Annotated in this window: 56 protein-coding genes and 4 pseudogenes; 22 read left to right on the plus strand and 38 right to left on the minus strand. The window is 62.7% G+C overall.

The window, feature by feature from the left end; all coding sequences use genetic code 11:
* Positions 1-155: 155 nt before the first annotated feature.
* The 4 genes from S2M10_RS05390 to S2M10_RS05405 all read right to left on the minus strand — a co-directional run bounded on the left by S2M10_RS05390 (position 156) and on the right by S2M10_RS05405 (position 3,271).
* The gene (locus S2M10_RS05390) at positions 156-320 is read right to left on the minus strand and encodes a hypothetical protein (RefSeq protein ID WP_168845235.1); all 165 of its coding nucleotides are present in this window, start codon (positions 318-320) and stop codon (positions 156-158) included.
* 3 nt (positions 321-323) lie between these two features.
* Positions 324-947 carry a recombinase family protein gene (locus tag S2M10_RS05395; RefSeq protein WP_066609237.1) on the minus strand — a complete coding sequence of 208 codons (624 nt, stop codon included), beginning with the start codon at positions 945-947 and terminating at the stop codon, positions 324-326.
* Between the two features lie 118 nt (positions 948-1,065).
* Positions 1,066-1,944 (minus strand): ATP-binding protein, encoded by an 879-nt coding sequence (locus S2M10_RS05400; RefSeq protein ID WP_125972970.1) that lies wholly within the window; start codon positions 1,942-1,944, stop codon positions 1,066-1,068.
* Positions 1,871-3,271 (minus strand): Mu transposase C-terminal domain-containing protein, encoded by a 1,401-nt coding sequence (locus S2M10_RS05405; protein WP_125972972.1) that lies wholly within the window; start codon positions 3,269-3,271, stop codon positions 1,871-1,873. Before S2M10_RS05405 ends, S2M10_RS05400 begins: the two co-directional genes overlap by 74 nt.
* Before the next feature lie 191 nt (positions 3,272-3,462).
* On the opposite strand from S2M10_RS05405, the gene S2M10_RS05410 reads away from it, so the two are divergent.
* Positions 3,463-4,035 (plus strand): recombinase family protein, encoded by a 573-nt coding sequence (locus tag S2M10_RS05410; protein ID WP_126002538.1) that lies wholly within the window; start codon positions 3,463-3,465, stop codon positions 4,033-4,035.
* A 52-nt stretch (positions 4,036-4,087) separates the two neighbouring features.
* Here the strand turns inward: S2M10_RS05410 and S2M10_RS05415 are convergent, their stop codons facing one another.
* The gene (locus S2M10_RS05415; RefSeq protein WP_346962896.1) at positions 4,088-4,627 is read right to left on the minus strand and encodes a flagellar basal body protein; all 540 of its coding nucleotides are present in this window, start codon (positions 4,625-4,627) and stop codon (positions 4,088-4,090) included.
* A 329-nt stretch (positions 4,628-4,956) separates the two neighbouring features.
* On the opposite strand from S2M10_RS05415, the gene S2M10_RS05420 reads away from it, so the two are divergent.
* From S2M10_RS05420 to S2M10_RS05465, 8 genes are all read left to right on the plus strand, one after another.
* Positions 4,957-5,817: a replication initiator protein A gene (locus tag S2M10_RS05420; RefSeq protein WP_019368235.1), complete on the plus strand. Its 861-nt coding sequence runs from the start codon at positions 4,957-4,959 to the stop codon at positions 5,815-5,817.
* Positions 5,818-6,299: 482 nt separating this feature from the next.
* Complete coding sequence (locus tag S2M10_RS05425) at positions 6,300-7,103, plus strand: RNA replicase (RefSeq protein ID WP_236704404.1); 804 nt, start codon at positions 6,300-6,302, stop codon at positions 7,101-7,103.
* Positions 7,104-7,639: 536 nt separating this feature from the next.
* Positions 7,640-7,960 (plus strand): single-stranded DNA-binding protein, encoded by a 321-nt coding sequence (locus tag S2M10_RS05430; protein ID WP_026008897.1) that lies wholly within the window; start codon positions 7,640-7,642, stop codon positions 7,958-7,960.
* A gap of 492 nt (positions 7,961-8,452) precedes the next feature.
* Positions 8,453-9,193, plus strand: a complete 741-nt coding sequence (locus S2M10_RS05445; protein ID WP_019368230.1) for a ParA family protein — start codon at positions 8,453-8,455, stop codon at positions 9,191-9,193.
* Positions 9,190-10,191, plus strand: coding sequence for a ParB/RepB/Spo0J family partition protein (locus S2M10_RS05450; RefSeq protein WP_019368229.1), 1,002 nt, complete (start codon positions 9,190-9,192; stop codon positions 10,189-10,191). The genes S2M10_RS05445 and S2M10_RS05450 overlap by 4 nt, the downstream gene beginning before the upstream one ends.
* A gap of 238 nt (positions 10,192-10,429) precedes the next feature.
* Positions 10,430-10,954, plus strand: coding sequence for a hypothetical protein (locus S2M10_RS05455; protein ID WP_019368228.1), 525 nt, complete (start codon positions 10,430-10,432; stop codon positions 10,952-10,954).
* Positions 10,954-12,060 (plus strand): relaxase/mobilization nuclease domain-containing protein, encoded by a 1,107-nt coding sequence (locus tag S2M10_RS05460; protein WP_019368227.1) that lies wholly within the window; start codon positions 10,954-10,956, stop codon positions 12,058-12,060. The genes S2M10_RS05455 and S2M10_RS05460 overlap by 1 nt, the downstream gene beginning before the upstream one ends.
* A 2-nt stretch (positions 12,061-12,062) precedes the next feature.
* On the plus strand, positions 12,063-12,497 hold the full coding sequence (locus S2M10_RS05465; protein WP_082664400.1) for a hypothetical protein: 435 nt from the start codon (positions 12,063-12,065) through the stop codon (positions 12,495-12,497).
* On the opposite strand, the gene S2M10_RS05470 is transcribed toward S2M10_RS05465, so the two are convergent.
* The 11 genes from S2M10_RS05470 to S2M10_RS05520 form a co-directional block, all read right to left on the minus strand.
* The gene (locus S2M10_RS05470; protein WP_211090888.1) at positions 12,484-12,957 is read right to left on the minus strand and encodes a GIY-YIG nuclease family protein; all 474 of its coding nucleotides are present in this window, start codon (positions 12,955-12,957) and stop codon (positions 12,484-12,486) included. The two genes, S2M10_RS05465 and S2M10_RS05470, sit on opposite strands and share 14 nt — an antisense overlap.
* 305 nt (positions 12,958-13,262) lie before the next feature.
* Positions 13,263-14,153 (minus strand): MBL fold metallo-hydrolase, encoded by an 891-nt coding sequence (locus tag S2M10_RS05475; RefSeq protein WP_008830456.1) that lies wholly within the window; start codon positions 14,151-14,153, stop codon positions 13,263-13,265.
* Between the two features lie 20 nt (positions 14,154-14,173).
* Positions 14,174-14,740, minus strand: coding sequence for a DsbA family protein (locus S2M10_RS05480; RefSeq protein WP_231726576.1), 567 nt, complete (start codon positions 14,738-14,740; stop codon positions 14,174-14,176).
* A 77-nt stretch (positions 14,741-14,817) separates the two neighbouring features.
* Entirely contained in the window at positions 14,818-15,447 is a 630-nt protein-coding gene (locus S2M10_RS05485; RefSeq protein WP_008830454.1) for a DsbA family protein, read from the minus strand.
* Positions 15,444-16,253, minus strand: coding sequence for a TlpA disulfide reductase family protein (locus S2M10_RS05490; protein WP_008830453.1), 810 nt, complete (start codon positions 16,251-16,253; stop codon positions 15,444-15,446). Before S2M10_RS05490 ends, S2M10_RS05485 begins: the two co-directional genes overlap by 4 nt.
* Positions 16,253-17,035 carry a sulfite exporter TauE/SafE family protein gene (locus S2M10_RS05495; protein ID WP_008830452.1) on the minus strand — a complete coding sequence of 261 codons (783 nt, stop codon included), beginning with the start codon at positions 17,033-17,035 and terminating at the stop codon, positions 16,253-16,255. Before S2M10_RS05495 ends, S2M10_RS05490 begins: the two co-directional genes overlap by 1 nt.
* A complete protein-coding gene (locus tag S2M10_RS05500) occupies positions 17,032-18,264 on the minus strand; it encodes an FAD/NAD(P)-binding oxidoreductase (protein ID WP_008830451.1) in 1,233 nt (410 codons plus the stop codon). Before S2M10_RS05500 ends, S2M10_RS05495 begins: the two co-directional genes overlap by 4 nt.
* A complete protein-coding gene (locus S2M10_RS05505) occupies positions 18,261-18,695 on the minus strand; it encodes a TIGR01244 family sulfur transferase (protein WP_046406874.1) in 435 nt (144 codons plus the stop codon). The genes S2M10_RS05500 and S2M10_RS05505 overlap by 4 nt, the downstream gene beginning before the upstream one ends.
* Positions 18,696-18,713: 18 nt before the next feature.
* On the minus strand, positions 18,714-19,139 hold the full coding sequence (locus tag S2M10_RS05510; RefSeq protein WP_008830449.1) for a DUF6691 family protein: 426 nt from the start codon (positions 19,137-19,139) through the stop codon (positions 18,714-18,716).
* Positions 19,139-19,576 (minus strand): putative transporter component, encoded by a 438-nt coding sequence (locus tag S2M10_RS05515; protein WP_008830448.1) that lies wholly within the window; start codon positions 19,574-19,576, stop codon positions 19,139-19,141. Before S2M10_RS05515 ends, S2M10_RS05510 begins: the two co-directional genes overlap by 1 nt.
* Positions 19,576-20,493 carry an MBL fold metallo-hydrolase gene (locus S2M10_RS05520; protein WP_037519521.1) on the minus strand — a complete coding sequence of 306 codons (918 nt, stop codon included), beginning with the start codon at positions 20,491-20,493 and terminating at the stop codon, positions 19,576-19,578. The genes S2M10_RS05515 and S2M10_RS05520 overlap by 1 nt, the downstream gene beginning before the upstream one ends.
* An 85-nt stretch (positions 20,494-20,578) precedes the next feature.
* Here S2M10_RS05520 and S2M10_RS05525 point away from each other — a divergent pair, with 85 nt between their 5' ends.
* The 8 genes and pseudogenes from S2M10_RS05525 to S2M10_RS23080 form a co-directional block, all read left to right on the plus strand.
* The gene (locus S2M10_RS05525) at positions 20,579-21,202 is read left to right on the plus strand and encodes a peroxiredoxin (protein WP_037519507.1); all 624 of its coding nucleotides are present in this window, start codon (positions 20,579-20,581) and stop codon (positions 21,200-21,202) included.
* A complete protein-coding gene (locus S2M10_RS05530) occupies positions 21,199-21,609 on the plus strand; it encodes a metalloregulator ArsR/SmtB family transcription factor (RefSeq protein WP_086013073.1) in 411 nt (136 codons plus the stop codon). The genes S2M10_RS05525 and S2M10_RS05530 overlap by 4 nt, the downstream gene beginning before the upstream one ends.
* 28 nt (positions 21,610-21,637) lie before the next feature.
* On the plus strand, positions 21,638-22,183 hold the full coding sequence (locus tag S2M10_RS05535; RefSeq protein WP_122129152.1) for a DsrE family protein: 546 nt from the start codon (positions 21,638-21,640) through the stop codon (positions 22,181-22,183).
* A gap of 343 nt (positions 22,184-22,526) precedes the next feature.
* Positions 22,527-23,171: a recombinase family protein gene (locus S2M10_RS05540; RefSeq protein WP_037519505.1), complete on the plus strand. Its 645-nt coding sequence runs from the start codon at positions 22,527-22,529 to the stop codon at positions 23,169-23,171.
* Positions 23,171-24,553, plus strand: a pseudogene (locus S2M10_RS05545) (IS481 family transposase); the annotation flags it as partial. The gene S2M10_RS05540 and the pseudogene S2M10_RS05545, both read left to right, overlap by 1 nt.
* 71 nt (positions 24,554-24,624) lie before the next feature.
* Positions 24,625-25,275 (plus strand): annotated as a pseudogene (locus S2M10_RS05550) (transporter); the annotation flags it as partial.
* Positions 25,235-25,540, plus strand: a complete 306-nt coding sequence (locus S2M10_RS05555) for a type IV secretion system protein (RefSeq protein WP_348770534.1) — start codon at positions 25,235-25,237, stop codon at positions 25,538-25,540. The pseudogene S2M10_RS05550 and the gene S2M10_RS05555, both read left to right, overlap by 41 nt.
* 53 nt (positions 25,541-25,593) lie before the next feature.
* Positions 25,594-25,794: pseudogene (locus tag S2M10_RS23080) on the plus strand (TrbG/VirB9 family P-type conjugative transfer protein); the annotation flags it as partial.
* 48 nt (positions 25,795-25,842) lie between these two features.
* On the opposite strand, the pseudogene S2M10_RS23085 reads toward S2M10_RS23080, so the two are convergent.
* From S2M10_RS23085 to S2M10_RS05575, 3 genes and pseudogenes are all read right to left on the minus strand, one after another.
* Positions 25,843-26,799 (minus strand): annotated as a pseudogene (locus tag S2M10_RS23085) (AAA family ATPase); the annotation flags it as partial.
* Positions 26,799-27,134: a hypothetical protein gene (locus S2M10_RS05570; RefSeq protein ID WP_247650661.1), complete on the minus strand. Its 336-nt coding sequence runs from the start codon at positions 27,132-27,134 to the stop codon at positions 26,799-26,801. The pseudogene S2M10_RS23085 and the gene S2M10_RS05570, both read right to left, overlap by 1 nt.
* Positions 27,135-27,231: 97 nt before the next feature.
* Positions 27,232-27,564, minus strand: a complete 333-nt coding sequence (locus tag S2M10_RS05575) for a hypothetical protein (protein ID WP_211090890.1) — start codon at positions 27,562-27,564, stop codon at positions 27,232-27,234.
* A 49-nt stretch (positions 27,565-27,613) separates the two neighbouring features.
* Between S2M10_RS05575 and S2M10_RS05580 the strand changes: the two genes are divergently transcribed.
* From S2M10_RS05580 to S2M10_RS05595, 4 genes are all read left to right on the plus strand, one after another.
* Positions 27,614-28,498 carry a toprim domain-containing protein gene (locus S2M10_RS05580; RefSeq protein ID WP_026008893.1) on the plus strand — a complete coding sequence of 295 codons (885 nt, stop codon included), beginning with the start codon at positions 27,614-27,616 and terminating at the stop codon, positions 28,496-28,498.
* Positions 28,499-28,536: 38 nt separating this feature from the next.
* A complete protein-coding gene (locus tag S2M10_RS05585) occupies positions 28,537-29,094 on the plus strand; it encodes a thermonuclease family protein (RefSeq protein ID WP_019368210.1) in 558 nt (185 codons plus the stop codon).
* Between the two features lie 56 nt (positions 29,095-29,150).
* Positions 29,151-29,432: a hypothetical protein gene (locus S2M10_RS05590; RefSeq protein ID WP_017503475.1), complete on the plus strand. Its 282-nt coding sequence runs from the start codon at positions 29,151-29,153 to the stop codon at positions 29,430-29,432.
* A 74-nt stretch (positions 29,433-29,506) separates the two neighbouring features.
* The gene (locus S2M10_RS05595) at positions 29,507-29,764 is read left to right on the plus strand and encodes a hypothetical protein (RefSeq protein WP_019368209.1); all 258 of its coding nucleotides are present in this window, start codon (positions 29,507-29,509) and stop codon (positions 29,762-29,764) included.
* Positions 29,765-29,785: 21 nt separating this feature from the next.
* Here the strand turns inward: S2M10_RS05595 and S2M10_RS05600 are convergent, their stop codons facing one another.
* The 5 genes from S2M10_RS05600 to S2M10_RS05620 all read right to left on the minus strand — a co-directional run bounded on the left by S2M10_RS05600 (position 29,786) and on the right by S2M10_RS05620 (position 32,663).
* Entirely contained in the window at positions 29,786-30,658 is an 873-nt protein-coding gene (locus S2M10_RS05600; protein ID WP_019368208.1) for a reverse transcriptase family protein, read from the minus strand.
* Positions 30,648-30,950: a helix-turn-helix transcriptional regulator gene (locus tag S2M10_RS05605; protein WP_211090891.1), complete on the minus strand. Its 303-nt coding sequence runs from the start codon at positions 30,948-30,950 to the stop codon at positions 30,648-30,650. The genes S2M10_RS05600 and S2M10_RS05605 overlap by 11 nt, the downstream gene beginning before the upstream one ends.
* A 38-nt stretch (positions 30,951-30,988) precedes the next feature.
* Positions 30,989-31,162, minus strand: coding sequence for a hypothetical protein (locus tag S2M10_RS05610; protein WP_236704401.1), 174 nt, complete (start codon positions 31,160-31,162; stop codon positions 30,989-30,991).
* Between the two features lie 569 nt (positions 31,163-31,731).
* On the minus strand, positions 31,732-32,181 hold the full coding sequence (locus tag S2M10_RS05615; RefSeq protein WP_119184528.1) for a type II toxin-antitoxin system PemK/MazF family toxin: 450 nt from the start codon (positions 32,179-32,181) through the stop codon (positions 31,732-31,734).
* A complete protein-coding gene (locus tag S2M10_RS05620; protein ID WP_017503469.1) occupies positions 32,178-32,663 on the minus strand; it encodes a helix-turn-helix domain-containing protein in 486 nt (161 codons plus the stop codon). Before S2M10_RS05620 ends, S2M10_RS05615 begins: the two co-directional genes overlap by 4 nt.
* A gap of 600 nt (positions 32,664-33,263) precedes the next feature.
* Between S2M10_RS05620 and S2M10_RS05625 the strand changes: the two genes are divergently transcribed.
* Positions 33,264-34,187, plus strand: a complete 924-nt coding sequence (locus tag S2M10_RS05625; RefSeq protein ID WP_019368205.1) for a zincin-like metallopeptidase domain-containing protein — start codon at positions 33,264-33,266, stop codon at positions 34,185-34,187.
* Positions 34,188-34,307: 120 nt separating this feature from the next.
* Here S2M10_RS05625 and S2M10_RS05630 read toward each other — a convergent pair whose 3' ends face one another.
* From S2M10_RS05630 to S2M10_RS05695, 14 genes are all read right to left on the minus strand, one after another.
* Positions 34,308-34,694, minus strand: coding sequence for a DUF305 domain-containing protein (locus S2M10_RS05630; protein ID WP_235527226.1), 387 nt, complete (start codon positions 34,692-34,694; stop codon positions 34,308-34,310).
* Positions 34,695-34,752: 58 nt separating this feature from the next.
* A complete protein-coding gene (locus S2M10_RS05635) occupies positions 34,753-34,983 on the minus strand; it encodes a hypothetical protein (protein WP_231471584.1) in 231 nt (76 codons plus the stop codon).
* Between the two features lie 220 nt (positions 34,984-35,203).
* Positions 35,204-35,812: a DedA family protein gene (locus tag S2M10_RS05640; protein ID WP_019368201.1), complete on the minus strand. Its 609-nt coding sequence runs from the start codon at positions 35,810-35,812 to the stop codon at positions 35,204-35,206.
* A gap of 70 nt (positions 35,813-35,882) precedes the next feature.
* On the minus strand, positions 35,883-36,338 hold the full coding sequence (locus S2M10_RS05645) for an MgtC/SapB family protein (RefSeq protein ID WP_019368199.1): 456 nt from the start codon (positions 36,336-36,338) through the stop codon (positions 35,883-35,885).
* 114 nt (positions 36,339-36,452) lie between these two features.
* Complete coding sequence (locus tag S2M10_RS05650; protein ID WP_019368198.1) at positions 36,453-37,202, minus strand: HAD-IIB family hydrolase; 750 nt, start codon at positions 37,200-37,202, stop codon at positions 36,453-36,455.
* Complete coding sequence (locus S2M10_RS05655; protein WP_019368197.1) at positions 37,199-39,700, minus strand: heavy metal translocating P-type ATPase; 2,502 nt, start codon at positions 39,698-39,700, stop codon at positions 37,199-37,201. Before S2M10_RS05655 ends, S2M10_RS05650 begins: the two co-directional genes overlap by 4 nt.
* Positions 39,697-40,305 carry a cation transporter gene (locus tag S2M10_RS05660; protein ID WP_019368196.1) on the minus strand — a complete coding sequence of 203 codons (609 nt, stop codon included), beginning with the start codon at positions 40,303-40,305 and terminating at the stop codon, positions 39,697-39,699. Before S2M10_RS05660 ends, S2M10_RS05655 begins: the two co-directional genes overlap by 4 nt.
* Positions 40,302-40,988, minus strand: a complete 687-nt coding sequence (locus S2M10_RS05665) for a transporter (RefSeq protein WP_018251225.1) — start codon at positions 40,986-40,988, stop codon at positions 40,302-40,304. The genes S2M10_RS05660 and S2M10_RS05665 overlap by 4 nt, the downstream gene beginning before the upstream one ends.
* Positions 40,989-40,991: 3 nt before the next feature.
* Positions 40,992-41,375, minus strand: coding sequence for a hypothetical protein (locus S2M10_RS05670; protein ID WP_026008892.1), 384 nt, complete (start codon positions 41,373-41,375; stop codon positions 40,992-40,994).
* Between the two features lie 5 nt (positions 41,376-41,380).
* On the minus strand, positions 41,381-42,268 hold the full coding sequence (locus tag S2M10_RS05675; protein WP_019368194.1) for a bestrophin family ion channel: 888 nt from the start codon (positions 42,266-42,268) through the stop codon (positions 41,381-41,383).
* Between the two features lie 31 nt (positions 42,269-42,299).
* Entirely contained in the window at positions 42,300-42,641 is a 342-nt protein-coding gene (fliE, locus tag S2M10_RS05680; protein ID WP_019368193.1) for a flagellar hook-basal body complex protein FliE, read from the minus strand.
* A 45-nt stretch (positions 42,642-42,686) separates the two neighbouring features.
* Complete coding sequence (locus S2M10_RS05685; RefSeq protein WP_019368192.1) at positions 42,687-43,061, minus strand: hypothetical protein; 375 nt, start codon at positions 43,059-43,061, stop codon at positions 42,687-42,689.
* Positions 43,058-43,546: an SRPBCC family protein gene (locus tag S2M10_RS05690; RefSeq protein WP_066609250.1), complete on the minus strand. Its 489-nt coding sequence runs from the start codon at positions 43,544-43,546 to the stop codon at positions 43,058-43,060. The genes S2M10_RS05685 and S2M10_RS05690 overlap by 4 nt, the downstream gene beginning before the upstream one ends.
* Positions 43,547-43,599: 53 nt before the next feature.
* Positions 43,600-44,309 (minus strand): efflux RND transporter permease subunit (locus S2M10_RS05695; protein ID WP_168845236.1); only part of this gene is annotated, 710 nt, incomplete at its 5' end.

A 44,309-nucleotide genomic window follows, 5' to 3' on the forward strand; every position in this document is an offset into this window, starting at 1 on the left:
GAGCGTGATCAATCGTCGTCGATCAGGCGCCCGCGGCACACCCGCCAAGGTCAATGCGACCGCTGGTCTCGCGGCCAGCGAAGGACTAAACTCGGTCAGCATCTCGGATGGCAGTCATGAGAGCGTAGGATTCCGCCCCCTCCCGCAAACGCCCCCTAATAGAGCGTGACGCTACCGTTGCCATCATGAGGGAAGTCCGACCAGGCGATCGGTCGCTCGAGAAGATTGTAAGCGGTCTCGCCGTCGCTCATGACGATCTCCGCTTCCGGATGATCCTTGGCGATCGCTGAAAGGGCTTCGACTAGGGCGGCTAGTTTCATCGCTTACTCCGTAGGTTTGATGGTCGACGCGCCTGCCGCGCCATCCCGTTCCATCTCTTCCGCGTTGATCGCCTCTTGTTCGGGGGCAGGCAGATGGCGGTACAACGTCGCCACCGACACCCCGATCGTCGGTGCGATCTCGCGGGCGGACATGCCCGATGCCAGTAGCTTTCGCGCGGCCTCGATCCGCTTGGGCGTCATGACCTTCTTGCGCCCGCCTACCCGGCCTGCGCTACGCGCGACGATGAGCGCGGCCGTCGTTCGCTCGCGCACGAGGTCGCGTTCCATCTCGGCCATCGCAGCCATGATGTGAAAGACGAGCTTCCCCGCCGTCCCTGCCGTGTCGATGCCATCGGTGATGGATCGGAGGCCGATGCCGCGATCTGCCAGCTCGGCCGCAAGATCGACCAGCCCCTTCATCGTCCTGCCAAGGCGATCGAGCTTCCATACGACCAGCACGTCCCCCTCGCGAGCGTGCGACAACGCTTCGGCCAGCCCAGTGCGGTTCGCCTTGGCGCCAGATGCCTTGTCCGAGAAAGTGCGATCGCAGCCGGCTTCCTTCAGCGCTACGAGCTGGGGCGTCAGATCCTGCTCCGCGGTCGATACGCGCGCATAGCCGATTAGCATCGATCAGTCTCAAAACTCATCCGCGACCCCTATCATGCCACGATCATTTTGCGAAAGCGTTTTGAGACACGGCTGTAAACGTCCTCGCTAAATGTCGGCTTTCTTATCGCGATATTTGTCAGTTGCCTGGTCCTATCACAAGACAGTCGCGGGCGGCCTGCACGATGTCGGGCGACACGTCATCGACGCGGTTGAGGGTCATGATCCGGCGCATCTGGGCGAACAGGCGCTCCATCAGCCGGAAGTTGCCGCGCGTGATGCGGATTACCGCTGCCTGTGCCTCGATCGCGTCGAGCTGGGTCGGATCGAAGGTGATGCCGAAATTGCTGACGTGGGTGGCGAGCAAAAAGCGCATTTCCGTCTCCGTCAACGGTTTGAACTCGTGAACGAAGCCGATCCGTGAGTAGAGCTGGGCATAGCGGGCGAGGCGCTTTTCAAGGCCCGGCATTCCCATCAGGATCAATCCGAACCCACGGCGATCGGCCATGTCGCGAAGGTGTTCGAGCGACTTGATGGTCAGCCGGTCGGCTTCATCGACGATAACGAGCGGACAGGCCATGCGGGCAGCGTCATGGTCTACGTCATCCACCGAGCCAGCGACGATGGTCATGCGCGCGTAGCCCAATTTCGTTAGATTGACTCCCATCGCCTGGTCGATTGCCTTGGGCGTGTTGCTGACCGAAACCGTGTAGAACATGGCTCGGCATCGAGCGATTTCCTCCGCCAGCGCCGGAGCGATGGGACTCATTGCGCCATAGCCTTGCAGATTGGGAAGGCTGGCAAACTTCCGCGCCGATCGCGTCTTTCCGACTCCCGGTCGCCCGTGACACACGCCGATATAGCGGTAGTGCCCGCAGGCTTCGGCAAACTCGACGAACCGGGCATGTTCGCGCGTCGGCAGGAACGGCTGCTCGGCCGGGAACTCAATCGTCAGCGGCGTAGAGCCGGAGGCCTCGATAGGTGGTGGGCCGGGAAGCCGTATCCTCTTGGTCGCCATCGAAGATCTCCGGGGTGGCGAGCGCCTGTTTGTCGCGCTCTCTTGCGCTGCGCCGCGCTCGCTGGATCGCGCGCAGCGACGGGCTACCTTCGTGCTTGGGGCTGAGCGCCCGGCAGACGAACTGGCCTTGGTGGTAGACATGGATTTCGGTCAGGTCGCGAGGATCATAGACCGCCTCGACCTGTTCACCGACGAAGGCGGCGAGCGTCGGCTCGACATAGCGCCTGCCCATCAGGCGGATGCCGTCGCGCAGCACCTTGCGGGGCTTGGGCACATGCACGAGCAGCATATCGAGCTGTTCGAGGCTGTCCGGCATGGCGGGCAGGAACCCGCCCTTTTGCCATCGCGTGATCGGGAGTTCTCCGGTGCTGCCATGCGGGCGGCGGTGATAGACGTCGCATACGAACGTCTCGAACCGGGCATGCAACTCGTTGAGCGTGAGTGCCGGGGCCGACAACGGCTTGCCAGCGATTGTGTGTCCGGGCAGCTCTGACAAGAACATGTCGTTGATGGTGCGGAACACCCGCTCGATCTTGCCGCGCCCGCGCGGGCGACCCGGCAGCGAATGGATGAGGCGGATTTTGAGGGCGATGCACGCCTGCTCGATGTGCTCGGAGATGAAATCCGAGCCGTTGTCGACGTAGAGCTGCTCGGGGATGCCGCTGATTATCCACTCGGGATTGGGCTTGCGCCAGATCGCCTGCCGCAATGCCAGCGCGGTATTGAGGGCGCTCGGCGCGTCGAGGCTAAGGAAGTAGCCGGCGATGGCCCGACTGTGATCATCGAGAATGACGGTCAGCCAAGGGCGCACCGGCGTTCCGTTGTCATCGAGCACGATGATGTCGAGCACGGTATGATCCGCCTGCCACATCTCGTTTGAGGCCGCGGCTTCACGCCGATGCACCAGCTCGTGCTCGTCGCGATAGGCGGCCGGATCGGAGGCCACGGCGATCCGGCTTGCCGGTATTGCCCTGACGACACGCGCGACGGCCGAATAACTTGGTGACCGGTGCCCCTCAGCGACGGCGAGTTCCTGGACCTTCCGGTGAATGGCGGCGATCGGGGGACGTGGACGCTTGATGGCAAGGTCGCGGACAAGCTCGACCAGGTGGTCCGGCAGTTGCAACCTGCCCCGATCGGCGCGCGAGATGCGCGCGAGGCCGACGAGGCCGTCTGACCGATAGCGAGCGAGCCAACGCTGCAATGTTCGTTCGCTCACCGTGCCGGTGCGAGCGAGGTCCGCGAGCGGGATGTTTTCGGTCAGATGCGGTTCGAGGATGCGATAGCGCTCGGTCGCCAGTGGCGGAACGAGCGCCGGGTGGGTCACCGCCGACGGTCCATGCCGGAGGTAAGGAAAACGGAGATTTGCTTGCCTGCCACGTTGCGAGATCCGCTCGATTGCAAAACCGGCCTGTTCGACGTAAATCTACCCGGTAAAGAAAACTAGGGCAACATAATCCTGTCAATGACGACTTCCTTGCCAACAGCCGGTCGCCGGCGCCGCAACAGCCGCCAACCATGAAGATCGGTTACGCGCGCGTCTCGACCGCCGAGCAGAATCTCGACCTGCAAAAGGATGCCCTGCTCGCGGCCGGGTGCGGGAAGGTCATCACCGACAAGGCGTCGGGCGCGACCGCCGCCAGGCCCGGCCTCGACCAGGTGAAGGAGCAGCTTCGTGCCGGCGACACACTGGTGGTATGGCGGCTCGACCGGCTTGGCCGCTCGCTGCGCGATCTGATCGGGTGGATGACCTATCTCGACGAAGAGAAGGTTGGGCTGCTGAGCCTGCACGAGGCGATCGACACCAATACGTCCTCGGGCAAGCTGACGTTCCATCTGTTCGGTGCGCTGGCGGAGTTCGAGCGTAACCTGATCCGCGAGCGCACCCAGGCAGGCCTCACTGCCGCCCGCGCCCGTGGCAAGAAGGGCGGACGGCCGACCGCGCTCAGCAAGGACAAGCGCGACCTGGCCGTTCGGCTATATCACGAGAACACGATGCCGATCGCCAAAGTCTGCTCCATGCTAGGCATCTCCAAACCGACGCTCTATGCCTATGTGCGCTCCGCGGAGGCCAAGACGGCATCCGCGTAACGGGTATGGGTTGATCCAAAAGCCGACACTAGAAGCACGTTGGAGCTGGTATTTACCCTCGCTTTGTACCGAGAGCGGTTTTCATGTAGCTATCCAGCTTGCGGCTGATCCCCGCGACCGTTGAGAATTCAGCCTGAATATTGCCCATTTTAAGAAGCTGGTCTTCCAACGTCACGTTGTTGCCGTCTGGCTTTGTTTCACTTGTGTCTCTATCGAGTACGATCTCATTGGACAGCTGTGGCGGACGAGCCCCCAATGCTGCCATGCTTGCGGTAATTGCCACCTGCGGTCGTGCTATCTGTGGCCCGTTTCTCGGACTCAAAGTACTCTCAAGAAGTTTAGCAAAATCAGGCGCGTTGACATCACGCGCTTTATATCCAGGCGTCTCGCTGTTGGCGATATTTCCCGCAATAACGCGTTGTCGCAACGATAGGTTTCGCAGCGACGCGTCAATTGCATTCAGCAGTGGCGGTTCAGACACCTGAAGAATCCTCCTGCGCATGCCACGCGCGCTGATCGGCCCCATCTTTATAGGAAAATTTTGCGTTTGGGGGCTCGAACCGCTCTCATCGGTATGCGCGGTCTCGAACACACGCGGTCCTTCGACTCGCGGGCAAATTAGATATCGCTAACGTCAAATAGCGCGATCAGAACGCCGCCATTTATCGCGAGCGTTTACAGACACGGCCGATTGCTGCTATCGGTGTCTCACATGAAGTCGCTTCAAAAACGATCGTTTAAGAGACACGCCGGCAGCTTCGGTCGCCAAAAGCACGAAGGCACACGGCGCGCGCTGCAAACGGTCATCGAAAGCATGAACTTTGCGGCCTGTGGCGAGGCGATTGGAGGGATGCGGACGATTCCGCACCCCATCTTCGTGCTTTCACCGACCGATCGCCTTCGGACGGGGGCCGCCCTACCATGAATGACGCCGGTTCGATCCAGGGCGATCTTTTCGCGCTCGACAGTCCGTTGCTGACCGAGGTGCGCGGCGAGCGTTCGCTGATGGCTTTCCCGTTCTTCGCACTGAGCAAAGGGAAATGGACAAAACCGCTCGCCTATAAGACCGATACGGTTTCAATCGAAATCGTTGCCACTTCCAAAGGCGTCGCGACGATCTATGACAAGGAAGTGCTGCTCTATATCGCCAGCCTGATGGTGGCGAAACTGGAAGCCGGTGTCGGCGTGTCGCAAGACTTCTACTTCACGGCTCATGATCTATTCCGCGTCACTGGCGTCAATGGATCGGCGCGATCCTACGCTCGCCTGTCGGACGCATTGGAGCGGCTGCAGGGCACGCAGATCAAGACCAACATCGAGGCTGGTGGCGAGGGCCAGGCCGGCTTTTTCTCGTGGCTGTCCGAGGCCCAGCTTCATTACACCAAGACCAAAACTGGCGATAAGCGGCTGAAAGCCGTCAAGGTACGGCTGTGCGATTGGCTATACCGTGCCATTTTGCGAGACCGGCGTGTGCTCGACTATGCTCCCAGCTATTTCCAGCTCGGTCCCATCGAGCGGCGGCTTTACGAGGTTGCGCGCTCTGCCTGTGTGCATGGTGCTGTCGATGTCGATCTTGACGAGCTGCGCTTACAACTCGGCTATCAAAGCTCGCTCAAGCATTTCCGCTACGAGCTTAAACGAATAGCCGACGAAAACAGCATTCCCGGCTTCACCTTCGATTTGCTCGAACATGCCGCGACATCTGAAAAAGGGCGATCGCGACGCAACGCCGGAGCTGGACGGGTCAAGATTACTCCCCGCCCCCTCTTGGCAAGTGCCTGACCTCTTCATCAGTTCGACTTCGCGAATCAACTAAGCGGCGTTGCCGCCCTTCGGTCAGCGATAGCACGAAGTAGGGTCGGCCAAAGCACGAAGCGCGGTCGCCAATAGCACGAACGCGATCGGCAACGGTCAGCGAAAGCACGAACTTTTGTTGGAGTCGGTCGTCGAAAGCACGAACTTCAACTGTTTCGCCCCTCCGCGTAATTCGCCAAAAATATCGGAGTGCCGGGAGCATTCTGCGATCGGCCATCAGGGAGCGGCCGTGACCACATAAACGAATGCCCGGCACGAAGGCCGGGCACCCTGGAACGTGATGAGCGATGCCTGCAAGCATCGATCGGGACGTAAGACACCCCCCTCATACTCGTTCCCGAGCCTTGGTTCAAGGGAGCGCGCTTCGCGCCACGCTCTAGTTTTGCCTGGTCCCGGCCCCACGAAGGGGACGGAAGATGGGAGCTGTTTCACTCGCGAAGGCGAGCTTCATGGCGCTCGACCGCATCGAGCGGGCGCGCCCACGATCGCGATCGGGGTCTGCAAATCCGACACGGGCGCATGTCCACCCGAACAGCCGCAAGGCGGGCACGTTCGAGGACGACTTCTTCTATAGCTATGCCAAAGGCGAGACCGACCGGCTCTACAAGAAGGCCGTCGAGCTGCTGAAGCGCAAGAATGCCGTGCGCAGGCTGGCGCGCGCCGAGGGGCGACAACTCACCGAAGACGAGCGGCTTGTGACGCTGATAACGCCGGCAGCCGTGCGCGTGTTCGAGCAGCTTACCACCTTGGCCCGGACGTGCGCTGGCAAGGTGTTTCCGACCTGGGAGTGGATCGAGGCTGCAAGCGGCCTGTCTCGTGCGAGCGTCGGGCGGGGCCTTTCGATCCTCGCCACGATGGGCTTGATCGAGAAGCAGCGCCGCTGCGTGCCGATCGATCCGCCCGCTGATCGTCCCAAGGCCCGCAATGCGCAGACGTCGAACGTCTATCGCATGAGCTTTCCCAATCGGCTTGCTCGATTTCTTCCGCGCTTCCTGCGTCCCGTTCCGCTCCCCGACGATGTTGTGCAACGCGAGATCGACCGCATCGAAGAAATCGAGACGATGCGCCTTTGGCGGACGCCGCGACAGGTGGTGGCTGAGGAGATCGAGGACGACGGTCTGCGCCGGGTGTTGGACAGCCTTGCCATTGCGCTCGAGAAGCAAGAGTCTCAAAAAAATGGTCAACCGCTCCTAGATTCATATAATCTAAGGGCAGATGGAGTTGGCCTAGTCGGCCAACGCTCTAACGCCTGACGGCGCAGAACGGCCTAGACGAACCCACAGGACAAAATCCCACCCCGAGGCACTTAGCCGCTCCGTCGGACGCGGCGCTACGCGTCGCGATGCTCCCGAGAGGAGCAAGCGGTTTCCGTCGCGCTCAAATGGCCACGTTCGTGCTTGCTGATAGCGATTTTCATCGACGAACGCGGCCGTAGCGTCCAGCCCAAAGGGCCGCAGAGGCGTGATCGGCACCGTCATCTCATTTCCAAAGCTGCCTGCCATCTCAATTCGGCTCGGTGGTTGCGGCTTGAACGACCTTCCTCTTGTCGCGTCGGCATTCCTGTTGGGCGCGAAATCGATGCCGCGCGATTGTGATTGCCGTCCTTCGATTGGCTATTCCTGTATTGATGGGAAAATGGGCGCTGGCCGCCTTGCACGATCAAGCAAAAAACCGGCTGCGCCTACGGTTTCCGCCACGCGGACCCTCCGTTTTTTAGCTGGATCGCGGCGTCTGCACTCCCCTTCAATTCCCATCAGGAATGAGCCTGATCGATGGAAAGGACAGGACCATGCAGAATATCGCGGAGTTTCGGATCATCGGCCGGGTGGGCAAGATCTCTGAGCACGACAAGGTGACGAAGGTGAACGTCGCCGCCAACTACAACCGCCAGGAGAATGGCGAGTGGGTGACGGACACCCATTGGAACGAGGTGACGCTGTTCGGCAAGCTGATCGAGCGCGGCGGCAAAGCCCAGAAGGGCGACCTGGTGCATATCACGGGCCGCGTGCGCCAAAACTCCTACGACACGGCTGAGGGCCGGCGCTACACGGTGGAGCTGATCGCCGACGGCTTTGCGGTACTCGCCAAGGGATCGGAGGATCGCGACTAAGAGCGGTCGGGGCCGCCTACTGGCGGCCCTTCTCGCCGGCGAAGTTCCAGCTCGACCGCTTCGCGCATGAAGTCGGACTGGTTCTCACCATCCCGCAGCACGGCCTTGATCCGGCCGAGCGTCCCTTCCGGAAATCGCGCCATCGTCTTTTCCGCGTTAATCCGCGGGCGACCTGCCGTTCCTGATTTGCTAGTGGTCATCCCGAAGTACGCATATTGTTGATACCACCTATTGACGTGATTTCAGATACCACTTATTACAGGATGCGCCTTTCATCAAGGCGACGGAGGCACTGCCATGTGGGATAATCTGCTGACGATCGGACTATTCGTCCTGATTGGTTGGGCCGTCCTTCGGGGCGGTGGCGGCCGTAATCCGCGCATTTGGAGCGGCGACACGCCTGATGAGGAGGCGCGTCGCAACACGCGAACCGATTCCAACTATCGCGGCTATGACCATTGGAACAACAATTCGGATCGGGGTTGGTAGGGCGTGAAGACCATTGCCATTAATGTGGAGAAGGGCGGCGCCGGCAAGACGATGATCGCTTGTCACTTGGCGTGGGTGCTGGCTGATGCCGGGCATCGTGTGCTGTTCCTCGACCTTGACCGGCAGTGCAATGCAACCGATGCCCTCGCCGACTTCGAGAGCCTTGGCACGTGTAAGCCGCTGTTCGAGCCGAACTATGTTCCGCCGACCAGCCTTCCCCGCCTCTCTATCTATTCGAACCGCATGGGCGGCGAATACGATGCCGACTATCCTCGCGCGCTGACTAACATTAATGCCAATTTTCCCGCGCTCGATTCTCATTTCGACTTTTGCGTCATCGATACGCCGCCCTCTTGGTCGTGGATCAACTATGCGGCGCTGCTGGTATGCAATCACTTGATTGTTCCCGTCGAGCTAGGACCGTTCGGGCCGGCAGCGACGAAGCAGGTTTCGGACTCGATTGCGACGGTGAACCAGCGCCGGAAGACGCCAATCCACGTCGTGGGGCTAGTTCCGAACCGAGTGCGTGCAAACGACACCCATCAAATGAAGATGCTTGCTGCGATCAAGGAGAAGATCGGGCGCAATCTGTTCACGAACTTTCTTCCCGAGCGTGCGCACTACAGCCAGGCGATGCAGGAGCATGTCCCGGTCTGGCGGTTCGACAAAGACGTTCGGACCTCTTTGCCGCCCATGCGCGCCTTCCTTGAGGAAGCCATGACCCGGATCGGGAGCCACAAATGACAGATTTCTCCGGCTTTGATGTTTTCAGCGAGAAAGCGGCTGTTGCTGACGCCGATCGCGTCCAGCTTCTCGATCCCGAGCTGCTCTACCCCGATCCCGAGAACGTGCGGAGTGCGATCGACGAAGCGACGATCGATGAGATGGCCGAGACGATCAAGGAGCGGGGCCAGCTTCAACCGATCACCGTCGCGCCCAAGGATGAAGATGGGCGCTATCGGATCATGTTCGGCGAGCGGCGCTGGCGTGCGTGCCGGAAGCTGGGAATGCAGGTCCGCGCGATCGTCAGCAAGGCCGACGACATCGAACAGGTGCGCATCGATCAATTCATCGAGAACGATCAGCGCGAGGACTTGTCGACCGCCGACATGATCCGTTTCGTCACCGGCCAGGTAGCGAAGGGACGTTCGCTCGCCGAGCTGGCACGCGCGACAGGCCGCAACCGCACGTTGCTGACCCGCTATCAGGGGCTGGCAAAGGCTCCCGATTATGTCGCGGCGCTATTTGCGGACATCTCGATGCGAAGTGCTGTCGCTTTGACCCAGGCTGCGAAGGCCGATGATGCGGCGACACGTGCGTTTGTTGCGAATACCGCCGCTGAGGACATGACCGTGCTGGCGTGTGAGCGGTTCGCGCGCGAGATTGGCGGGAAGAAGTCCACATCAAAGCCCGAGGCGGCTCCAGTGGAGGGTGTCGCGCCCCCTACCCCTGCCCCCACGCCGGAACCGTCGACTGATAGCGAGCCGGATGCAACTTCTCTGGCACCGACGACGGACGAGATCAGGGACGACGAAGCCGAACGCGCGCTGGATGAGACACCGGTTCCTGTTCTTTCCGCGCCGTCTCAAACGCCACCCCCCCGAGCAACGTCGAAACCGAAGGGTGGCAAGCCGCGCATCGAGCGCCCTACGATCGAGCTTGAAGGCAAGCGCGCAATGGTGGTCGAGGCGCTGCTACATTTCGACGGTGAAGCAGAGCCCCGGATCGTTAGCTGGCGCTAATCTCGCCGAGTGAACGGAGAGCGCCGGCAGTTGCCGCCCCTCGCTTCCAGGCTCAATCCTTCTTTCCGCGATTTCTCACTTGCAAGATGGATTGCTGTGCCACGTGGCACACGTGAAGGCAGATTTTAGTGGGGGATGTTTGATGGCAGGATAGGTGTTGCGGCGTCTTGTGTATTACATTAGCCTTCGGGCTATGTCGATTGCGCCGCAGCCTGCATCCCCCACAAAGGACACAGCGATGCTGACGGCGCGCGTCGATCGCGAGTTGCTGGCGGCGTTCGATGCAGTCGCCGAGGGGAGGGGAGGGCGGAGCGCTCTCCTCCGCACCGTCCTCCAGCAGTCATTGAAGCATGTCGCTGACGCGCCCCGGATCGCACCCAGGGCGGACAGCCCCAGCAATCGGGTCAACCTTCGTTTCACCGACGTCGAAACCGCAGTCCTCGATCATCGGGCGGCGCAACGCGGTGTCGATCGGGCAGGGTGGATCAAGGCGCTTGTCCGTCGCCATCTTGCGCTCAAGGCAGGTGTCGACGACGGGCTGCGCGACGCGGTGGCGCCGATCCGGATGCAGCTCACGCGGATCGGGCGAAATCTAAATCAGGCCATGAAGGCCGGGAACGCTGCGATGATGGCCGATAGCGGCCTGCAAATCGATCGTGAGCTGCGCAGGATCGCCGACATGCGCGAAGAGATCAACGAGCAGATCGAGGCGCTGGCGGCTGCGCTGCGCGGCGAAACCGCCTTTTGGGAGGTGGCTGACTAATGTCGTTCGGGGATCGCGAGGACGAGCTGTGGGAGGCAATGAAGCCCAGCTTCAAGCCACGCCTCGTCAGCGATCCGAACATCAAATACGCCAAGCATCTGGTCAATCAGACCGGGCCTTTCGCTACAAGAGGGGCGCTAACGTCACTTGGCCGCACTGATGTTCGGGCGACGCTTGCGCGCGTCGTGCGCCGAGCCCCGGAGGTGCTGGTCAAGGTTACGGGGCGGAAGAAGGGCGCGAAGCACCTTGCCGCGCATCTCGATTATATCGGCCGTCATGGCGACATTCCTCTTGAGACGCGCGACGGGGAACAGCTCGCGACGAAGGAGGATGCGCAGCGGATCGCGGATGAGTGGTCCGATTCCCTCTACTGGCGGCAAGGGACGTCCGTTTCAGCCGTCGCGATGGTGTTTTCGATGCCGGCAGGCACGGACCCTGAAACTGTGAAGCAGGCCGTGCGCGAAACCGCCGAGCGCATGATCGGCGATAATCACGATTATCTCATGGCGCTCCATACGGACACGCCGCGACCTCACGTGCATTTGACCGTCCAGGCCGAGGGATTGAACCGCAAGCGGTTCGACCCACGCCGCGAGGATCTGTTTCGATTTCGCGAGGCGTTTGCCGAGGCGCTGCGCAGCCGGGGCGTCGAGGCCGAGGCAACGCCTCGTTACAGCCGAGGCCAGGGGAGGGCGGGGACCAGCATGGCGCTGACACAGCTTCGCTCCCGCATACGCAGCGGCGCATCCCGTCAGCCGACCGAAACAGATCTTCGTCAGGCCCGTGAGGCGATGCAGATCGCACTTGGCAATGCCGAGCAGCCCGCATTCGTGTCGAAGACCCGCGCGCGCTGGCAGGACACGAGGCGCCGCTATGAGGCTGCGGCCGATCGGCTCGACCGCAGCGCCGATCACGAGGATCGCAAGCTCGCCGGCGATGTCCGAACATTCCTCCAAGAGCGGGCCAACATCGAGACGGTCCCCGATCGGATGCTACGGGATGCCGAAGCGCGGGTCATAGCGGCGCGACAGCCAGCGCGGACCGATCCTTCGCTTGAACCGGGTGTGCCACGTGGCACACCTCCACCTCCGGCAAGACGTCGCTGACAATGCGCCATCAACTCACAGGAAATGTCGGCCTCTACCATGTCGCGCGCGAGCTATCCCGGCGGGGTTGGCATGTGATGCCGACGGTCAGAAATGCGCGTGGAGCCGATCTCTACGCCGCAAGCGATGACGAGGCGCGCGTACTGCCGATCCAGTCGAAAGCGCTGTCGAAGCGGGCGCCGGTGCCCCTTGGCGGATCGCTCGACCGACTTTGCTCGCACTGGTGGGTCGTCACCATCAATGCAAACACTGCCTCGCCTACATGCTTCGTGCTGACGTTGGATGAAGTGAAGGCCGCAGCCCATCGTGGCGTCAACCAGGCCGGCACTGCCTCATACTGGCTCCAGCCCAAGTCCTACGCGCTTGAAGAATATCGCGAGGCGTGGGATCGGCTTGGATCACCAGACGCACTGAGCGAACCCGCTAGTTCTTATTGAGGCCCATTTCCCTGCTCTGAAGCTTTGCTTTCCAAAGGGCCTCCACGCGGATGATCTCGTCAACCGTTAAGCCCGACCCGCAGACCTCCAGAATGGATACTTGGTAGTCCGAGAGCTCGCGACTTTTCAGCCCGATGTTGCCACCGTGGCCATCGCGCGCGTAGCCTGTCCAGCGGCCGAGAAAGCCATCCTCACCATAGGCGGAGCCTACATATTGCTCTTTGGTGCGGGGGCAGGTCAGAAGGTAGATCCCGCGCGCGGCCCTGAGCGCGGCGAGCCAGTTCGACGGCAGCGCCTCGATCGCCGAGAGGTTCGCGATGAAGGCCGTGTAGCCCGGGAAAGCCTCTTCCTGAAAGATGCGGGTGACTTCCAAAATGGGCTTCGGCTTCTCTTGTGCCCTTTGAACCCAGGCCCGCGTTCCCGGCCCCCAATCGATATAGACGCGACCCGCGTCCTCCATAGAGACGCCCACTACGTGTAGCGGCTCGCAATGATGATCGCCCGGAACTGCAATATAGGGCGGTTTTCGGCTCGCATTGCGTGAGACGGATCGATGCGGGGAACGCACGCTCCGTGAGACAGAAACCACATTCGGTGCGACCGACGCGCAATGCTGATCCGTTGGCTTACGGACGGCAAAAAGCGGTGGTTAGCGCCCGGGCAGCTTTCCGAGCCGGCATGGTCGAATACCGCCGCCCTCCCTCCGAGGGTCATAACCGTTCGGTTCTGACACTTGAAACAGCAGCTGCCCTAGCGCGGACTGAGCTATGAAGCACCAGGTCCAAACCGGTTCAGAGGCACCTTGAGAAACGCCGTCCCACACTTGTCCGCATCCGGCAGCCGGCCGCCACGTATGTTCACCTGAAGCGCGGCGAGCATCAGGTCGGGTAGTGGGAGCGATGCGTCGCGTTTCTCGCGGGTCGCGACGAACTCGGCTTCGTCGATGCCATCGTGAACATGGATGTTGTCGCGACGCTGATCGGCGACGGTCGAGCGACCAAGTACGTCCCTGCCATCCTTGCCATAGTCATGCCCAACATAGGTTGCGGTTTCGGGTGGCAGATCGAGGATGGCGCGGATCGAGCACCACAGCGAATGAGCATCACCACCCGGGAAGTCCGCTCGGCTTGTGCCACTATCGGGAACCATCAGCGTATCGTGAACGAACGCGGCGTCACCGACGACATAAGTGATCGAGGCAAGCGTATGGCCCGGCGACAGCATGACATGAGCATCGAGCGTGCCGATCCGGAAACGCTCGCCATCCGCAAACAACCGGTCCCACTGGCTGCCGTCGACGGCGAGATCGGGCAGGCAGTAGATGTCCCGCCACAGCTTTTGCACTTCCACGACCTTGTTGCCGATCGCGGTTTTGCCACCGGTCTTGCCGGTGAGGTACGGAACGGCTGAAAAATGATCGGCGTGTGGGTGGGTGTCGAGCACCCATTCGACGGTTAGCCCCTTTTCGCGCACATAGTCGAGGATAAGATCCGCGTTTCGGGTCGCGGTCGCACCAGCGCGCGGGTCAAAATCCAGAACTGGATCGATGATCGCAGCCGTCTTCGTAGTGTCGTCGACGACAACATATTGGAAGCTACCAGTGCGCTCATCATGGAGCGACGCAACGGTCATACCATCGTGCTTATACTCGATCATGTTTTCATCCTCTCGCTCTGTTAGCTTTCTGCCCGCGCCCGCGCGAACAACCGCTCGAAATCACCCGGATCGATCGCGCCCATCACCAGCATGCGTCCGGCAAGAAAGCCCGGGGTGCCGGCCAAGCCGATCGAATAGGCCTCTTGGCCGTTCGCACGCAGGCGCGCCGCGACAGCCTGTGCATGCGAAGCAAGCCACGTCGTTGCGCTCAGCCAGTCACCGCCAGCGCCGATTACGACGTCCCGCAGCATGTCGTCGTCAATCGTACGGTTGTCGGCCATCAGCTGGCGATGGACGACCGGGTAGATGCCCTGTTCGGCACAGCTGAGCGCAACGCTCGCGGCACGTTCAGACGGTGGACCGAAGATCGGCCAATCCTTGTAGATGACCCTAATTTTGCCATCGCGTCGCACGGCCTCTTCCAACGCGGGGAAGGCGTGACGGCAGGCCGGGCAACGATAATCGGTGAAAACGGCAAGCCGCAACGTCGCGTCGGCAGGACCGTGCTCAGGCGAACTGCCGCCTGTCAGGATCAGGTCGGCGGTCGGACCAACGTCACGCCCAATCGGGGCGGTGCGCCGCAGCACCTGTCCGACCGCCCAGCCCCCCACGACTACAGCGCCGAGCCCGACCGCCTGCCTCCGACTGAGTGGCCCCGGCACGCTCAACGCCCTCCGGGCTTGCTGCGCGCCGTGGCGACGAGGCGGCGGAGCGCCGGCAGATCGACCGCGCCGGCCACGACCTGCGAGCCGACGATCAGCGCCGGCGTCCCATTGAACCCGATCGCTTCGGCAATCGCATTGGTGCGTGCGAGCAGCGCATCGATTTCCGCGCCACGCGTCTTCAGGTCACGTTGCAGACGCGGCCAATCCACCTTGGCTTTCACAGCAGCTGCCCTGATACCGGCGCTGTCGAGCCGCGCCGGCGAGGCAAGCAGCGCTCCATGGAAGGCGGCATGCCTGCCCTGCCACTGGCTCGCGACGGCCGCCCGGGACGCCTCACGGGAGGCGGGTCCGAATATTGGCCAATCCCGATACACGATCCGGACCTTCGGGTCGGAGCGAAGCAGCGCGTTCAGCACCGGCTCCATGCGACGGCAATAGGGGCAGTTGTAGTCGAAGAACTCGACAACGGTGACGTCATAGGCGGTGCCGGCCCGCTTGGGGGCTACGGGATCGTCGACGACTGCCTTGCGCGACAAATCAGGCTGCTGCTGCCCGACCGCAGGTGTCATCGGCACGGCGAAAGCAAGCGCGGCTAGAGCGCCGCGAAAGAGAAGGTTGCGGCGGTTCATCGGTGTTTCCTTGCCTTATCAATTCCATCGGCGAGCGCGGCGCGCGACAACTCTCCGAGCTGAAGCTGCACGATCGTGCCATTCGCGGCGACGAAGGCGGTTGCGGGATAGCCGGCGACTTCGAAGGCTCGGGAAAGCCTACGGTCGGGATCAAGCGCGACGTTGCCGGCACCGATGCCTTCGCGGGTAAGGAACTGGGTAACGGTCGCCGGCGCCTCACCCTGATCGGCGAGCAGAATCGGAACCTCTCCACGGCGCGACGCAGCAGCATCGAGCATCGGCAGCTCGCGCCGGCATGGGCCGCACCATGTCGCCCACAGATTGACCACGAAGGGACGACCCCGGAAACGATCAAGCGGGAGCGGAGCGCCGGATGGCGTCGTTAGGGCGAGATGATAGGGAAAGGGGCCGTAGGTCACGGGCGGGATCAGCGCCTGAAGCGTGAACCAGAGGCCGCCAGCTACGGCAAGCGCTGCCCAGCCTATCGCCAGAGCGCGCGTTCGGCCGAGCCGGAACGCCAGCGTTACCGCAGCGCCGGCGAGGCCGGCGACGGCCGAGAAGCCTCCCTGCCATATAGCTAGGATGGAAAGTGGAGCATCGGCGTAGCTCGCCCAATGCGTCGCGACATAGCCGATCCGGGCCGTCACCAGCCCGACGACAATAGCACTGGTCGCGACCATCGACACTCGCGGGAAGCGGAACCGTCCCGCCAGCGCCGTCAAACCGAGGAACACGGCGACGCACAGAACCGCCAATCCGCGATCGACCGCCATCATCAGCGGCCCGATGGCAATTGCGCTGCCCATCACAGAAACGCGCCTGCGCTCTTCCAGAGCATATAGGCTGCGACCACGAAGATCAGCATTGCGAAAACCGTGGTGAGCGTACTGCCCGTGCCCAGACGCTTAGCGATCCGCGTGCCGATCAACCCGCCGATAACTCCACCGCCGATGAAGGCGAAGGCGAGCGGCCAATCCACAAGCCCGGAGAACGCGTAGTTGGCAGCGGTCGTTAGCCCGAACGCGGTGACGGCGATCAGCGACGTGCCGACGGCGTTGAGGATCGGCATGCCCGTCGATCCAATCAGTCCGGGAACGATCAGGAAGCCACCACCGATGCCAAAGAAGCCTGAAAACAGTCCGGTGCCGAGGCCATAACCCAGCACCTTGGGCGCCTTCTCCCGGTTGCATTCTGCACCGGGATTACCAGCGTCACCCCGCCCGCGCAGCATCACAACGCCGACGACGATCATGACGAGCGCGAATAGAAAGAGGAGCTTGCCGCCATCGACGGCCTTGCCCGCGGTGGATCCGAGTAGCGCACCGATGACGCCGGCAGTCGCATACATGCCGCCGCACCGCCATTTTACGGTATGAGCCTTGGCATGACCGATCAGACCGGTCGCGGCATTGGCCGCCACGGCAAACGCGCTCGTACCGATGGCGAGGTGCGCGTCGGGAACGCGCACCAGATACACCATGAGCGGCACGGCGAGGATCGAGCCACCGCCACCGACGAGCCCGAGGGTGAATCCGACCAGGCTGCCGGACAAGGCGCCAAGCAGATACTGGATTGGTTCGAGGATCATGCCGCCTTGCCGATCTCGTGTGGAGCGGCCATCCACTCACGGCCTTTCAGCATGCCCTGCCAGTAGATCGGGGGCAGCATCCGCTCTTTCAGGAACCACGCGGTGCGCGTCGGACGCGTTCCGTCCAGCAGCCAGGATGGGAAGCTGGGCAGCAGCTTTCCGCCATAGCCGAACTCGGCGAGGACGATCTTACCGCGTTCGACCGTGAGCGGGCATGAGCCGTAACCATTATAATCGGCAACGGGGGGTCTGCCGTCGAGCGCGGCCAGCGCGTTGACTGCGACCACGGGCGCCTGGACGCGAGCAGCAGCGGCGGTCTTGGCGTTGCTGGTGCCAGCGGCATCGCCAAGGCCAAAGATGTTTTCAAATCGCTTGTGCCGCAGCGTAGTCTCGTCGACCTCGACGAAGCCGCTCGCAGCCGCAAGCGGGCTATTTGCGACGACCGCATGTGACACCTGAGGTGGCACGACATGGAGCATATCGAACTCACGTTCGATCCGCTCGGAGACGCCGTCCTGCTTGCGCTCGAACGTGGCGACGCGGCGATCGGCGTCGACCGCGACCAGGTTGGACTCAAGCCTGAGATCGATACCGTACTTCTCGACATATTCCATCAGCGCCGGGACGTAGGTCGGGACCCCGAACAGGGCTGCGCCGGCATTATGGAACTCGACGTCGATAGCTGGGAGAACGCCGCTATCCCGCCAGATGTCGCAGGAGAGATACATCGCTTTCTGCGGTGCGCCGGCGCACTTGATCGGCATGGGTGGCTGCGAGAACAGCGCCCGCCCCTGCCGCAATTCCTTGACGAGCTGGTAGGTGTAGGGTGCCAGATCGTAGCGATAGTTGGAGGTGACGCCGTTGCGGCCGAGAGCCTCAGGCAGCCCTTCGATCTTCTCCCACGCCAGGCGCAGCCCGGGCGCGACGACCAGAACGCGATAGGTCAATGTGTCACCGTCTTCGAGCTCGACCGTGTTACGGTCGGGGTCGATGGCAACGGCGGGCAACCGTACCCACTTAACGCCCTTTGGCATTATGTCGGATTCGGCCTTGCGCGTCTGTTCGGGAGTGAAGACGCCGGCCCCCACCATCGTCCAGCCGGGCTGGTAATAATGGTCGGTCGCCGGATCGACGACCGCGATCGTCACTTTGGCGTTGCGCTTCAGAATGCTGGAAGCGGTCGCGATGCCGGCGGCACCGCCCCCGATGATGACGATGTCGTAGGTCATTGATCAGCCCTTTCGGAACGGCGCTTCAGCGCAGGCGTGAGATCGGCAAGGTCGTACCCGGCTGCCTTTGCTTGGTCGACGATCGTCGCCGGGTCGGCGCGATCGGCCTCGGCCAACGCCCACAAGGTCGCCGCGCGCGTCCCGCTACGGCAGAAGCCGAGCGTCGGCTGTGGCAGCGTGGCTAGCGCCTCCTTCATGCGATCCGCATCGGCGTCAGTCGCCTTGCCCGGTACGATAGGGACATGGGCAAACGCGAGACCGTGGTCGCCTGCCATTCGGGCCATTTCTTCCGCGCTTGGCTGGCCCGCCTCCTCGCCGTCCGGGCGGCTTGAGATGATCGAGCGATATCCTGCCTTCGCGGCAGCGGCGAGGTCGTCTTGCGTCAGCTGGGGGGCGGCAGAGAAGGACGAGGTGATCTGCTTGAAAGCCATGTGATGTCTCCTGTCTGATCAGGCCGAACGGCGGGAAGTGAATGCAAAGCGGTGGACGGCAACGCCGAGGGCCATTGCAGCGATGAAGACCAGTGCCGGCAGAGGCTGGATCGCCAGTGCGGCAATGGCGGGACCTGGGCACAATCCGACGATGCCCCAGCCTATGCCGAACAAGGCCGCACCGCCGATGAGGCGCCGGTCGATCGGCGAGGTGGCGGGCGTGTGGAATTGTTCGGCCGCGATCGGGGTCGAGCGACGCCGCACGACGAACCAGGCTATCGCCATCGGCAGGATCGCGCCTGCCATGACGAACGCCAAGGTCGGGTCCCACGCGCCGGTGACATCGAGGAACGCGCGCACCCGCGCCGGATCGATCATTCCGGAGATGGCAAGGCCGGCGCCGAACAGCGTCCCGCTAGCGAGTGAAATGAGGTTCTGGCGCATCACAGTATCACCCCGGACAGACGCATGATCGTGACCGTGACGACGCCGGTCGCCATGAACGTGACGGTCGCGGCGATGGACCGGGGCGACAGGCGGGACAGGCCGCATACGCCGTGACCACTGGTGCACCCGGACCCAAGCCGCGTTCCGATACCGACGACCAGACCGGCGACGGCAATCAGCGAAAGCGATGCCGGAAAGCTGGCTTTCACGCCCAAACTGGCCGCAGCAATACCCGCGCCCAAGGGCAGACCCGCGGTAAAGAGCAGCGCGAGGGCCCATGGTGGACCTCCATCGGTAAGACCCAAAACTCTTGCGAACATGCCGCTGACACCGGCGATGCGCCCGTTGCCCAGCAGCATGATCGCCGCGGCGACACCGATCATCAGCCCGCCGATGAAGCCTTCGAGCGGCATGGCATGGGGAAAGCCTGGCATCACAGCGCATCCAGCGGAATTTTGAGGTAGCGGGTGCCGTTGGCTTCCGGCTCCGGCAGATGACCACCGCGCATGTTCACCTGGATCGAGGGCAGGATGAGCTTCGGCATCGACAAGGTGGCGTCGCGACTGGTCCGCATCGCGACGAAGTCGTCTTCGCTGACCCCTTCGTGGACATGCACGTTGCCGACACGCTGTGCGCCTACAGTCGTCTCCCAGACATATTGGTCGCGACCCACCGCCTTGTAGTCGTGGCAGAGGAACAGGCGCGTCTCGTCCGGCAGCTGCATGAGCCGGCGGATCGAGCGGAATAGCTGGCGTGCGTCGCCACCAGGGAAGTCTGCCCGCGCGGTGCCGTAATCGGGCATGAAGAGCGTATCGCCGGTGAAGACCGCGTCCCCAATCGCATAGGCCATGTCCGCCGGCGTATGGCCGGGCACGTGCAGCGCAATGGCGTCGATGTTGCCGATGGCAAAGCGGTCGCCGTCCTCGAACAGCCGGTCGAACTCGGAACCGTTGCGCTCAAAATCGGTGCCGGCGTTGAAGATTTTGCCGAACACGTTCTGAACCCGGATGATCTCACGACCGATCGCGAGCTGCCCGCCAAGCGCCTGCTGAAGATAAGGTGCCGCAGACAGGTGATCGGCATGAGCATGGGTTTCCAGCAGCCAATCGACCGTCAGTCCCTGATCCCGCACGTAAGCGATCACTGCGTCCGCCGACGCGGTTTTGGTCCGGCCAGCCGCGGCGTCAAAATCGAGGACGCTGTCGACGATCGCAGCCTTTTTCGTCGCCACGTCCCAAACGACGTAGGTCGCTGTGTTGGTAGGCTCATCAAAGAAGGACTGAACGACCGGCGATCCGGCCGCTTTTGCGCGTCTGATCTGGGCGTTGGCTTCGCTCAAAACCGGGTCCATGACCATCTCCATTTAAACAAACTCATGGTTTATGTAGCTGTGTAAGCGTATTGCGTCAACGGGGTGTTCGTGCCATTTGGGAGGAATGGAAATGATGGAAGCGAACATGCCGCGCTCGCTGCGCATCGGGGATGCAGCCCCGAACTTCACCGCCCGCACCACTCAGGGCGAGATTGCGCTCGATCAGTATCGTGGGCGCTGGATTGTGTTTTTCTCGCACCCTGCTGACTTCACGCCGGTTTGCACGAGCGAGTTTGTGGCCTTGGCTAAAGCGGCCCCTCAATTCGAGGAGCTGGATTGCGTATTGTTGGGGCTGTCGGTCGACAGCCTCTACTCTCATGTCGCCTGGCTTCGCGCGATCCACGACGTTTTTGATGTCGAGGTGCCGTTTCCGGTGATCGAGGATCCGTCGATGGCGGTTGGGTATGCCTACGGCATGCTCGACGAGCAGGCTGGCGATGCCTCAACGGTACGTGCAACCTACTTCATCGATCCCAAAGGCATTATCCGCGCACTCAGCTGGTATCCGATGAATGTCGGGCGCTCGGTCGACGAGATGCTTCGCACGGTCAGGGCGTTGCAGCGTTCGGCCGATGGCGAGGCCTATACGCCCGCTGACTGGCAGCCGGGCGACGACGTGCTCCTGCCTCCCGCTTTGCCGGGGAACGCAGGCGCCGACTGGTTTCACCAGACGAAGGCTGACCGGTGATGGCGATCTACCAGTCCCGCGCGCTTGCCGACGTTGCAGTCGAGAAGCTGCGCGTGTTCGCGCAGCCGCAGCGCCTTATGATCCTGTCCTATCTGCTGGGTGGCGAACGGCAGGTGGCGGACATCGAGGCGGCCACGGGCGTGACCCAACCAGCGCTCAGTCAGCAGCTTGCCGAGCTGCGGCGCGCCGATCTGGTGAAGACCAGGCGTGAGGCGAAGCAGGTTCACTACCGTCTTGCCGACGATGCAGCCGCACTGTGTGTGCGAACCCTGGAGGCGATGTTCGGAGCCGACGATCTGTCGGCTCCCCAAACGGCCCCGGCCCCCCGCCCAGTGCGACCGCGCGAGACGCCGTCCGTGGTTCGACCGCAAAACATCGGTGCGGCCGTTTTTGCGAGAGTTGGCTGATCATTTCGGCTGAAGAAGGAAAAAGCGGATGCGTATGCCAATCATTGCTCTTGCAGGATGCTTGTCACTCATGAGCAGCGTCAGTGCTTCAGCCGGCGTGCCTAGGCAGGCGGTGATACCGGGATATGGCGCGATCACACCCGTCGAAGGTGCTGCGGAACGGCCCGATCGCAAGTTGCGCTATCGCGTGCTGTTCAATGTGACCAAGGCCGCGGCAACGCCGGATAAAATCAATCCATCGCTGGAGAAGGTCGCCCGCTTTTTGAACCTGCTGGGCAACGATGGCGTTCGTCCAGAACAAGGCGATGTCGTCGTGATCGTCCACGGTCCGGCGACGCCCATCGTTACCGAAGATCGCGCCTATGCGACAAAGACGGGAGTAGCTGCGAACCCCAACCTTGCCTTAATTGAGGCGTTGAAAAAGGCGGGTGTATCCGTTCGGGTATGCAGCCAAGCTCTTATCGGAAACGGGATCGACCCCGCTACGGTAGGAAAGAGTGTCGAAACTGACGTGTCTGCGCTGACGACTATGGCGACTTTGCAACTGCGTGGTTGGGCACTGATCCCCGACTGATCACGCCGACACGTTTACTGTTTCGCCGTTCTAGTCCGTAACGCTGCTGGTGTCATAACCGGTCGGTTGTGACACCAGCAGACTACCATAGCTTTCGGCAAGTTTACGGTGCCACAATCCCGCATCAGAAAGCGTCCGCTTCCAGAAGCTCTGAATGCATCGGCTAAGCCGATAGTTGGCGAATTCTGCCGACCGTGCCGAAGTTGGCTCCGCAAGGAAAACGAGCGGTTTTCTCGCGGTCTGACAATGCCGGTCCCGGCAATCCGAAAAGAGCAAGAAAACCCGTTGTGAAAACCAGCGCCATCTTGCACCATGCCGGTAGTCTTTTCTGGCGGGGTACGCATTGCTCATTGGCTATATCCGAGTGTCCAAGTCGGACGGCACGCAAACGCTGGAGCCGCAGCGCGACGCGCTGTTCGCGGCCGGCATTGATCCGTCGCGCATCTATGAGGATATGGCATCGGGTCGCCACGATGCGCGGCCTGGCCTGACCGCCTGCCTGAAGGCGCTTCAGCCGGGCAACACGCTCGTCATCTGGAAGCTGGACCGCCTCGGCCGCGATCTGCGCCATCTGGTGACGACGGCGGAGGATCTCCGGTCGCGCGGGATCGGGTTGAAGGTGCTGGCAGGTGCCGGCGCGCAGATCGACACGACGTCTGCCAATGGCCGTCTCGCTTTCGGCATCTTCGCGGCGTTCGCCGAGTTCGAGCGCGAGTTGATCGCCGAGCGTACCCATGCCGGCCTTGCTGCGGCGCGCGCGCGCGGTCGCATGGGCGGTCGGCCGCGCAAGATGAACCGGGCGACGCTGACGATGGCGATGGCGGCGATGTCCGATCGAGGTGTCGTCGCGGCTGATGTCGCTAAGCGGCTCGGGATCACGACCACGACCCTGTATGTCTATGTCAACGGCGACGGCACCCCCAAGGCGCCGGGGCAGGCGTTGCTCGATGCGGGTCCCACTCGGCAACCGCAAAGCCAGGCTGCATAATGAGCGCGGGCGTCACGGTCCCCATCGAGGCGATCGTGACGCTCCGACGTCGTTTGGCGGCATTGCCGGCAAGGCATCCCGAGCGGCAGCCGCTGATGACATCGACCGCCGAACTCTACGACATCAGCCGCGCTACGCTCTACCGGCTGTTGCGCGGCGAGCGAAGGCCGAAGGACGCACACCGTGCCGATCGTGGCCTGTCGCGCACCATGCCTGCCGGCGAGATCGAATGGTGGTGTGAGGTCGTTGCGGCGATGAAGAGCCGCACGACCAACCGTCAAGGCCGTCGTCTCTCGACGAAGCGTATCCTCGAAATCGTCACCGAACACGGTGTCGAGACCCCCGATCGCGGTCTGGTGAAGCTGCCGGCAGGTCGGTTGGCTGCCTCGACACTCAACCGGCACATGCGGCAACGGGGATACGACACCGAGCGGATGACGCGCGAGCCGGCTGCGGTGCGCTATCAGGCCGAACGCGCCAACATGCTCTGGCATTTCGACATGAGCCCGTCGGATCTCAAGCAGTTGAAGGCCCCGACCTGGATCGATCCCGATCGTAATGGCGCGCCTACGTTGATGCTGTTCTCGGTGGTCGATGACCGGTCGGGCGTCGTCTACCAGGAATATGCGCTCGTCTATGGGGAGGATGCCGAGGCGGCGCTGCGCTTCCTGTTCCGTGCGATGGCACCAAAGGAGGACAATCCGTTTGGAGGTATTCCGGAGAACATCCAGCTCGATGGCGGCCCGGTCGGCAAATCGAGCGTGTTCAAGGGGGTCATGGAATGTCTCGGGATTACCGTCACTCCGCACATGCCAGCAGGGTCGGACGGACGCCGCACGACCGCGCGCGCCAAGGGGAAAGTCGAGCGCCCGTTCCGCACTGTCAAGGAAGCGCACGAGACGCTGTACCACTTTCACGAACCCGCCAGCGAGGAGGAGGCCAATCGCTGGCTGGCGCGCTACATCGCCACCTACAACAGCGGCGACCATCGTCGCGAGCCGCATTCTCGGATCGACGACTGGCTCGGCCACCTGCCCGATGGCGGCATTTGCGCCATGTGCAGTTGGGAGCGCTATTGCGCATTCGCGCGCGAGCCAGAGCGCCGCAAGGTCGGCCTCGACTGCCGGCTGACCGTCGCCGGCGTTACCTATGAGGTCACGTCCGAAGTGGCCGGCGAAACGGTTGTCGTCTGGTGGGGGCTGTTCGACCAGGAGCTATGGGTCGAGCATGGCGATGACCGATACGGCCCGTTCGATCCGGTCGGAGGGCCGGTGCCGCTGCATCGCTATCGCAAGCATCGCAAGAGCCGGCGCGAGGTCCGCGCGGATCGCGTCGATGCGCTGGCGACGAAGATCGGAATCCCTCGCTCGGTCTTGACGGGCGAGGACGACATCGTGGTGATCGGTCGCAAGCCCACGGTGCCGACAAGCTGGTGCAGCTCTTCAAGAACAAGGCGAGGGCCGAAGCCGAAACCGATGCGATCGACGCCGACCTACTGGAGGCGCTGGAGGACAAGGCGCGCGATTTCGAGAAGCTGATGGATCGCTGCTCGCCGCGCCGGCTCTCGATCTACGGACATAATGGCCTCAAGTTTTCTGAGACGATGGAAGTCGCGGAAATGGTGATGACGGGACGGCATCGCCGGGTTCCGATCATCCGGGGGCACCTCGGCAGCGCGCTCTATCGTCAACGCGTCGTCTTCGGCGGCGAGACGGTGGAGGTGCGCGATGCCGATCGCAGCGCTTTTGGCGGCATCTTCGGCATCAGGGAATACCCGGCGTCCACCACCCCCACGCAATTTCAATCTCTGCTGGCGGTCGATTTCGCGTTCGTGCTGACGCAATCCTTCACATTCCTCGGCCGTGCAGCGGCATCAGAGCGTTTTCGGCTGCGGCAAAAGCAGATGGAGAACGCCGATGATCGGGCCGTCAGCCAGATGCTCGATCTTGTCGACGCGGCGGACGATCTCATGTCCAACCGCTTTGTCCTGGGCGATCACCACTTCACGCTCGCGGTCTATTCCGACAGCCTCAAGAGCCTGCGCGACAACATGTCGATCGCCCGTGCAGCGCTGGCCGATACCGGCATGGTCGCGGCACGGGAATCCGGACTCCCCGCAAAACCAGTTTACCGCCAGTGACGCGGTTTTCGTGGCGATCCGCTCGGTTGCGTTCATCTCGCCCAACGTCGCGCAAGTCCGCTTCATCAAGCGCCTCCAGCGCGACCAGCAGGTGATTGAGACGCCTGCCATCGCAACCATCACTTTTGACGTGCTGTCGAAGCCGGAAACAGAATCCGGTCGATACGCCAATCCGCTCGGGTTTCAGGTCAAGACATACCGGGCCGACGTGGAGGTTCCGACACGATGAAGACCATCCTGCTTCTGGCCGCGGCGATCGGCGCCATGTCGGCAGCGCCGGCGATGGCGCAGACGCCTACGCAGCGCGGTCCTGATGCTCGTATCCGCGAGGTCAATTACACCGATGGAAACGTGATCCAGATCCGGAGCGCGTTCCGCACAGCGACACAGATTGAGTTCGCACCCGGCGAGGTCATCAAGTTCGTGGCGATGGGTGACACCGTGTCGTGGGAGGTCGCCCCGGCTGACAATTCGCTGTTCGTGAAGCCTCGCGAGCGCGCTGGTGCTACCAACCTCATCGTTGTGACGGACTGCCGCGCGCATATCGTCGGTCAGCTCGCGCGCACGAGCCGGATCAAGCCCGCCCCGGAGCAGTTGCCGTATCTCCGCCGGCTTGGCGTCGAACTGGTCCGCCAGGCTCTTCGTATCGTAGCCGTGGCGGGTAAGCTGGGGTTCGAGGTCGTCAATCTGGCGTGACAGCACACCCTCTACGGTAGCGGCATCGATCGGTTTCACGCTGGCCTCGAACCCGGCTTCGAACGCGCGCACGAGATGGCGGCCGATCTGGAGCGGTGTCTTAAGCTTGGCGGCGAGCAGGATCGCGGCGTCTTCGGTCAGCACGGCATCGGGTTCTATCCCCGGCGACAGTGCGGTGCGCAGCGCCCAGTCGATATAGTCGCGCTGCCGATCGCGCAGGCCGCCAAACTCGAACACGGTCGTCCGGTCGCCGATTTCCTCCATCAGCGGGCGTTTCAGGTCGTTGCGCAGCTTCGGATGGCCGACGAGGATCACGGCCAGTTGACCGCCGCCCTCGGTGACAAGCTCAACGAGGCGCTTGAGCGCGGTCAGCGTCTTTGGGTGGAGGTCGTGGGCGTCGTCGACGAACAGCGCGACCGGTCGCTTGGCCTTGCGAAACAGCTCCTGCAAATCGCGTTCGCGCCGTTCCGATTGGCTTGGGATCGAGACGGTCTTCTCAGACGAAAGATCATAGAACAGCGCTGCAACCAGCAGCGGCACCGATATCTTGGCCTTTTCCAGGCTGAGCGCGCGCGAGACGATCACACGGCCCTCGCGCTCTAGTTCTTCGCGCAGTCGCCGCGTCAGCACGGTCTTGCCCGAGCCGATGGTGGCCGTAAGCGCGATCAGGCGACCACCTGTGATCGCGGTCTTCAGATCATGGGTAAGCTGGGCATGATGCTCGGTCTCGAAGAAGCCGAGATCGACCGGGGGCCGGGCCAGCCCGTAATAGCGCATCACCTCGGTCTGCATCAGCCGCTCCGTCTGTGGCCGGGCGGGAATCGCCTGCGGATTTCATCCATCACTTCGGGCCGGGACAGCGTGCGCGCGAGCAACGCGTCGATGAAGGCGCGGTCCTCTTCGCAAAGGCCGCCAAGCGGCAGGCGCAGTTCCTCGGATATGGCGAAGCGTGCCTTGAGCGGCGTGGCGAAGGTGAGTTCGGCGAACGGATCTGGATCGGCGAATGGCCGGGCCGGCACAGGTGCGATCCCATCGGTGGACCGGAGGCGAACGAAGCCGTCATGAGGCGGCAGCCGCGAGCGATGTAAACAAGCGATAAGCCATGTTTTCACTCCACTGGTGAACAAGGCTAAATCGCTATTGGAGCGGGGGCTAGTCCGAAAATGCCCCGGTTGCTCGCTTCATCCCTCTTTGAGAACGGTTCGCAGATTGGTCCGATTTGGCTCAGAATGTAGTTGCGTCCTGTAATCCCGCGAACGGGTGGACGTGAATCACGCCTTCATAGCCATACCCCAACACTATATGTCGGATGGCCGAAGAAGCCTTTTTATACAATCGGATACGTTTCTTATCATAGAGGCCGACGTGATAGAGTGCGGTGCCGCGCCAGCTCACGCGGACATTGATATGCCACTTGCCAGACTCGTGCTGACAGACGTGAACGTCAGTCATCGTCCCGCCTGGAGGGCGTTGCGTCGTCAGCTCGCGTTCCAGTATGAGTTCTAATTCCATTGCCACCCTGCTAAAGCGATTTGACTGGTTTTCGCTGGCGCGCATTGCCCCCGCGCTCTACCAACTATGCGTCCTGTAACGGAGGTGTCCATAGATGGCGCGACGTGAGTCAGCTTCGATCGAGGAGCAGGCGGACCGCATCGTCCGTCAACTCGGCGGAAAGTGGCAAGGTGATTTCGCCATGTGCCGGTGCCCGGCGCACGCAGATGGGAAGGCCAGCCTGTCGATACGTGTTGGCGAGCGTGCCGTTCTCTTCCATTGTTTTGCCGGTTGCACGGCCGACGCGATCATGTCGGCGTTACGGACAGGCAAGATCCTCGCGCCCGCCAATCACGACCCAGGGCAGCGTCAGGACAGCAAGACGGACCTCAACAAGCTCGCGCTCGCGGTCTGGCGTCACGCCGAACCCTTCGCTGGCACACTGGCCGATCGCTACCTGCGCGAGGGGCGGTCGATCGTTCCTGATGGGATCAACGCTCGTTTCGACCCTCGCTGCCAATGCGGTGCTGGTGCCGCCAAGGCTTTTGCGCCTGCCCTTATTGTCCCTATCGAGGAGGACGCCGGCGTCGTCGCGATCCATCGCACATTCCTGCGCCCTGATGGCCGCTGGAAAGCCGATATGGACGAACCCAAGCGAATGCTTGGTAATCCCGGCGTCGGCGCGGTGCGTTGGGGTGGCGTACCGCTCGACGGCATCTTGCGGCTCGCCGAAGGCGTCGAGGACGCCGCCAGCGTGATGAACCTGCTGGAGCCAGGCCGCTTTGTATGGCCCGTTCTCGGGATCGAACGGTATCAGGCTGTTGCGATCCCGGAGAGCGTGCACACCGTCGTCATCTATAGCCAGCATGGGGCCGAGGCAGCGCGCGCGATCGAGCGCGCCACTCCGCATCTGGCGGCCAACGGCCGCCAGCTCGTCGTCAAGCCACCGCCCCATGCTGGCGACTGGAACGATCTGCTGCGCGAGATCCGTTCGCTATGAAATTGTTTCCTGGAGCGACGCGGTTCCAACGATGGACGATGGGGGCGACGTTCCTGATCGTGGCAACCTATGCAATCTCGCAGAACAAGCAGTCGCTCGTCGAAGTCTCGAAAACAAGATTGTCTTCGCCAAGTCCCGGGATCATCGATGGGGATACGATTGATTTTCCCAATGGACGGGTTCGCGTCGTCGGCATCGATGCGCCCGATGATGATCTGCCACAGCTAAAGGCCATCTCCAGCGAGGCGTTGCGCGGGCTGGCGCTCCGGGACGGCGGAATGGACTGCTCGGTGTCTATGTTTGACTATGCGCTGCGGCGGGAGAAGCAGTGCCGCACCGATCCGAAAAGCTACGGGCGGTTGAATCTGGCGTGTCGTTTTCCCGCCAATAAGGCGAGCGTGGGGGCAACGATGGTCGCCCAAGGCTATGCCGTCGACTACCGCATTTTCTCCGGTGGAGCCTATGTCGAGCTGATGCAGAAGGCGGCAGCGCAGCGGGCAGGATTATGGGGCGTGGACTATGAGGGAATGCGTCAGCTTGCTGTTCGCAGGGCGCAGGTGCCGCAGGGATGTAGCACAGGGACGATCAAGAAATAGGCTGCACAATGCTTGAACGCGGATCGCCAAGAGCGGCATTGATCGGCCGCTGGGGGATGGCCCTCACACTTGTTACCGGCGCGGTCCTGATCGGCCGCCTGATCCGTAATTTCCCCTATCTCCTGCCCAATCGGCTTCCTGGCCTTGTCCTATACGAGCTGGGTCCGGCGCTGATCTTGGTTGCTGCGGTCGGCAGCGCCGTGGTCTTCACCAAGGAAGACGGACCGCGCCTTGGCATCCCTGCGCGGCTCGTGCTGTTTGCACTCGTCGCGACGATCGCCGGGACCGCTACCCTTGCTGCCGAATATGCTGCCGCTCTCGACGGGCAATGGCTATGAACACGAGGTGTGCCACGTGGCACACCCCTATCGCGAGACCTACATGGCGTCGCGATGACTTTTGCGAGGGTGTGATGCCGATAGAGCCTTTCGTTCTTATTGTTGCCGATCACGACAGGCGCGTCTTTTCGGTCGAGGGGCCGATGGTGGACGACAACCCGTGGTCAAAGCCGGTCGTCGATGCTCAAGATGGCGGCAAGCGCCACATCAACTGCTTCGTTCCCGGTGGCCCCTCGCGCACCGACGTAGAGACCGCCGCGCGCGAATATCAGCGTGAATATGGGTATGCGCGTGTTGAGGCGGGATCGATCGTCAGCCGCAAACCCTGCTAAGGTCACAGCAACCGGCATCAATCAACCTGGTTCGTTCATGCTATCTATCTGGCGCATTTGACCCGCCAAGCCGCTCAGACGGCCCTTCAGGCGTTGATCGCCGCTGCCGGGCTGCTGGAGGGCCAACCTCGTCTTACGGTGCTTCAGGCGCTGGCGATTGGGCACGACGACCTTCCCGTCGCGAACGACGACACCCGTGATCTCCGCTGGCCGATCCACATAGTGCTTGAGCTTGTGATAGCGCAGCCCTGTCCGGTGGATCATGCGCCGCACATGCCAAACATCTGCTACGGGCACTTTCGCGCCGGAAATTGTCACGTCATCGACATAGACCGTCAGCGTGTAGCCCTTGGCCGTGCAGAACGCCGCGATCTCGGCCCACATATCGTGATAGCTATAATATGCCAGGATCGGGCTGAGGGGACTGCCCGTCGGCAAATGACCCTCGAACGTGCAAAGATCACCAAGAATGCCGGCAACGTCGGCGCGGCATCCCATGATGCTTTGGAAGAACGCGATCACCCGCACACGGGGCGTGTTGGGGAAGAACTTCTTGATGTCGAGGCAGTGAACGACGCGGTTGCCGCGATGGCGCGCGGCATTGCTGACGTAGCATCGTCCCTTCACCGGGCAGAACAGAAAAGATGGCGGCTCGATCCGCGCCAGCATCTTGGCGATACGGCCCTGTACACGCTTGAGCGGCGCGACCGGATCTTCAACCGGACGTTTTCCGCCACTCTTCTTCTCAATCTCAAACTGCCGATACCGATCCGGCCCGGTCGCCATTGCCCGCAGCTCAGCTTCTGCAAGGCCGAGCACGTCAGCGAGGCGGCGCGGACTCGTGAGCTTATAGAGCTGCGACTGATTGAGCGGGATGACCGTCTTATTCGGCATGGGTCCGACCGGACCGAGCCTCGAGGAATTGAAGCAGGCTCACCACCTTGCCAGCGACAAAGGTCCGTGCCTGGTCGAGCGTGCTCTTCTGATCGAGGTTCTCCGAAAAGAACATGATCGACGAGACAGGCATGTCGAAGACAGTGGCATAGCGCTGGATGATGTCCAGCGTGGGCGTCTTCAGGCCGCGTTCGATTTCCGACAGATACGACGTCGAAACCTCCAACCGCTCAGCCGCCTGCTTCTGCTTGAGGTCGTGATAGACTCGGATCAAGCGAAGAGCTTCACCCAACATTGCATCTCCTTTCAGGAGGCTATTCAGGGTGCGAATTACTGGCGGAAAACCTTGATGATGGAGAGGGCGATGTGGAGCAGTTGCACCACCACTCGCCCCAAGGCCACCACCGTCTTCAAAGTGGACGGACGGATCAGGCGCTTTGCCCAATGCTGCCGTCGCACCGTCTTCGTTCGCGCACGCTTCTCGTTCAGACCAAGCTTTCGCATGGCGTCCTCCTCTGCCAACCCCCACACCATGCAGGGGCGCCGCCGAGGCTTTGGAGGGTGGGGTAGAAGCACGTTAACCCTGAACACCAAGGCGGACACCGGGCCGTCCGGTGGCCGCCCGCGGCGCCGCTCGCTCGCACGCACGGAGCCACAAAGCAGAGAAGGTTTCTTCTCCAGGAGGGGTTTCCCCCTCGGTTGATGGCGACACATCCCCTTTCAAACTGAACGAGAGTGTGATGCCCTAGCGCACTTCGCTAGTCAACGAATAAAATCCGCTCACAGCGAATTTATTGCTCTGCCTAAGCGGCGGCCGACGACGTTCCGCCCTTCCCTGCCATGCGACTGGACGACTCGATGCCAATCTACCGGCGAGCAGGTCATTATGTCTGAAGCTTGCGGGCTGCGTGCCAGCGCCGCAGATAAGCCAAGGGCCGCCCTTTTGAGGCGGCCCCGACCATTTAGTTCCCTCGCGGGAAACGGACACTCCCCAGGGGGAGGCCGCGCGTGCTCCCCATGTAGAAACCCATCCCTTACGATTCAACTAAAATCTGAAAGGACATCAACCGGCCTTACGCGCCGGAACCGGTGGGCGTAGGCGGCACCCCCTGAGGCGGCGACGGGGGCGTCGAGGGCACCGGCAGCCAGGCCAACACAAGGCGCAGCATGTCGTCGAACTCCCCGACCGGCATTCGCATGATGCCGCCTTTGTCAGGGATTAGCCGGCTCACCGCCACGGTCGTCAGCTTGTCGCAGATCGCGAACGCCGCCCGACCGTCAATCGTGGTCTGCAGCGGAAAGGCCCACTTGTTTCCTGGCTGCGCTGCCGTCGAGCAGGGCACCACCGTGACCGCGCCATGCAGCGTGTTCTTGAACGACACGATGATGACGGGGCGCCGCTTCCAGAACTCCGGGAGCTGGGCGTCTTGCGGAAAGTCACACCAGTAGAGCTGACGGATGCTTGGCGCGGCCGTAACCCTCGGTTCCACTTTCGGGGGTGGATCTTGGATATGCGCGTTCACTCGTCGTCATCCTGTACCAGACGCAGCTTAGGCGCCCCGGCCCGGTTCTGACGGCGCTTCGCCAACTCGGCCTTGTCCTTGATCTCAGCCAGCTTCTCGACCGCGAACGGCGCTACTGCCTTAATCAGCCCATCGAGATGGTAGATGTTGGTGCGGCTGCCGGTTTCGGTCCGCCGCTCCTCGCGACGGATATACCCTGCCCCCTCCAGCGCAGCGATGTGCTTCTGGATCGTGCGCGGATGAACGTCCATCGCCTTCGCCATCGTGGTCTTGGACGGAAAGGGCTTGCCCTCCGCCGTCCACCATTTGCTCGCCAGATACACGATGATGTTGAGATCGAGCGGCGACAGCATGAGCTGGCGCTGATTTTCGATGATGACGCTCGGCAATGCAGTCCAGCCCGCATCCATCAGCGGCTTGGTCCACTTCTTCTCATTCGTTCGCAGATCGGCGCTGCTGTCCTTTTGCTTTTTCGCAGCCATGTGATTATCCTTTCTGGCTGCAAATATGCCCCTCGCGCGAAGGGGATTCAAGTTTGAGGGGGCGGCACTAGGGGCGCCCCACAGGGCGCGCAGGCCGCCCCCTCCCCGGCCCTTTGGACCGCCCACCCGGGAGCCGCACGGGGCCTACAAAGCATAGGACATCCCCATATAGGAACCGCTCAGGGTACACTCCTGGCGTATCAACCGAGGATAAACCCAGCGGGAGCCCCCACGGCCTCCCCCTCTCCCCGTGTTTTCCTATTCGCGCTGCCGCAAGGCAGGTGTGCCACGTGGCACACCCCCCATGACACGCCTGGAGCGTGGCACAGCTTGTTGGGCACGCTGCCCTCCCCCGGAGGCCAGACCGGTGCCGGGGAACACCAAGGGCGGCTGCCCTTTCGTTCCCGAACGACAATCAGGCCCCCCGTGTAATCCGCCAAACGCGGCACCCGACGCCCTGCGGAGCGTCGGCCGCGCTAGGCGGCTCGCCCGCGCCAGAGGCCAGATTCTCGCCCTCCCTCCCCATCCCGTTCCTCGCCGGAAAGGCAGAGCCGGTTGCTGTTGCGACCGGCTTTCAGCCTCAAAGGAAAGGAAGACATCATGGGACGGATCACCGACAATCGAGCCGACATCTATCAGGAAATCACCGATCAGATGATCGCGATGATCGAGGCCGGCACCCGGCCGTGGTCGAAATCGTGGAATGGCAGCACCGCACCGAATATCCCGCTCCGCTCGACCGGCGTTCCCTATCGGGGCATCAACGTCCTGACCCTTTGGGTTGCCGCCATGACCAAGGGCTATGCCTCTCCGCATTGGCTGACCTTCAAGCAAGCGCTTGCGCTTGGTGGATGCGTCCGCAAGGGCGAGAAGGGTTCGACCGTCGTCTATGCCAACAAGATCGAGGTTGACGCCGACAAGGGTGGAGAGAGCAGCGAGGACGGCAAGCGTCAGGTGGCGTTTCTTAAGCGCTATACCGTTTTCAATGCCGAGCAGATCGATGGCATCGAGGCGAAATATCCAACCCCCGCGCCGATCATCACCGCAACCAATCCCGATGAGCGGGATGCCGAGCTGGACGCGCTTTTCGCTCGCATCTCCGTCACCCTTAAACACTTCGGATCGCAGCCCTATTATCAGCCGAGCGGCGATCATGTGGTCATGCCCGAGTTTGCCGATTTCCACACCAGCGATGACTATTATTCGACCCTAGCGCACGAACTTTGCCACGCGACGGGACATGTTGACCGACTTGCCCGTCCCTCTCTCATTTCCACGAAGCGCGAGGACTACGCCCGAGAGGAATTGGTTGCCGAGCTAGGGGCGGCGTTCGTCAGCGCGACCATCGGCATCAAGCTTCACGACCGTGAAGACCACGCCGCCTATCTGGCGAGTTGGCTACAGGCCCTGCGCAACGACAAGCGGTGCATCTTCACCGCCGCCCGCCTAGCCCAGGACGCGTCCGACTGGCTCTTGAGCCGCATGGCCGTTGAGACGGCCCCTGAACTGGACGAGCCGGCATGAGCGCCCCCACGTCCCGGCCCCGACGAGGGCCGGGACGTGGCGGCGCGACTGGCCTATGATCCCAAAATCACGACCGTCGCCATCATTGACGGCGGTGAGCGCCACCTTTTCAATCAGCCGCTACTTTCGGGGTTGCCGACGTGCAAGCCAGGTGCGCATTTCGGCGATCTCGCGCCTTTGGGTTGCCACCACTGCGGCCGCGAGGCGGCGCACGGCGGGATCTCGGCCATACTTCAATTCGATTTCAGCCATCGCGATAGCGCCTTCATGATGGGGAATCATCGCGCGCATAAAATCGGCGTCGGCATCACCCGTGAAGGCTACGTCCATATCGCCATGCATCTTGGCATTTGCGGCCCGGTAGGCCCGCGTAGCGGGCGGCTCGTTTAGCGAGCCTGACACGGCACCAGTTGACCCATGCTGGGTATGCTGTGCCTTCGCGGAAAGCGGGGTTAAGACGGCGGTCATTGCCAGCATCAGCGCGAACGGCCTGTTGCTTCCGATCATTACGATTCTTCTCCAGTGATAGTGATTTGGTTCATGGGGCGGGCGAAGGTGGCTCGCTTCAGCGTCCAGACTGCCGCCCCGCCGCCGCGTCGAGCTCGGCCACGGCTTGCGCCGCGGCCTCGCAGTCGCTGCCGGTCTCTTGGCCCCGCTCGCAGCGTGTGACGACCAGTCTCGCCTCTTCCGCGTGGAAGCGGAAATAGCCGGCGTCGCGTGGTTTAATCAGCCCGCATCCGGACAGAACGATTGTTGCGGCAACGGCGATGATCGCCTGCTGCTTGCTGTTCCCCATTATGTCGATCCTCTCCATATTCCGGCCCAACGCCACTTCCCTCCGTTGCGACGCCATGCGTGAAATCCGCTGCGGTGAAGCCTTCCAACCAATCTGATGAGGATGATCGCGCTGGCTGGTGAGATCAGGCTAAAGGCACGTGCAAAGCGTGTGATGCGGACAAGCATCGAAGCTGCCATGAGCCAAAGGCCGGCAGGAAACGCGGGCAGCAGGTCAGCCATCAATGGCCACCCCTTGATCGCCCGAAAGTCGCGACCCGCCAAAGATACCAGATGACGGCCAGCGCGAGCACGGCGTTGCTGACCGGTTCGATGACGCTCGCCACCTGGCTATAGCGTTCGCCCAGCTCATAGCCCGCCAGCACGAGGATAACGGTCCATATGGCCGAGCCGGTGAGCGTCGAGACCAAGAATGGACCAAGGGGCATCCCGCTGACCCCTGCGGGCACCGAAATCAGGGTCCGGACTCCCGGGACCATGCGCCCGAACAGAACCGCCCAACGACCGTAGCGGTCGAACCAGCGGTCGACATGATCGACCTCACCGGGCGTCAACGTCAGCCATCGGCCGTGGCGGGAAGCAAAGCGCTTCAATCGTTCGATGCCGATCCAGCGGCCGACATAGTACCACAGCACCGCCCCTGCAGCCGATCCGAGGGTGCCGGCGATTGCCACCACCCACAGCGAGCCGCGCCCCTGCGCAGCGGTGTAGCCGGCAAGTGGCAAAATCACTTCCGACGGAATTGGCGGAAAGACATTTTCGGCCAGCATCAGCAGGAAGACGCCAAAGCCGCCGAGTGACGCGAGGATCGATGTTATGATGTCGAACACAAACCAGCCTCGTCAGAAGATCCAATAAGGGATCGCACAGGCCGCATCCATCGGCTCGCCCAAGGGCTCGTCATCGGCTCGCCGAGCTGCCGACGTCGCCATTGGTGGCGCGCTTGAGCGGACGAGAGCAGCGCAGGGTGAGGAAGGTGGTAGCGCTCAGGATGAAGGCGATGTCGTATAGGCCGTAGCCCACGGCCGCGCCGAGCGCGCCAGTCGCCCACAGACTGGCCGCCGTCGCTGTGCCTGACGCCTTGTCGCCCTTCTTCAGAATCGCGCCGCCCCCGATGAAGCCGACACCCGTAATCAGACCTTCGAGCAACCTGGCTTGCGCTGGAGACGTGCGGCCGAGGATCGCAATGCCCACCAGCACGAAGCCGCAACTGGCGATGGCAACCAACGGGAATGTACGGATGCCTGCGCTGCGGGCGTCGTTCTCGCGATCCCAGCCAACAGGAAGGGCGAGCGCGTAGGCGATGGCGAGACTGATGATATGGGTGGTTATCTCCCACCACGAGCTTTGAAACATGCCGGCCTGCCTGTTCTACGCGATTGCTCCAGATCGGAGGTAAAGGGGTAAGGTCGGGCCGAGAGTCCCACAGACGTTCAGGCCCAAGGCGGGGATCGCGAACATCGGCGATCCCTACCGGTGCAGACATGCGATGATGGCAGTCACGACGGCGGTGGTTTCCGCAACGTCGCGCACTCTCACCGTATCGAGGCCAATTTCAGCGGCGGGATAGTCATTCCCACCGGGGAAGATCGCATCGCCGATGAACAGCATCCCGTCGAGCGGGACGCCGCTTTCAGCACTCAAGCGCTTCAGGCCATAGCCCTTGTCCACCCCTGCCCTGGTCACGTCGATCGATGTCGTGCCACCTAGATTGATCGAGAGGTCCGGCAGCGTCGCGCGCAACGTGGCCTGCAACGCGGTCCTCTTCTTTCGGTCAGGATCCCACGCTTCCTTTTCCTTTAGCGGCGCTGCCTGCCCCAGCCCCGAAAAGGTAATCTGGCTGCCCCGGTCCTCAATCCGTTCGCCCCAGATACGTTCGTCGGCGAGGCCGGCATCGGTCAGGGCCTGATCGAAGGCCGCGCGGATCGTCGCCTTCTCTGCATCGTCGAACAGCTCGGCATAGACTGCGCGCCAAGCGCCATTGATGAACCGATAGAGTTTTGTGCCTGTGGTCGGCATCAACCAGAGACGGTCAAGCGCGGCGCCGGCAGGAAGACGCGAGGCGACCTGCTTTTCGAACTGCGGCCAGTCCCCGCCCGAGATCACCGCCACATCCGTGACGGCGAGCAATCGGGCGAGGGTTGCGGCCATATCTTCCGATAGCGGCCGCTTGCTCTCGGCAAGCGTGCCGTCGAGGTCGAAGGCGATCATCCACTTCATGCCGCCTTCCCCGCCGGATCGCGGTAGGCGAGCAGCCTGAGCGCATTGATGACAACAAGCAGCGTTGATCCTTCATGAACCGCCACCGCTGGCCCAATACCGAGGCCAAGGATGGTGGCAGGAACGAGGAAGGCGACGACACCCAGGCTGACGAAGACGTTCTGCCGGATAATTCCACGCGTATGCCGGCTTAGGCCCACCGCGAATGGCAAGTGCGCCAGATCGTCAGCCATCAGGGCGACGTCGGCTGTCTCCAGCGCAACGTCCGACCCCGCCGCGCCCATCGCGATGCCGACCGTGGCGCTTGCCATCGCCGGGGCATCGTTCACGCCGTCACCCACCATTGCGACCTTGTCTTCGCCGGCGAGTTTCTTGATCGCCGCAACCTTGTCTTCGGGCATGAGGTCGCCCCACGCCTCGTCGATCCCGACATCGTTGGCGATCGCTTCGGCGACTTTCTGGTGGTCGCCGGAGATCATAATCATCCGCGATACGCCCATCTCGTGCAGCCGGCGCAGCGCGGTTTTTGCCGCTTCGCGAGGCGTATCCATCAGGCCGATCGCGCCCAGGTCGCGATCCCCCTTGCGGACCACCATCGTCGTGCGCCCGTTCTCGCGCAGTTTCGCTATCGCGTCCTGCGCTCCCTGCCCCAGCGCCGGAATGCCCTCACTTCCGAACATCTCGGCCTTGCCGATCCACACCGTCTCGCCATCGACGCTTGCGGTGACGCCGCGACCGGTCAGGCTCTTGAGATCGCCGGCAGTGGGCAAGGCGCGCCCATCCAGACGTTCGCGACCGTCCTTGACGATCGCTTGGGCCAGCGGATGATCGCTCAGCGCCTCGACAGCCACGGCCAGCGCCAGCAGCTCGCCTTCATCGGCGCCATCGACCGGCACGACATCAGTGATGCGCGGCCGACCTTCGGTCAGCGTGCCCGTCTTGTCGAAGGCGATCGCCTTCAGCGACCCTAGATTTTCGAGCGGCGCACCGCCCTTCACCAGCACGCCGCCGCGCGCTGCGCGGGCGACGCCCGATAGCACCGCGCTCGGCGTGGCGATCGCAAGCGCGCAGGGGCTTGCCGCCACCAGCACCGCCATCGCGCGGTAGAAGCTGTCGCGGAACGGCTCGTCGACGACGACCCAAGCGAACAGGAGAAGCACCGACAGGATCAGGACGGCGGGCACGAAGATCCGCTCGAACCGGTCGGTGAAGCGCTGCGTCGGCGACTTTTGCGTCTCCGCTTCGCTCACCATCTTGACGACCTTGGCAAGCGCGCTTTCATTGGAACGGCGCGTCACCTCGATCTCGATCGCACCGCCGCCGTTGATCGTACCGGCAAAGACCCGGCTTTCCGCGTCCACCGCGTCGGGCTTGGCGCGTGCCGCCGCAGCGTCCGCGACCGGCACCTTGTCGACCGGAATGCTTTCACCCGTCACCGGGGCCTGATTGATCGCGCTTGCGCCCTTGATGATGAAGCCGTCGGCAGGCAGGCGCTCATTCGGGCGCACGATGGCGATATCGCCGACGACCATCTGTTCGACCGGGATTTCGCTGGTCTCCCCGTTGCGGCGCACGGTCGCGGTTTCCGGGGCGAGCTTCGCCAGTGCCTCGATCGCCTTCTTGGCGCGTCCCATCGCGTAATGCTCAAGCGCATGGCCAAGGCTGAACAGGAACAGCAGCAGCGCGCCTTCGGCCCATGCGCCCAGCGCAGCGGCGCCGGCGGCAGCAACCAACATCAGCGTGTCGATCTCGAACTTCTTCATCCGAAGGTTGTCGATCGCCTCGCGCAGCGTGAAGAACCCGCCGAAGAAATAGGCTGCGACATAGCAGGCCGTGGGCAGCCACTCCGGTGCGCCGGCAACCAGCCTTTCGATCGCATAGCCGATCCCCAGCAGCGCGCCGCAGGCAAGCGCGAAGATCAGCTCGGTATTGGGGCCGAGAAATTCGGCGTGGCTATGGTCGTGACCATCGCCGGGGCCGTGCTTCTCTTCGCCCGCGTCGTGGCCCCCGGGGCCGTGGTCGTGGCCGGCATGGTCATCGGCGGCGACCCGCTTGCCAACCCTCACCTTCAGCTTGCGAAGAGCAGCGCGCACTTCCTCTTCTGTGGTCTCTCGGCGATCATATTCGACCCGGACCGACCCGCTGGTGCTGGCGCTTGCCTGTACCACCCCGGGCAACGCGCATAGCGCATCGCTGACCGTGCGCGCCCGCCGTTCGTGACTGATCCCTGTCACCTGCCAGATCGCATGACCGTAGCGTTCAGTGATTTCGGCACCTGCGGCCCGCACCATTTCACGCAATCGCGGCAGCGGTAGCTTGGCGGCGTCGAAATGGATGCACAGGGCCGCCGGCGTGTCGCCATCGAGGCAGATCACATGCGCCCGCTCGACGCCTTCGCGCTTTGACAGGGTTGATACGAGACGGTCCAGGCAAGCGTCGGCCGCGTCAGGAAGGTCCGGCAACAATACTGGAATATCGAGTTCGAGCTTGTCGTTCATGACGACCTCCTTTCGCTTTTCTTGGTTTCGGCGCGCGCGTCGCGCAGGATTTCGACACCGCCCTTGATGGCGATGATGGCGGTAGCGAAGCCGACCAGAAGGTCCGGCCAGTTGGTGCCCAGCCACAGCACCAGCACGCCCGCGATCAGGATGCCGCCATTGGAAATGAAGTCATTGAAGCTGAAGGTGGTGGCGGCCCGTAGGTTAACGTCCGGATCCTTGAGCCGCTGGAGCAGCCGCAGGCAGAGGTAGTTTACGACGCCGGCGATCGCCGACATGACCATCATGGTCGGTCCGATCGGCTCGCTGCCCTGAAGGTAGCGCCGGCCAACGTCGATCAGGATACCGCCCGCGAAGATCAGCAGCATGACGCCCGAAGCGACCGCAGCGCGTGTCTTCCACGTCTGGCCCCGGGTTAGCGCCACAAGGCTCAGCGCATACACAGCCGTATCGGACAGATTGTCGACACCGTTGGCGATCAGGGCGCTCGAATCCGCGAAAAATCCTGAGACGAAGAAGCCCGCCGCGATTGCCGCGTTCAGCAGCAGGACGATCCAGAGGGTGCGACGCTCTTCGCCGCCATTGTTGTCGTTGCTCGGGATCATCCCATGATCTCCTCGAGCGTTAGCAGGGCAAGGAACCCTACGAAGAACATCGAGCTGATGAGCGGGGTGTCAGGCTTCTCGTGCGCCTCAACCAGCAGCTCTTCCGTGACGAGGTAGAGCAGCGCCATCAGCCCAAAGCTCAGGAAGCCAGCGACCATTACCGGCGAGAGCGTGGCGACAGGAACGGCAGCGAGCGCGCCGATCGGCAGCAGCAGCGCCAAGGCCGAGACGATCACGATGATGCGCAGGCGCGAGCGATAGGTTTCCGCCAGCTCGTTGGTCAGTGTCAGACCCAGGAAGAGCACTTCGAGTGTCAGCGCGATCGTCAGCAGAAATCCCGCCTTCTCGCCCGCGACGAACGCAAGGCCGAGCACCAGGCCATCGACCAGGATGTCGATGCCGATCGCGGCGAGCAGCGCCATCGGCCCCTTGAAGCGGGCCTCGAAAGCCTTGAGACCCAGCATCGTTACGACGCCCGCCGCCCCGCCGATCAACGTCGCGCTGGGCGAAGCCTCATGCTTGACCTGCGGCAGGATTTCAGTCGCTGCCGCCGCGAACACGACGCCGGCAGCAAGATGCTGTAGCCCCGCCACGAGGCCAGGATTTAACTTGGTGCGGCTCGCGATGATCGCGCCGAGCACGACCGCCAACACAGGCGCAAGCGTGTAGAGCAATGCCTGCATATCCTATGATTCCTCCGGTGTTCGATGACAGACGCGGATCTTCCCGCGCTGCGTGAAGGCGATCGACCCGCCCGCCACGACTGCCCGCGACTGGTCGCCGCGAAATTCTTCGCCGGTCCGTTGCGCGTGCAGGATCTCGGTTCTGCCCTTGGGCAGCCAGGTGACAGCCATCTTCAGGCCGTCGTCGATGAAGTCGACATCGGCGCGCGATCCATCGTCGCAATACATGATGCGCTGCGCGATCAATCGAGGCGTCAGATGCTTTTCATGCGCCGGCTCGGCCGGTTGGCTTGGAGCGGGGGTGCACGCCCCTACGACCATACCCGCGAACAGAACGGCGCCGATGCGCGCGGCTGTCAGGCCAGGCAGGTGCCGCAAGGCGCGCACCGCCCTCACCACAGCACGCCGTGATCGGGCGTCAGCGGCTCAGGGGCCGGTAGTCCCGCCGTCTGAAGAAGGTCGATCTCGATCGTGCGGCACATGGCCGTGAGCGGGACATCGTGGACGCTATTGGCGAACGGATCGGTCAGATCCTCGCCGATGCTCAGCACCGCGAGGAAGACGAGTCCGATCAGCGTCGATCCGATCGGCGTGGCAAGGCCCAGGGATTCGACCAGCGCGATCGGAAGCAGCACGCAGAACACGCGCGTGAAGAGGTTCGGGAAGAACCGAAAGCCATTGGGCAGCGGCGTGTTCTTGATCCGCTCCATGCCACCCTGCGCATTGGCGATGTCGATCAGGACGCGCTCTACAGTTGCCTGCTGGATCTCGGTGATCCGACCTTCCGCGAGCGCGTCGGCGTAATTGCCCGATATGTCCTCCAAGAGCGCGTTGGCAGGGTTCAGGCGAGCGACCGCCATATCGGCGACGTCCGTTCCGGCGATCCGGGCAATGTCTTCATAGGGCGACTGTCGGCGAAGCTGGCAGCGCATCGAGTGCGCGAAGGCGATCTGCCGCAGGATGATGTTGTGCCGCGTCTCACTGCCCTCGGGTTCCCCCTTGGTCAGGCTGCGTGTGATCCTGGCCAGGCTGCGCGACGCATTGATGAGCGCGCCCCAAAGGGTTCGCGCTTCCCACCAGCGCGCATAAGCTGCGTTGGTCCGAAACCCCATGAAGAGCGCGATGGCAGTGCCGAACAGCGCCGTCGGCAAAGGCGGTTCCTTGATCGGGGTCATCATGTGGAATGCCGTCACCGCCACGTCCCACACGAACAGGATCGTGAGAGGCTTCCAAACCTCGATAATGATCTGCCTAAAACGTGGCCTCGCGCCGACAATCATATCAATTACGCCCTAAATCTCTTAGCGATCGTCATCCGATCGGCATGTTCATGATGTCCCGATAAGCGGACAGCAGCTTGTTCCGGACTTGCAGGGTCGCCTCGAAAGTAATGGATGCGCGACTCTGGATGAGCGCGACGGTTGCAATGTCGGTGGTTTCGCCACGCTCATATGCTTCGGTGACGACATCCTCCTGCTCCTGGGTCTCGTTGACCTTCGCGACCACGGCATTGAGGGTATCGGCGAAGTTCGACGCCGGAGCGGTCGGCGTCACGCCGGGCGGTGCCGTCGGCTGCGCCTCGCGCAAGGCGCGGCTTCGCGCGATCACTTCGGCCCGAATGGCCATCACATTCGAGATCGACGTGTCAGACATCGTTTCTCTCCCGTTCCAGTGCGACGTGTCGGAAGACAGGACGGTTCATCGGGTGCCCTCCCGTTCGCAGATTCGGGTGCGGCCCTCGCCTTCCACGACGGTGAGCTGCGACCCCTTGAAGGTCGCGGTGGCTGTCTCGCCGACATATTGGAGGCCCTGCGCTGGCGCGGTCAGCGTCATGGGCACGGCGCTGCTGGAGCGCCGCAAATCGATCTGCAGGCCGTTGTCCTTGTAGTCGACGAACAGCGGTTCCCCGTCGGAACAGCGATAGGGATGGCGCCCCATTTCCCCGGTCGCCACGGCGCTGTCGGACGAATGGATTTGCTGCTCCGTTGGCGGGGCTGGCGGCTTGCTTTCCGTGCAAGCCGCCAGCCCGACAACGAGGATGAGGGCGGGCAGTACCCGCTTCAACGGCATCATCGCGCCTTCCTCCTGTAGCGGGAGGGGACGCGCTGACGATTGATCCCACGGGCAGGCTGACCCACCCGCCAGCGCAGATAGGTTGCAAGGCGATCGTCAGCCTCGATCATCAGGGACCGCAGACGACGCAACATCATCGCCGCGAACGGCAGAGACAGCGCCCCGCGCAGCGTGCAGCTATGTGTTAGCCTGGTGCCACCATCGTCCCCTGCCAGCTCGTACCGCTCTTCGAGCGTGAACAGATAAGGGATGCCGCACGACCAAGCGAAGGCGCGCGGCTTGTCGAACTGATCGACCCGGGCCGGCGTCCGAATTGGCCGGGTGATGCCCTGGATCGCGAAGGTACATTCCGTCTCGCCAAGCTGGCACGGGTTGTCGAGGAATACGAGCGGACTCCAAGCCCGACGATGATCCGGATCGGTGATCGCCGACCAGATCCGCAGTGGCCCGCCGTGAAGCATTGAGCTGGTTATGGTGCGAGGCATATCCCCATCTCCCAGAGATGAGCGGGGCGATCGCGGATCGCCCCGCTCACCCATCAGGCCAAGTTGTTCACGAAGGTCTGACCGTGGTCGTCCCCTTCATGCTCCTCATTGTAGTGCTCGGGCTTCTCGATCACTTTCTGCCCGAACCGGGCGTAGAGCGTCGGCAGCACGAACAGCGTCAGCAGCGTCGCCGAGATCAGGCCGCCGATGACGACGGTCGCCAATGGCTTCTGCACCTCCGCGCCCGCCCCCTCGCCAAGCGCCATCGGCACGAAGCCGAGGCTTGCGACGAGCGCGGTCATGACGACGGGCCGCAGGCGCTGCATTGCGCCGACATGGGCCGCCTCTTCGCGCGATAGCCCCGACCGGATCAGATCCTGGATCGAGCTGACCATCACGAGGCCGTTGAGGACCGCGATGCCCGACAGGGCGATGAAGCCCACCGCCGCCGAGATCGAAAAGTCCATGCCTCGCAAGAAGAGCAGCAGGACGCCGCCCACCAGCGCGAATGGCACGCCGGTGAAGACGATCGCAGCATCGCGGACCGATCCCAACGCCCCGTAGAGGAGCAGCAGGATCAAGATGAAGCAAGCCGGAATGACCAGCTTCAGCCGCTCGCTCGCCGATTGCAGGTTTTCGAACTGGCCGCCCCATTCGAGATAGGTGCCGGCAGGCAGCCGGAGTTGGCTGCCGATCGCCGCCTGCGCATCCGCCACGACGGATCCGACGTCGCGGCCACGCACGTTGGCTTGCACCACCACGC

Source organism: Sphingomonas sp. S2M10, assembly GCF_012650175.1.
Taxonomy (GTDB): Bacteria; Pseudomonadota; Alphaproteobacteria; order Sphingomonadales; family Sphingomonadaceae; genus Sphingomonas.

Excerpts from the sequence above, each read along its gene's own strand:
- S2M10_RS05390 (WP_168845235.1), bottom strand. The coding sequence starts at position 320 with ATGAAACTAGCCGCCCTAGTCGAAGCCCTTTCAGCGATCGCCAAGGAT.
- S2M10_RS05395 (WP_066609237.1), bottom strand. The coding sequence starts at position 947 with ATGCTAATCGGCTATGCGCGCGTATCGACCGCGGAGCAGGATCTGACG.
- S2M10_RS05400 (WP_125972970.1), bottom strand. The coding sequence starts at position 1,944 with ATGGCGACCAAGAGGATACGGCTTCCCGGCCCACCACCTATCGAGGCC.
- S2M10_RS05410 (WP_126002538.1), top strand. The coding sequence starts at position 3,463 with ATGAAGATCGGTTACGCGCGCGTCTCGACCGCCGAGCAGAATCTCGAC.
- S2M10_RS05420 (WP_019368235.1), top strand. The coding sequence starts at position 4,957 with ATGAATGACGCCGGTTCGATCCAGGGCGATCTTTTCGCGCTCGACAGT.
- S2M10_RS05425 (WP_236704404.1), top strand. The coding sequence starts at position 6,300 with ATGGCGCTCGACCGCATCGAGCGGGCGCGCCCACGATCGCGATCGGGG.
- S2M10_RS05430 (WP_026008897.1), top strand. The coding sequence starts at position 7,640 with ATGCAGAATATCGCGGAGTTTCGGATCATCGGCCGGGTGGGCAAGATC.
- S2M10_RS05450 (WP_019368229.1), top strand. The coding sequence starts at position 9,190 with ATGACAGATTTCTCCGGCTTTGATGTTTTCAGCGAGAAAGCGGCTGTT.
- S2M10_RS05455 (WP_019368228.1), top strand. The coding sequence starts at position 10,430 with ATGCTGACGGCGCGCGTCGATCGCGAGTTGCTGGCGGCGTTCGATGCA.
- S2M10_RS05460 (WP_019368227.1), top strand. The coding sequence starts at position 10,954 with ATGTCGTTCGGGGATCGCGAGGACGAGCTGTGGGAGGCAATGAAGCCC.
- S2M10_RS05465 (WP_082664400.1), top strand. The coding sequence starts at position 12,063 with ATGCGCCATCAACTCACAGGAAATGTCGGCCTCTACCATGTCGCGCGC.
- S2M10_RS05470 (WP_211090888.1), bottom strand. The coding sequence starts at position 12,957 with ATGGAGGACGCGGGTCGCGTCTATATCGATTGGGGGCCGGGAACGCGG.
- S2M10_RS05475 (WP_008830456.1), bottom strand. The coding sequence starts at position 14,153 with ATGATCGAGTATAAGCACGATGGTATGACCGTTGCGTCGCTCCATGAT.
- S2M10_RS05485 (WP_008830454.1), bottom strand. The coding sequence starts at position 15,447 with ATGAACCGCCGCAACCTTCTCTTTCGCGGCGCTCTAGCCGCGCTTGCT.
- S2M10_RS05490 (WP_008830453.1), bottom strand. The coding sequence starts at position 16,253 with ATGGGCAGCGCAATTGCCATCGGGCCGCTGATGATGGCGGTCGATCGC.
- S2M10_RS05495 (WP_008830452.1), bottom strand. The coding sequence starts at position 17,035 with ATGATCCTCGAACCAATCCAGTATCTGCTTGGCGCCTTGTCCGGCAGC.
- S2M10_RS05500 (WP_008830451.1), bottom strand. The coding sequence starts at position 18,264 with ATGACCTACGACATCGTCATCATCGGGGGCGGTGCCGCCGGCATCGCG.
- S2M10_RS05505 (WP_046406874.1), bottom strand. The coding sequence starts at position 18,695 with ATGGCTTTCAAGCAGATCACCTCGTCCTTCTCTGCCGCCCCCCAGCTG.
- S2M10_RS05510 (WP_008830449.1), bottom strand. The coding sequence starts at position 19,139 with ATGCGCCAGAACCTCATTTCACTCGCTAGCGGGACGCTGTTCGGCGCC.
- S2M10_RS05515 (WP_008830448.1), bottom strand. The coding sequence starts at position 19,576 with ATGCCAGGCTTTCCCCATGCCATGCCGCTCGAAGGCTTCATCGGCGGG.
- S2M10_RS05520 (WP_037519521.1), bottom strand. The coding sequence starts at position 20,493 with ATGGACCCGGTTTTGAGCGAAGCCAACGCCCAGATCAGACGCGCAAAA.
- S2M10_RS05525 (WP_037519507.1), top strand. The coding sequence starts at position 20,579 with ATGGAAATGATGGAAGCGAACATGCCGCGCTCGCTGCGCATCGGGGAT.
- S2M10_RS05535 (WP_122129152.1), top strand. The coding sequence starts at position 21,638 with ATGCGTATGCCAATCATTGCTCTTGCAGGATGCTTGTCACTCATGAGC.
- S2M10_RS05575 (WP_211090890.1), bottom strand. The coding sequence starts at position 27,564 with ATGCGCGCCAGCGAAAACCAGTCAAATCGCTTTAGCAGGGTGGCAATG.
- S2M10_RS05580 (WP_026008893.1), top strand. The coding sequence starts at position 27,614 with ATGGCGCGACGTGAGTCAGCTTCGATCGAGGAGCAGGCGGACCGCATC.
- S2M10_RS05585 (WP_019368210.1), top strand. The coding sequence starts at position 28,537 with ATGGGGGCGACGTTCCTGATCGTGGCAACCTATGCAATCTCGCAGAAC.
- S2M10_RS05590 (WP_017503475.1), top strand. The coding sequence starts at position 29,151 with ATGGCCCTCACACTTGTTACCGGCGCGGTCCTGATCGGCCGCCTGATC.
- S2M10_RS05595 (WP_019368209.1), top strand. The coding sequence starts at position 29,507 with ATGCCGATAGAGCCTTTCGTTCTTATTGTTGCCGATCACGACAGGCGC.
- S2M10_RS05600 (WP_019368208.1), bottom strand. The coding sequence starts at position 30,658 with ATGCCGAATAAGACGGTCATCCCGCTCAATCAGTCGCAGCTCTATAAG.
- S2M10_RS05610 (WP_236704401.1), bottom strand. The coding sequence starts at position 31,162 with ATGCGAAAGCTTGGTCTGAACGAGAAGCGTGCGCGAACGAAGACGGTG.
- S2M10_RS05620 (WP_017503469.1), bottom strand. The coding sequence starts at position 32,663 with ATGGCTGCGAAAAAGCAAAAGGACAGCAGCGCCGATCTGCGAACGAAT.
- S2M10_RS05625 (WP_019368205.1), top strand. The coding sequence starts at position 33,264 with ATGGGACGGATCACCGACAATCGAGCCGACATCTATCAGGAAATCACC.
- S2M10_RS05630 (WP_235527226.1), bottom strand. The coding sequence starts at position 34,694 with ATGATCGGAAGCAACAGGCCGTTCGCGCTGATGCTGGCAATGACCGCC.
- S2M10_RS05635 (WP_231471584.1), bottom strand. The coding sequence starts at position 34,983 with ATGGGGAACAGCAAGCAGCAGGCGATCATCGCCGTTGCCGCAACAATC.
- S2M10_RS05645 (WP_019368199.1), bottom strand. The coding sequence starts at position 36,338 with ATGTTTCAAAGCTCGTGGTGGGAGATAACCACCCATATCATCAGTCTC.
- S2M10_RS05650 (WP_019368198.1), bottom strand. The coding sequence starts at position 37,202 with ATGAAGTGGATGATCGCCTTCGACCTCGACGGCACGCTTGCCGAGAGC.
- S2M10_RS05655 (WP_019368197.1), bottom strand. The coding sequence starts at position 39,700 with ATGAACGACAAGCTCGAACTCGATATTCCAGTATTGTTGCCGGACCTT.
- S2M10_RS05660 (WP_019368196.1), bottom strand. The coding sequence starts at position 40,305 with ATGATCCCGAGCAACGACAACAATGGCGGCGAAGAGCGTCGCACCCTC.
- S2M10_RS05665 (WP_018251225.1), bottom strand. The coding sequence starts at position 40,988 with ATGCAGGCATTGCTCTACACGCTTGCGCCTGTGTTGGCGGTCGTGCTC.
- S2M10_RS05675 (WP_019368194.1), bottom strand. The coding sequence starts at position 42,268 with ATGATTGTCGGCGCGAGGCCACGTTTTAGGCAGATCATTATCGAGGTT.
- fliE (WP_019368193.1), bottom strand. The coding sequence starts at position 42,641 with ATGTCTGACACGTCGATCTCGAATGTGATGGCCATTCGGGCCGAAGTG.
- S2M10_RS05685 (WP_019368192.1), bottom strand. The coding sequence starts at position 43,061 with ATGATGCCGTTGAAGCGGGTACTGCCCGCCCTCATCCTCGTTGTCGGG.
- S2M10_RS05690 (WP_066609250.1), bottom strand. The coding sequence starts at position 43,546 with ATGCCTCGCACCATAACCAGCTCAATGCTTCACGGCGGGCCACTGCGG.